This window comes from Kribbella steppae (assembly GCF_004342025.1).
Lineage (GTDB): Bacteria > Actinomycetota > Actinomycetes > Propionibacteriales > Kribbellaceae > Kribbella > Kribbella steppae.
On the sequence record NZ_SLWN01000004.1, the window covers coordinates 114,944 to 172,614 of the forward strand.

The 57,671-nt window shown below is 67.7% G+C and carries 44 protein-coding genes (2 of these 44 running past the window's edge); 22 read left to right on the forward strand and 22 right to left on the reverse strand.

Going from position 1 to position 57,671, the window contains the following annotated elements; all coding sequences use genetic code 11:
• The 3 genes in view from EV652_RS12625 to EV652_RS12635 are tightly spaced (at most 23 nt apart) and all read left to right on the forward strand, a layout consistent with a single transcriptional unit that may run on beyond the window.
• Positions 1–2,916 carry the 3' portion of an alginate lyase family protein gene (locus EV652_RS12625; protein ID WP_132209287.1) on the forward strand. 306 nt of this gene lie to the left of the window's left edge, so 2,916 of the gene's 3,222 nt are visible here — the last part of the coding sequence; the start codon falls outside the window, past its left edge; it ends in the stop codon at positions 2,914–2,916.
• Positions 2,917–2,929: 13 nt separating this feature from the next.
• On the forward strand, positions 2,930–4,702 hold the full coding sequence (locus EV652_RS12630) for a putative Ig domain-containing protein (RefSeq protein WP_132209288.1): 1,773 nt from the start codon (positions 2,930–2,932) through the stop codon (positions 4,700–4,702).
• A 23-nt stretch (positions 4,703–4,725) separates the two neighbouring features.
• Positions 4,726–5,940 carry an alginate lyase family protein gene (locus tag EV652_RS12635; RefSeq protein ID WP_132209289.1) on the forward strand — a complete coding sequence of 405 codons (1,215 nt, stop codon included), beginning with the start codon at positions 4,726–4,728 and terminating at the stop codon, positions 5,938–5,940.
• On the opposite strand, the gene EV652_RS12640 is transcribed toward EV652_RS12635, so the two are convergent.
• Positions 5,924–6,505 carry a TetR/AcrR family transcriptional regulator gene (locus tag EV652_RS12640; RefSeq protein ID WP_132209290.1) on the reverse strand — a complete coding sequence of 194 codons (582 nt, stop codon included), beginning with the start codon at positions 6,503–6,505 and terminating at the stop codon, positions 5,924–5,926. The genes EV652_RS12635 and EV652_RS12640 overlap by 17 nt on opposite strands.
• Positions 6,506–6,552: 47 nt before the next feature.
• Here EV652_RS12640 and EV652_RS12645 point away from each other — a divergent pair, with 47 nt between their 5' ends.
• Positions 6,553–8,967 carry a glycoside hydrolase family 3 protein gene (locus EV652_RS12645; RefSeq protein ID WP_132209291.1) on the forward strand — a complete coding sequence of 805 codons (2,415 nt, stop codon included), beginning with the start codon at positions 6,553–6,555 and terminating at the stop codon, positions 8,965–8,967.
• Between the two features lie 42 nt (positions 8,968–9,009).
• Positions 9,010–9,606, forward strand: a complete 597-nt coding sequence (locus tag EV652_RS12650) for a hypothetical protein (RefSeq protein ID WP_132209292.1) — start codon at positions 9,010–9,012, stop codon at positions 9,604–9,606.
• Here the strand turns inward: EV652_RS12650 and EV652_RS12655 are convergent.
• A complete protein-coding gene (locus tag EV652_RS12655) occupies positions 9,597–10,397 on the reverse strand; it encodes a 2-keto-4-pentenoate hydratase (RefSeq protein ID WP_132209293.1) in 801 nt (266 codons plus the stop codon). The genes EV652_RS12650 and EV652_RS12655 overlap by 10 nt on opposite strands.
• A 173-nt stretch (positions 10,398–10,570) precedes the next feature.
• A complete protein-coding gene (locus EV652_RS12660; protein WP_132209294.1) occupies positions 10,571–11,539 on the reverse strand; it encodes an ArsR/SmtB family transcription factor in 969 nt (322 codons plus the stop codon).
• 58 nt (positions 11,540–11,597) lie between these two features.
• Here EV652_RS12660 and EV652_RS12665 point away from each other — a divergent pair, with 58 nt between their 5' ends.
• Genes EV652_RS12665 through EV652_RS12675 form a run of 3 tightly spaced genes read left to right on the forward strand, consistent with a single transcriptional unit; the run spans position 11,598 to position 14,246 of the window.
• Positions 11,598–12,836: an MFS transporter gene (locus EV652_RS12665; RefSeq protein WP_132209295.1), complete on the forward strand. Its 1,239-nt coding sequence runs from the start codon at positions 11,598–11,600 to the stop codon at positions 12,834–12,836.
• Positions 12,784–13,602, forward strand: coding sequence for an ABC transporter ATP-binding protein (locus EV652_RS12670; protein WP_199238154.1), 819 nt, complete (start codon positions 12,784–12,786; stop codon positions 13,600–13,602). Before EV652_RS12665 ends, EV652_RS12670 begins: the two co-directional genes overlap by 53 nt.
• A complete protein-coding gene (locus tag EV652_RS12675; RefSeq protein ID WP_132209296.1) occupies positions 13,599–14,246 on the forward strand; it encodes a hypothetical protein in 648 nt (215 codons plus the stop codon). Before EV652_RS12670 ends, EV652_RS12675 begins: the two co-directional genes overlap by 4 nt.
• Here EV652_RS12675 and EV652_RS12680 read toward each other — a convergent pair whose 3' ends face one another.
• The 3 genes from EV652_RS12680 to EV652_RS12690 are packed head-to-tail and all read right to left on the reverse strand — an operon-like array spanning position 14,247 to position 17,455.
• Positions 14,247–15,137, reverse strand: coding sequence for a carbohydrate ABC transporter permease (locus tag EV652_RS12680; protein WP_132209297.1), 891 nt, complete (start codon positions 15,135–15,137; stop codon positions 14,247–14,249).
• Between the two features lies 1 nt (position 15,138).
• Positions 15,139–16,107 (reverse strand): carbohydrate ABC transporter permease, encoded by a 969-nt coding sequence (locus EV652_RS12685; RefSeq protein ID WP_242001719.1) that lies wholly within the window; start codon positions 16,105–16,107, stop codon positions 15,139–15,141.
• A 1-nt stretch (position 16,108) separates the two neighbouring features.
• On the reverse strand, positions 16,109–17,455 hold the full coding sequence (locus EV652_RS12690; RefSeq protein ID WP_132209298.1) for an extracellular solute-binding protein: 1,347 nt from the start codon (positions 17,453–17,455) through the stop codon (positions 16,109–16,111).
• A 353-nt stretch (positions 17,456–17,808) separates the two neighbouring features.
• On the opposite strand from EV652_RS12690, the gene EV652_RS12695 reads away from it, so the two are divergent.
• Both EV652_RS12695 and EV652_RS12700 read left to right on the forward strand, forming a co-directional pair.
• A complete protein-coding gene (locus tag EV652_RS12695; protein WP_242001720.1) occupies positions 17,809–20,214 on the forward strand; it encodes a glycoside hydrolase family 3 N-terminal domain-containing protein in 2,406 nt (801 codons plus the stop codon).
• A gap of 4 nt (positions 20,215–20,218) precedes the next feature.
• Positions 20,219–21,265, forward strand: a complete 1,047-nt coding sequence (locus tag EV652_RS12700) for a LacI family DNA-binding transcriptional regulator (RefSeq protein ID WP_132209299.1) — start codon at positions 20,219–20,221, stop codon at positions 21,263–21,265.
• A 33-nt stretch (positions 21,266–21,298) separates the two neighbouring features.
• On the opposite strand, the gene EV652_RS12705 is transcribed toward EV652_RS12700, so the two are convergent.
• The gene (locus tag EV652_RS12705; protein ID WP_132209300.1) at positions 21,299–22,057 is read right to left on the reverse strand and encodes a Type 1 glutamine amidotransferase-like domain-containing protein; all 759 of its coding nucleotides are present in this window, start codon (positions 22,055–22,057) and stop codon (positions 21,299–21,301) included.
• Positions 22,058–22,238: 181 nt separating this feature from the next.
• Here EV652_RS12705 and EV652_RS12710 point away from each other — a divergent pair, with 181 nt between their 5' ends.
• The 3 genes from EV652_RS12710 (at position 22,239) to EV652_RS12720 (ending at position 28,552) form a co-directional block, all read left to right on the forward strand.
• Entirely contained in the window at positions 22,239–24,530 is a 2,292-nt protein-coding gene (locus EV652_RS12710) for a HelD family protein (RefSeq protein WP_132209301.1), read from the forward strand.
• A 291-nt stretch (positions 24,531–24,821) separates the two neighbouring features.
• Complete coding sequence (locus EV652_RS12715) at positions 24,822–27,224, forward strand: penicillin-binding protein (protein WP_132209302.1); 2,403 nt, start codon at positions 24,822–24,824, stop codon at positions 27,222–27,224.
• A 59-nt stretch (positions 27,225–27,283) separates the two neighbouring features.
• Complete coding sequence (locus EV652_RS12720; protein ID WP_132209303.1) at positions 27,284–28,552, forward strand: aspartate aminotransferase type Ic; 1,269 nt, start codon at positions 27,284–27,286, stop codon at positions 28,550–28,552.
• 19 nt (positions 28,553–28,571) lie between these two features.
• On the opposite strand, the gene EV652_RS12725 is transcribed toward EV652_RS12720, so the two are convergent.
• Positions 28,572–29,339, reverse strand: coding sequence for a phytanoyl-CoA dioxygenase family protein (locus EV652_RS12725; RefSeq protein WP_132209304.1), 768 nt, complete (start codon positions 29,337–29,339; stop codon positions 28,572–28,574).
• Positions 29,340–29,424: 85 nt separating this feature from the next.
• Here EV652_RS12725 and EV652_RS12730 point away from each other — a divergent pair, with 85 nt between their 5' ends.
• Positions 29,425–30,171, forward strand: coding sequence for an AraC family transcriptional regulator (locus tag EV652_RS12730; RefSeq protein WP_158441152.1), 747 nt, complete (start codon positions 29,425–29,427; stop codon positions 30,169–30,171).
• A 65-nt stretch (positions 30,172–30,236) separates the two neighbouring features.
• Here the strand turns inward: EV652_RS12730 and EV652_RS12735 are convergent, their stop codons facing one another.
• The gene (locus EV652_RS12735; RefSeq protein WP_132209306.1) at positions 30,237–30,749 is read right to left on the reverse strand and encodes a PaaI family thioesterase; all 513 of its coding nucleotides are present in this window, start codon (positions 30,747–30,749) and stop codon (positions 30,237–30,239) included.
• 66 nt (positions 30,750–30,815) lie between these two features.
• On the opposite strand from EV652_RS12735, the gene EV652_RS12740 reads away from it, so the two are divergent.
• Together EV652_RS12740 and EV652_RS45200 are read left to right on the forward strand one after the other, a co-directional pair.
• A complete protein-coding gene (locus tag EV652_RS12740; protein ID WP_132209307.1) occupies positions 30,816–31,316 on the forward strand; it encodes a winged helix-turn-helix transcriptional regulator in 501 nt (166 codons plus the stop codon).
• Between the two features lie 94 nt (positions 31,317–31,410).
• Positions 31,411–32,061 carry an excalibur calcium-binding domain-containing protein gene (locus EV652_RS45200; protein WP_242001722.1) on the forward strand — a complete coding sequence of 217 codons (651 nt, stop codon included), beginning with the start codon at positions 31,411–31,413 and terminating at the stop codon, positions 32,059–32,061.
• On the opposite strand, the gene EV652_RS12755 is transcribed toward EV652_RS45200, so the two are convergent.
• Together EV652_RS12755 and EV652_RS12760 are read right to left on the reverse strand one after the other, a co-directional pair.
• Positions 32,001–32,891 (reverse strand): hypothetical protein, encoded by an 891-nt coding sequence (locus EV652_RS12755; protein ID WP_132209310.1) that lies wholly within the window; start codon positions 32,889–32,891, stop codon positions 32,001–32,003. The genes EV652_RS45200 and EV652_RS12755 overlap by 61 nt on opposite strands.
• 160 nt (positions 32,892–33,051) lie before the next feature.
• Positions 33,052–34,410 carry an NAD-dependent succinate-semialdehyde dehydrogenase gene (locus EV652_RS12760; RefSeq protein ID WP_132209311.1) on the reverse strand — a complete coding sequence of 453 codons (1,359 nt, stop codon included), beginning with the start codon at positions 34,408–34,410 and terminating at the stop codon, positions 33,052–33,054.
• A gap of 202 nt (positions 34,411–34,612) precedes the next feature.
• Between EV652_RS12760 and EV652_RS12765 the strand changes: the two genes are divergently transcribed.
• Complete coding sequence (locus tag EV652_RS12765; protein WP_132209312.1) at positions 34,613–36,715, forward strand: M6 family metalloprotease domain-containing protein; 2,103 nt, start codon at positions 34,613–34,615, stop codon at positions 36,713–36,715.
• On the opposite strand, the gene EV652_RS12770 is transcribed toward EV652_RS12765, so the two are convergent.
• The 5 genes from EV652_RS12770 to EV652_RS12790 are packed head-to-tail and all read right to left on the reverse strand — an operon-like array spanning position 36,705 to position 42,619.
• Complete coding sequence (locus tag EV652_RS12770; RefSeq protein WP_132209313.1) at positions 36,705–37,325, reverse strand: histone deacetylase; 621 nt, start codon at positions 37,323–37,325, stop codon at positions 36,705–36,707. The genes EV652_RS12765 and EV652_RS12770 overlap by 11 nt on opposite strands.
• Before the next feature lie 8 nt (positions 37,326–37,333).
• Complete coding sequence (locus tag EV652_RS12775) at positions 37,334–38,926, reverse strand: peptide ligase PGM1-related protein (RefSeq protein ID WP_132209314.1); 1,593 nt, start codon at positions 38,924–38,926, stop codon at positions 37,334–37,336.
• Positions 38,923–40,041, reverse strand: coding sequence for a response regulator (locus EV652_RS12780; protein ID WP_132209315.1), 1,119 nt, complete (start codon positions 40,039–40,041; stop codon positions 38,923–38,925). Before EV652_RS12780 ends, EV652_RS12775 begins: the two co-directional genes overlap by 4 nt.
• Positions 40,038–40,421 carry a response regulator gene (locus EV652_RS12785; protein ID WP_132209316.1) on the reverse strand — a complete coding sequence of 128 codons (384 nt, stop codon included), beginning with the start codon at positions 40,419–40,421 and terminating at the stop codon, positions 40,038–40,040. Before EV652_RS12785 ends, EV652_RS12780 begins: the two co-directional genes overlap by 4 nt.
• The gene (locus EV652_RS12790) at positions 40,418–42,619 is read right to left on the reverse strand and encodes a GAF domain-containing protein (protein WP_158441153.1); all 2,202 of its coding nucleotides are present in this window, start codon (positions 42,617–42,619) and stop codon (positions 40,418–40,420) included. The genes EV652_RS12785 and EV652_RS12790 overlap by 4 nt, the downstream gene beginning before the upstream one ends.
• A 280-nt stretch (positions 42,620–42,899) precedes the next feature.
• Between EV652_RS12790 and EV652_RS12795 the strand changes: the two genes are divergently transcribed.
• On the forward strand, positions 42,900–44,936 hold the full coding sequence (locus tag EV652_RS12795) for a phosphocholine-specific phospholipase C (RefSeq protein ID WP_132209318.1): 2,037 nt from the start codon (positions 42,900–42,902) through the stop codon (positions 44,934–44,936).
• Positions 44,937–45,054: 118 nt separating this feature from the next.
• Here the strand turns inward: EV652_RS12795 and EV652_RS12800 are convergent, their stop codons facing one another.
• From EV652_RS12800 to EV652_RS12820, 5 genes are read right to left on the reverse strand one after another with little or no spacing between them, the layout of a single operon-like run.
• On the reverse strand, positions 45,055–45,942 hold the full coding sequence (locus EV652_RS12800) for an ABC transporter ATP-binding protein (protein ID WP_132209319.1): 888 nt from the start codon (positions 45,940–45,942) through the stop codon (positions 45,055–45,057).
• On the reverse strand, positions 45,939–46,751 hold the full coding sequence (locus EV652_RS12805; RefSeq protein ID WP_132209320.1) for an ABC transporter ATP-binding protein: 813 nt from the start codon (positions 46,749–46,751) through the stop codon (positions 45,939–45,941). Before EV652_RS12805 ends, EV652_RS12800 begins: the two co-directional genes overlap by 4 nt.
• On the reverse strand, positions 46,744–47,619 hold the full coding sequence (locus EV652_RS12810) for an ABC transporter permease (RefSeq protein ID WP_242001723.1): 876 nt from the start codon (positions 47,617–47,619) through the stop codon (positions 46,744–46,746). Before EV652_RS12810 ends, EV652_RS12805 begins: the two co-directional genes overlap by 8 nt.
• 5 nt (positions 47,620–47,624) lie before the next feature.
• Positions 47,625–48,719 carry an ABC transporter permease gene (locus EV652_RS12815; protein ID WP_132209322.1) on the reverse strand — a complete coding sequence of 365 codons (1,095 nt, stop codon included), beginning with the start codon at positions 48,717–48,719 and terminating at the stop codon, positions 47,625–47,627.
• Complete coding sequence (locus tag EV652_RS12820; protein WP_132209323.1) at positions 48,716–50,554, reverse strand: ABC transporter substrate-binding protein; 1,839 nt, start codon at positions 50,552–50,554, stop codon at positions 48,716–48,718. The genes EV652_RS12815 and EV652_RS12820 overlap by 4 nt, the downstream gene beginning before the upstream one ends.
• 292 nt (positions 50,555–50,846) lie before the next feature.
• Here EV652_RS12820 and EV652_RS12825 point away from each other — a divergent pair, with 292 nt between their 5' ends.
• Positions 50,847–51,662 (forward strand): class I SAM-dependent methyltransferase, encoded by an 816-nt coding sequence (locus EV652_RS12825; protein ID WP_132209324.1) that lies wholly within the window; start codon positions 50,847–50,849, stop codon positions 51,660–51,662.
• A 133-nt stretch (positions 51,663–51,795) separates the two neighbouring features.
• Positions 51,796–53,586, forward strand: coding sequence for an AfsR/SARP family transcriptional regulator (locus EV652_RS12830; protein WP_132209325.1), 1,791 nt, complete (start codon positions 51,796–51,798; stop codon positions 53,584–53,586).
• On the opposite strand, the gene EV652_RS12835 is transcribed toward EV652_RS12830, so the two are convergent.
• Positions 53,587–56,547, reverse strand: a complete 2,961-nt coding sequence (locus EV652_RS12835) for a sacsin N-terminal ATP-binding-like domain-containing protein (protein ID WP_242001724.1) — start codon at positions 56,545–56,547, stop codon at positions 53,587–53,589.
• Between the two features lie 89 nt (positions 56,548–56,636).
• Between EV652_RS12835 and EV652_RS12840 the strand changes: the two genes are divergently transcribed.
• Complete coding sequence (locus tag EV652_RS12840) at positions 56,637–57,434, forward strand: SGNH/GDSL hydrolase family protein (protein ID WP_199238155.1); 798 nt, start codon at positions 56,637–56,639, stop codon at positions 57,432–57,434.
• Positions 57,435–57,476: 42 nt separating this feature from the next.
• Positions 57,477–57,671, forward strand: partial view of a GNAT family N-acetyltransferase gene (locus tag EV652_RS12845; protein ID WP_132209326.1) — the beginning only. It continues 384 nt past the right edge of the window; only the first 195 of its 579 coding nucleotides appear in the window; the start codon lies at positions 57,477–57,479; its stop codon lies beyond the right edge, outside the window.

Sequence of the window (57,671 nt, forward strand, 5' to 3'; positions counted from 1 at the left end):
GAGGCGGTCAGCGACTCGTGCGCCGCGTACCAGAACGCGCTGATGTGGTGCTCCACCGGCGACGTCCGGCACGCCGACAAGGCCCGCGACATCCTGAACGCCTGGTCCGCGAGCCTCGAAGCGATCACCGGCGCGGACGGGCAACTGGGGTCGGGCCTGCAGGGCTTCAAGTTCGTCAACGCGGCCGAACTCCTCTGCCACAGCGGGTACGACGGCTGGGCACCGGCCGACGTCGAGCGCTGCCGAGACTCCTTCCGCACGGTCTGGTACCGCTCCTTCGCCGGTACGGCGCTGTTTGCCAACGGCAACTGGGATGTCGCCGCGCTGCAGGCGATCGTCGGCATCGCGGTGTTCTGCGACGACCGGGTGATGTTCGAGGACGCCGTTCGGTACACCGTCGCCGGCGCGGGCAACGGCCGGATCGAACACATCGTGGTCGAGGCGAGCGGCCAGGGGCAGGAGAGCGGACGGAGCCAGGCCTACGCCCAGCTGGCTTTGGGGCTGCTCGCGAACACCGCCATGGTTGCCTGGAACCAGGGCGTCGATCTGTTCGGTCACAGCGACGACCGCATCCTGAAGGGCTTCGAGTACACCGCTCGCTACAACCTCGGCGACGACACCGTCCCGTTCGTCACGGATCTCGATCGCACCGGCAAGTACCTCAAGACGGCCATCGCCACCGGCAACCGCGGGCAGTTCCAGCCGATCTACGAGCTTGCCTATGGGCACTATGTCGGTCGCCGCGGCCTCCAGGCGCCGTACCTCGAGCAAGTGATCTTCCGCAACGGCACCCGGTTCGTCGAAGGCGCCAACGACGACCACCCGGGCTTCGGCACCCTGACTCACGCCGGTTCGACGCCGTCCGCGCCGACCTCGGTCCCCGGAATCCCGTCGGGTCTGACCGCCCACAGCGATGCGACCGGCGTCGTCCTGACCTGGGCCCGGTCGGTCAACGCGACGAGCTACACGGTGAGACGCGACTCCACCACGATCGCGACCGGCCTCACCTCAACGACGTACACGGACAGTACGGCGAGGCAGCCGGACCGCACCTATCACTACACAGTCGAGGCAACCAACGCCGTCGGGACCAGCGCCGAGTCACTGCCGGTCACGACTCAGAGATTGCCCTGGGCAAGCAAGGACATCGGGGCGATCCGTGCTGGACGAACGGACTTCGACGGTCAGACCTTGACCATCGAAGCCGCCGGCACCGACATCAGCGACAGCTTCCGCTTCGTCTACCTCCCGATGTTCGGCGACGGCACGGTCACCGCTCGCGTCGTCCACCCGGTGAGTTCGCAGTACGCGACCCTCGGCGTGATGATGCGTCAGTCGCTGAATCCCAGCTCCGCCCACGCATCCATGCTCCTCAAGGGCCTCCCCCTCCACACCTGGAGCGGCGTCTGGACAGTCAGACCGACCACCGCTGCTCCGACCGCAGGCACCGGCAGCTCGCTCGTCCCGCCGACACAGCAGCAGGCCATCACCGTCAACGCAGGCTTCCCGATCTCCAACCTCGGCACGCTTCCCACGTCCGCGACCCCACTCCCGGCGCCGTACGTCGAAGCAGCCAGCGACGGCTACCGACTGCGCCGTCCGTACTGGGTCCGCATCGTCCGCAAGGGCACCACGTTCACCGGCTCGATCTCCCCCGATGGCACGACCTGGACCGAGGTCGGCTCATCCAAGCTCCAGCTCGGCCCGCAGTTGTACGTCGGCATCGCCGTCTGCGGCAGCCTCGGTGACAGCGAGACGACCACGGCAGCCTTCGACAACATCACCGCCCCGGGCTGGTCGGTAGGACGCCCGGATGCGCCCGTCGGCCACCTCACGGCCAGGAGTGCGACGAGCGCGATCGAGCTCGCGTGGACCGATCTGGACGTGTCCGCCACCTACACAGTCCGACGCAGCTCGGGTGGCGCATTCCAGGTGATCGCGACAGACGTTTCCGGCTTCGGTGTGGAGACCCGCTATCGCGACGCGACCGGCGTGCCGGGTACGACGTACCGCTACGTGGTCGCAAAGACCGACGGCTCGGGCTCCAACGTGGCCACCGCCAAGATGCCAACGCCGCCCGCTCCCGCGATCACCAGTGCCACCACTGCCTACGCCAACATCGGCACCACCTTCCGATACCGAATTGCCGCCACCAACGACCCGACGACCTACCAAGCTACCGGTCTCCGCCGCGGTCTCTCCGTCGACGCACGCACCGGCATCATCTCCGGAAAGCCTTCTGAACAAGGGCCTTTCACCATCGACGTCCAAGCCCGCAACGCGACCGCGAAAGCGACAGCACCCGTCACGCTGACGGTCACCGCACCGCCACCCGAGCCGTGGACCTACCGCGACATCGGCGACTACGTGCTGGACGAGCGCCAACTCGCCACCTACAGCGCAGTCGCGATCCGCACCCCCGGCATCACCAGCTACGAGGCCGGCCGCTTCACCGTCCGCGGCGCCGGCGTCGACCTCAACGTCATCAACCAGGGCATGACTGCCCAGTACGTGTCCCAGCTCGTGACCGGCGACCGCGCCATCACCGCCCGCGTCCTGAGCAGCGACACCGGCGGCCGGATCGGCCTGATCATGACCAAGTCGCTGTCGCCGTTCGACCAGTCGGCCGGCCTGATCCTGACCGGCGACAAACAGCAGTTCGTACGACGCCTGCGCGTGGCAACCAGTCTCGTCACGACCGAAACCGTCGGCACCGCGGGATGGCTACGCCTCCGACGGATCGGCGCCGCCTTCAGTGCCGAGATCTCCGCCGACGGCCAGACCTGGACCCCGCTCGGTGAGCCCGTCGCCATCCCCGGCTTCGGCGATGCGCCGTACCACGCCGGCCTCGCGGTCGTGTCCCGCAACCCGTTCGTCCTGAACACGACTGTCTTCGACAACGTGTCCGTCAGCTAAGGAGCCCCTGCCGATGACCACAGACCTCACCCGACGCCGCTTGCTGCAGGCGGCCGGCGCCACCGTCGCCGCCGGCTACGTCACCACCCAGGCCACCACCCAGGCCACCGCAGCGACCGCCGCGACGGATGCCAAGGTGCCCCTGCTGAAGGCCTATCCGATCCCCGCCGGCATCGCGCAGGCGACCACCTTCGCGGTGAATGTTCGGACGGCGCCCGGTCCGTGGCAGCCGCTGTCGACGTACTCGGTCAATCTCAAGCTGATCAACGCCCAGACCGGTGCCGGGCAGGTGCAGAAGTCGTCGCTGGCGTACTTCGATGTCGCCGGTCCGGTCGAGGTGATGGTCACCTACACCAAGGGCACGATCAACACCGCCCGGATCAGGCCGCTCGCGGCCGGGATCGAACCGACGATCGACGGCAACACGCTCAAGTTCACCCTGCCCGCACCACGCAAGGTCGTGGTCGAGGTGAACGGCGAGATCTTCGACTGCCTGCACCTGCTCGCCCGCCCGATCGAACTCGACAGCCCCGACCCCGATGACCCGGACGTCATCTATTTCGGCCCCGGCGTACACACGACCGCAACCGGTCAACTGGAGGTGCCGAGCGGGAAGACGGTCTATCTGGCCGGCGGCGCCGTACTGAAGACCTCGGTGATCTTCAAGAACGTCACGAACGCGGGACTGACCGGACGCGGTGTCATCTACGGCACCAACGGCGGCGGCTGCACCATCGTGGACTCGAAGAACATCCGCGTCGACGGCATCTCGATGCTCAACCTGACGACCGGTTACGCGATCACCGCCGGGCAGTCCGAGCAGGTCTCGATCACCGACTTCGGCTACTTCAGCGCCGGTCAGTGGGGTGACGGGATCGACATCTTCTCCAGCAGCGACGTGCTGATCGACAACTCGTTCCTGCGCTGTTCCGACGACTGCATCGCCCTCTACACGCACCGCTGGGACTACTACGGCGACACCCGCAACATCACCGTGCAGAACTCCAGCCTGTGGGCCGACGTCGCGCACCCGATCAACGTCGGCACCCACGGCAACACCGAGAACCCCGAGGTGCTGGAGAACATCACCATCAGCAACGTCGACATCCTCGACCACCGCGAGCCGCAGAAGTGGTACCAGGGCTGCATCGCGCTCAACCCGGGCGACAGCAACCTGGTCCGGAACGTGCGGATCGAGAACGTCCGGGTGGAGGACTTCCGCTGGGGCCAGTTCCTCCACCTGCGCATCTCCTACAACGACAAGTACAACACCTCGCCCGGCCGCGGGATCGAGGGTGTCTACGTCAAGAACCTCACCTACACCGGCCAGCACGCCGAGACCGCGATGATGCTCGGGTACGACGAGACGCGCGGGATCAACGACGTCACGTTCCAGAACCTGGTCGTCAACGGCACCGTGATGGCCTCGACGATGCGGAAACCCGGGTGGTTCACGGTCGCCGACATGGTGCCGATGCACGTCAACGAGCACGTGAAGAACCTGCGCTGGCTGGACGCGGCCACCGCCCCGACCACCGCACCGCCTGCCGTCAGCACCCCGGCCACCGCGGAGCTCGCCGTCGGCGCACCGGTCGTGCTCACGGTCAGCGCGACCGGTTTCCCGACCGGCTTCGGCGCCCAGGGACTGCCCGCCGGTCTCACCGTCGACCAGACCACCGGCGTCATCTCCGGCGCCCCGACCAGCCCCGGCGCGTACAACGCGACGGTCAGCGTGACGAACGTCGCCGGCACCGCCACGAAGAGCCTCATCCTGACCGTTCTCTGAACACCGCCCCTAAGGAGAAGGACATGAGAGACAGTGCAAGGGAGATCAATCGACGGACGCTATTCAAAGCCGCTGGAGGTGTTACCGCGGCCGCCGTCGGCGTCACTGCCCTCGGGCCGGCCGCAGATGCCGCGCCGGCCACGTTCACCCACCCGGGTGCACTGCACAACTGGGGCGACCTGAACCGGGCGAAGATCCGGGTTGCCGCAGGCGACGACCCGTGGCTGTCCGGCTACAACAAACTGGTCGCCAACTCCCACGCCCAGTCCGGCTGGACACCGAACCCGCAGGCGACGATCATCCGCGGCGGCACCGGCCAGAACTACGGCATCCTCTACAACGACATCCATGCCGCCTACCAGAACGCCCTGCGCTGGTGGATCACCGGCTCGACCGCGCACGGCGACACCGCACGGAACATCCTGAACGCCTGGTCCGCCACGCTCACCAGCATCGGCGGTAACGCAGACCGGTTCCTGGCGGCCGGCCTCTACGGCTACCAGTTCGCGAACGTGGCCGAGTTGATGCGCGGCTATTCCGGCTTCGACCTGGCCCGGTTCAAGACGATGATGCTGAACGTCTTCTACCCGATGAACAACTCGTTCCTGATCAACCACAACGACGCCTGTATCACCAACTACTGGGCCAACTGGGATCTGTGCACCATGAACTCGATCCTGGCCATCGCGATCCTCTGCGACGACGGACCGAAGTACGACCAGGCGGTCAACTACTTCAAGAACGGCGCCGGCAACGGCTCGATCAAGCACGCCGTACCTTTCGTGTACGACGACCAAGGCCTGGCCCAATGGCAGGAGTCGGGCCGCGACCAGGGGCACACCGTGATGGGCATCGGGCAGATGGGCGCGTTCTGCGAGATGGCCTGGAACCAGGGCGAGGACCTGTACGGCTACGACAACAACCGCTTCATGAAGGCCGCGCAGTACGTTGCGAAGTACAACCTCGGCCAGGACGTGCCGTTCACCAAGTACACCTGGGGCACCGGCCAGAGCTGTGCCTACCAGGAGCACACGGTGATCTCGAGCGCCAGCCGCGGCCAACTGCGGCCGGTCTGGGACATCCTGCACTTCCACTACACCCGGCGTAAGGGCCTGTCCGTGCCGTACATCTCCCAGATGGCCGCGCAGGTCCGGCCGGAGGGAGGCGGCGGCGACTACGGCTCGACCAGCGGCGGCTTCGACCAGACCGGCTTCGGCACTGTCACGTACGCGAAGTAGCTCCCAGCAACCCCAACAGGTGATCCAGCACCTCAGCCGGCTCGGTGTCGAGGCGGAACTGCGACTGGACCTGCAGCCCGTCGGACACGGCGATCAGCAGGGTGGCGATCTTCTCCGGGTCCGCCGCCGTGCTGATCGTTCCGTCCGCCTGCCGGGCCCGAACACTGTCGGCCATCGCCTCGCGCAGACGCTGATAACGCTCCACGAAGTACGCGTGGGCACCGTGCTGCGGATCCCCGGCCTCGGCCGAGAACGTCGAGTACAACTGGACCAGACCGGGAACGTCGGTGTTGTGTCGCACGACGGCACTGAGCTTGTCGACCACATCGAGCTCATCGCCGAGGCGCGAGATGTCGGCCTCGTCCCGCGCGCGCAGAACCGCCTCGAAGAGCTTCTCCTTCGACCCGAAGTAGTGCAGCAGGCCCGCCTCACTCAGCCCGACCGCGGCGGCCAGCTCACGCGTCGACGTCTTCCGATAGCCCTGCCTCGCGATCACTTCGAGCGCTTTGGTCAGGATCTCCTCGCGCTTGGCGACACCTTTCGCGTACGGGCCTCTGGTTGCCATATCTCAAAACCTAGCATCACTTGGTTTTCGCGCGTACAGTGACACGCATGAGCCCGACACCTGATCTCGACACCCTCCTCGGCCGCCTCACGCTCGAGGAGAAGGTCCGGATCCTCACCGGCCAGGACTTCTGGTCCACCCATCCGCTCCCCGGTGTCGGGCTGCGGTCGATGATCCTGTCCGACGGTCCGAGCGGCGTCCGCGGTCCGGTCTGGGACGAGCGCGACCCGTCACTCAACCTCCCGTCGGCGACCGCGCTCTCGTCGTCCTGGGACCTCGACATCGCGCATCGGTACGGCGTGGTGTCGGCACTCGAGGCCCGTCGCAAGGGCGTGGACGTCGTGCTCGGCCCGACCATCAACCTGCATCGGTCGCCACTCAGCGGACGGCACTTCGAGGCGTTCAGCGAGGATCCGGTGCTGACCGCCGAGCTCGCCGCGGCCTACGTGGCCGGCGTACAGGAGCTCGGTGTCGGCGCCACGCCGAAGCACTACGTCGCCAACGATTTCGAGACCGAGCGCTTCACCGCCGACGTTGTGGTGAGCGAGCGCGCGCTGCGCGAGGTGTACCTGCTGGCCTTCGAGAAGGCGGTCACCGACTCCAAAGCTTGGTTGGTGATGAGCGCTTACAACTCCATCAACGGCACCACCGCGTCGGAGAACGAGTTGCTCGAGACTCCGCTGAACAGTGAGTGGGGTTTCGACGGCGTCGTCGTCAGCGACTGGACCGCCGTACGCAGCCTGGAAAGCGCCAAGCACTCGCAGGACCTGGCGATGCCCGGGCCGATCGGGGCGTGGGGGGACGCCCTGGTCGAGGCTGTGCGGTCCGGGGACATCAAGGAGGACGCGATCGACCGGAAGGTGCTGCGGCTGCTCACTCTGGCCGCTCGGGTCGGTGCGCTCGAAGGATTCGAGAAGCCGGCCGAGGTTCCGGAAGTCGACGGCGTCGAGTTCGCCCGTTCCGCCGCGGCCGAGGGCTCGGTCCTGCTTCGCAACGAGGGCGAGCTGCCGTGGCAGGCCTCGACGCTACAGCGGGTCGCGGTGATCGGGCACAACGCACGGGATGCCCGCACCCAGGGTGGCGGCAGTGCGACGGTCGTCCCGACGTCCGTGGTCTCGCCGCTCGACGGACTCCGCGCCGCCCTCCCCGAGGCCGAGGTCACCTACTCGATCGGCACGATCGTCCAGGAAGGTGTCGCCGAGCTTCCGCTGTCCACGATGACCAACCCTGCGACCGGTCAGCCGGGCGCCCGGGTACGCTTCCTCGCCGCGGACGGCGCCGAACTGTTCACCGAGGACCGGTTCTCCAGTGCGCTGGTGTATCTCGGCGGCAAGGCACCGATCGGCGACACCTCGGTCTTCGAGTTCCGTACGACGTACACCCCGGCCGAGTCCGGCTCGATCCGGCTCGGCTTCGCCTCGGTCGGCCGCGGCCGCATCTATGCCGACGGCAAGCTTCTGCGCGAGGACACCGCCGTACCGGTCGGCACGGATCTCGGCGCCGCCCTCCTGTCACCGCCGTCCGTCTCGACCCCGCTCGACGTGATCGCAGGCCAGCCCGTCGACGTCCGGGTTGAGCTCGAGCCGCCCGTGTACGAGGGCGGCCTCAGCGGCGCGCTGAGCATCACAGTCGGCGTCGAACCGGACCTGTCGGATCCGCAGGTCTTGATCGATGAGGCGGTCGAGGCAGCCCGTGCGGCGGAGGTCGCGGTCGTTGTCGTCGGCACCAACTCCAAGGTCGAGTCCGAGGGCTACGACCGCAGCACCCTCGCGCTCCCCGGTCGTCAGGACGACCTGGTCCGTGCCGTCGCAGCCGCGAACCCACGGACAGTCGTGGTCGTCAACGCAGGCTCGCCCGTCCTGCTGCCCTGGCGTGGCGAGGTCGCCGCACTCCTGGTCACCTACTTCGGGGGCCAGGAGTACGGCACCGCTCTGGCCGACGTTCTGCTCGGCGTGATCGAGCCGGGTGGTCGCCTTCCGACCACGTGGCCCCGCGAGGAGGCCGACGTACCGGTCATCGACGTCACGCCACGCGACGGCGTGGTCCGGTACGACGAAGGCATCCACATCGGCTACCGCGCCTGGCTCCGCGCCGGCACCGAGCCCGCCTTCCAGTTCGGCCACGGCCTCGGCTACACCACCTGGTCCCTCTCCGACCTCCAAGCGTCCTCGACCACTGCCTCGGTGACCGTCCAGAACACTGGCGAGCGGTCCGGGAAGCACATCGTCCAGGTGTATGCCGAACGCCCCGAATCCACCGTGGACCGCCCGGTCCGCTGGCTGGCCGGCTTCACCGTCGTACGCCTCGACCCGGGCGAGTCCCGCGACGTCACCATCGGCTTGCACAATCACACCTTCGACCACTGGGACAACGGCTGGACCACCGAACCAGGCCAGTTCATCCTGCGCGCCGGCTCGTCGGTCTCGGACCTCCCGTTGGCAACCCCCGTTCAGTTGCCTTAGGCAACCTCTGTCCGGACCCCACTGCCCGATAGCCTGGGCATCGTGAGCCTCTTCTGCGCCGTCTGTGGCATCTCGGTGAACATGGGCTGGCGACAGCGACGCCTCGCCCGGAGGACGCGCCGACGTGTGCTGTGCGAGACCTGTGAGCATCGCGAAACCGAGGCACGGAACGCGGGTCTGCGGCGCGAGCACGAAGTCCGCAAGGAGGCCGGACAGCGCGCGGTCAGCAACTGGCTGGACTCCGCGCCGCTCTACAATCCCGGCTACCTGACCCAGGCGACCGAGCGCTACCAGCAGGAGCTGCAGCGCCTCGGGCGTTCGTACGGCGGCCAGACGCCGTCGACTGTCACCGTGCCGATGAGCGAGGCGATCGAGCACTTCACCTACCTGATCGACAGTCGCGGCAGCGGCTTCTGCCCGACGGCCCTGTCTCCGGGTTCAATCGACAAGTCGGACCTGTGGGAGATCGCCACGCACGGGGTGCCGCCCTCCCACCACGAGATCCTGCGCCTGACCCGGTACAGGGGGTCGTTAGGCGGCGTGGGCCACCGCGACAAGTACGCCGGCAGCGTCTTCCGAAGCACCGACGGGATCTGCGTGCTCTGGCGTTGGTACGCCAACGAATCCTTCTACGACTGACCCCCGGCGCGGGTAGCTCGGAAGGTCGCCGAGACCGGGCCGAGTGTGCTGAAGACCGCCTCGACCTTCTCGCCGGCGGTGACGAAGGGCGCGGAGGTCATCGCGCCCGGGAGGATCAGGTGGCCGGGCTCCAGGGCGGCGTCGAAAGTAGCCAAGGTGTTGGCCAGCCAGGCGACGGCCTCGGCCGGATGCCCGAGCACTACCTCACCTGCACCGCTGTCGATGGCCTGACCGTCGATGAACAGGTCGACGGTCACCTTGGCGAGGTCCGGCACTTGGTCGATCGGCGTCCACGCACCGTGGACCATGCCGGCCGCGCTCGCGTTGTCCGCGACCGTGTCCACGAGCGTGATCTTCCAGTCGCGGATCCGGCTGTCGACGATCTCCAGCGCCGGAGCGACGGCCTCTGTCGCGGCCAGCACGTCCTGCACGGTGACTCCGGGACCACGCAACGGCCGGGCCAGCCGGAAGCAGATCTCGGGCTCGATCCGCGGCTGGCAGTAGTGACCCGCGGGTACGGCGGCGCCGTCGCGATGGACCATGTCGTCGAGCAGATGGCCGAAGTCGGGTTGGTCGACGCCGAGCAACTGCTGGCTCGCGACCGAGGTGAGCCCGACCTTGTGGCCGACTACGGTCGCACCGGCGGCCAAGCGTCGTACGACGTTGTCCTGCTGGATGGCGTAGGCGTCGGCCAGGTCGAGCGTCGGCCAGGTCTGGGACAGCGGGTCGATCGGGGCAACGTCCTGCTCTGCTTGCCACAAAAGGTCTGCCACGTGGCGTCGGTCGATCATCGCGTACCTCCGGTCATCCGTACGTCGGCATCGTAGATCTGCCGCGCATGCAGCTCGAACAAGGTCACCAGGTCGATCGCGTCGCCGCACTGGGATCATCTCAACCTTGCCGTCGCCGTTCTACAGCATGATCGTCACCGACCGGCGCCGGTACCTCGCCCCACGGTGGCTGCTCAAGGACGGTGGCGATTCGGCGCCGGCCGTCGTACGACGCGACGGCCGGTGTCGGACTGCCAGTAGAGGACGGAGCGGCCCGAGCGACGGCGTTCGAGCAGGCCGGCATCCGTGAGCACACGGAGATGGTCCGACACCGTGGCCAGGGACAGACCGGTCGTCGCGACCAGGACAGTCGTGCTGACCGGATCAGCCGCCTCGACCAGGATCCGTGCGCGGTTGCGGCCGAGCAGCTGGACCAGCGGTTCGGCCGGGGCCTCGGTGCCGGCGAAGATCCCGGTGACGGGATAGGTCAGCGCGTACCGGTCCGGCTTGCGCCAGGAGACGTTTACCCCCTTCGTGTGGGCCGCGATGAACATCAGGTCCTGGCCGCGGATATCCGTCGTCGGATAGTCCCAGCGGTTCACCTGGATCCGCCCCTCGCCAAGCCAACGAACATCGGGACCGAGCCCTCGCAGTACGCCGGACCACCCCTGCTCGCTGAGCCGGGACGTCCGCGACACGACGTCGGCCTGGAGCAGCCGGAGCCTCCGAGGCCAGTCGGGTTCCACCGTGGCCGTCCACACCCAGGTGAGCAAGTCAGCCGCCTGCTCAGCCAGCCCGGTCGCCTCGAGCAGCACGTCGGGCAGCGGCGTCCGTACGACGCTCAGGTCCGCGCGGATGTGGTCGTCGTCCAAAGCGGTCAGCAGCTGGAGTTCGTCGGACAACTCCTGGTTCGGCTCGAGCGGTGGGACGGTGAGGAAGTCGGCGACCCAGCTGCGGCCGAAGGCATTGTCGACAATCGACGCCCAGATCGGGTTCTTGCTCAGCTGGTCCTGGAAGGCGGCGACATGGGTGTCCTTCCAGGCGCGGTACCACGGCTCGGTCGGCGCCCGCAGGAGCTTCAGCGCGGCCACCGTCTCGGTCAGCTGCGACGTACCGAACCGGGCGTTCGCCAGGGTGTCGGCGTCGACGAGGAATTCGGACAACGTTTCGCCTCCACCCGAAACTGTAGGCGGCCGCCGGGCCGGCGTCGATCCTCCTGGCATGAGCACTTACCGGCAGATCTTCGCGAATCGGGAGTTCCGCAGCCTGTGGATCGGCAGCGCGCTGGGCAACGCGTCGGCGACCATGACGAGCCTGACGCTCGCGCTGATGGTCGACGCCGCGACCGGGTCGGCGCTGCTGGCGGCGCTGGTGATGTTCGGGCCGTCGCTGGCTCAGGTCCTGGGTGCTTCGACGCTGATGTCGGCGGCGGACACCGCGCGACCGCGCCGGGTCCTGACGATGCTCGCCTGCCTCTCGACCGTGGCGGTCGGTGTTCAGGCCGCCCTGGATCTCAGCGCGGGGACCCGGCTGCTGCTCGCGCTGCTGGTGGCTTACGGGCTGTCGATCGGGTCCGGCGTGCGCTGGGGGCTGCTGAACGAGGTGGTCCACCAGGACCAGTTCGTCCTCGGCCGCTCGGCGATGAATCTGTCGGTCGGCGCGATGCAGATCGCCGGGTTCGGGACGGCAGGATTGTTGCTGCAGGCCCTCAGTCCGTCCGATGTCCTCTGGTTGGCGACGGGCTGCTCGGCGTTGGCCATCCCGATCATCCGGTTCGGATTGCGGGACCGGTCTCCGCGCCGCGTCGCCCGCACGAGCTTCGCCGAGACCTGGCGCGGCAACCGCCGCCTGCTCGGCCAGGCCAACACCCGTCCGTTGCTGCTGGCACTGACTCTCCCGAACGGCTTGATCGTCGGTTGCGAGGCACTCTTCGTCCCGTTCGCCGGTCCGGGCGCCGGGTGGCTGCTGGCCGCAGGTGCCGCCGGGATGATGACCGGCGATCTGGTCGTCGGCCGCTTCCTCAGTCGCTCGGGTCGGCGCATCGCCGGGCGTTGGTTGCGGATCCTGCTGGCCGTGCCATTCCTCGGCTTCGCGTTCGACCTGCACATCGCCGTACTGTCGGTGCTGGTTGCGCTCGGCAGCAGTGGCTACGCGGCATCCCTGTCCCAGCAGGAGGTTCTGGTGGACCTGACTCCATCGGATCTCCGTGGTCAGGTCCTCGGTCTCGAGTCGGCGCTGCGGATGACGACGTTCGGCATTGTCGCGATCCTGGCCGGCACCCTCGCCGACCTGACCTCCCCCGCGCCGGCGATCACTGTCTTCGCCGCCGCCTCGCTGCTCGTCTCCCTCGCCCTCACCCGGCCGCTGTCCCGGGTGATGAGCCCCGGCGCCCGGATAGGCTCGCCGCATGGACGTAGTGCGCCTGCGGAGGGTCTCGAAGAGGTACGGCCGTCGGCGTGAGGTCTTGGCGGACATCGACCTGCAGGTAGCCGCCGGTGAGCTGCTCGCCTTGGTCGGAGCGAATGGCTCAGGCAAGTCGACCGTACTGAAGCTCATGGTCGGGCTGTCGCGACCATCCTCGGGGACGGTCCGACGGAATGCCCGCGTGGTGAGCTACGTGCCAGATGTCTTCACGTCGCACGATCGGTTGTCGGCGTCGGCGTACCTCCGACACATGGGACGGATCCGTGGTCTGAGCGCCCGCGCAGCCCGGGAGCGGTCCGACGAACTGCTGGACAGACTCGCCCTGGCGGGCGGTGCGGACACGCCGATGCGGAAGTTGTCGAAGGGCAACGCGCAGAAGGTCGCGCTGGCCCAGGCCTTGCTCGAACCACCGCAGTTGCTGGTGCTCGACGAACCGTGGTCCGGCCTGGACGCGACCGCTCATGGCACCTTGAGCGAACTCCTCACCGAGACCGCGGCATCGGGCGCAGCAGTCGCCTTCACCGAGCACTCCGACCACGTCGTCCGCTCAACGGCGACCCGCGTCTGCAAGCTCCGTGACGGCAGACTCCAGGTTGAAAGCACCCCGACGGGCCTGACCGAGATCACGCTGACCGCAGGCCACGAGCTCGACTGGACGACACAGCCAGACGTTCTAGAGGTACGACGCCACGCGGACGGCGTCACGTTGATGCTGCCGACCGGCCGCCACGACGCCGCACTGCTCACCGCCCTCAACCACGGCTGGTCAGTCACCACCGTCCGCCAGGTGAGGCCGGAGTGACCGCCCTCTACCGCTACCTGCTCACCAGCGTGCTGCTCTCCCAGCGCTACCTACCACCGACGCTGATCTTCCTCGCCGCGATGGCAGTCGGCACCACCTCCGACAACGGCCCACTCGAGTCGTCGTACGCGTTCTGTGTCCTCGCCATGCTGGTGTGCACGACCTGGCTCACCGTCAGCATCGTCAACCACGAGGACCAGACCCAACGCAAGATCACCCTGGTCATGATCGGCGACTCGCTCCGCGTCCTCGCCATCACAGTCGCCGTGGTCCTGACCTGGTGCGTTCCACTCGTGGCGATCGGCCTCGTCTACCCGATCGTCACCGGCAAGCACGTCGTGACCGCCGGCGCCCTCACCGTCGGCGCCGCAGCCCAACTGTCCGCCGCCATGATCGGCATCTCGATCGGCCTACTCTGCTCCCGCCTGGTCATCCCCCGCATCGGCATCGCCATGCTCACCGCAGCCGCCGCCATCCTCGCCGTACTCCTGATCCGGTGGATCTCCCCGATCAGACCACTCATGACCCTGCTGTCCAACGACCGCACGTCCGCCGGGCCGCTGAGTCTCCTGACCGCGGCGAGTGCGGCGATCCTGATCGCCGCACTCTTCACGACGCGTGCACTCGCGGACAGGAAGGAATGATCAGCGGCTGAAGCCGGCGGTCAGGCCGCTGAGCAAATGGCGGCGGCCGATGGCGTAGAGGATGACGATCGGAAGGGTGGTGAGCATGACGGAGGCCAGCACGGCGGGGATGTTGACGCTGTACTGGCCCTGGAAGGTCCAGAGGGCCAGTGGGAGGGTTCGTTGGTCGGGGCTCTGGGTGAGGATCAACGGGAGCAGGAAGCCGTTCCAGACGCCCAGGCCGTTGTAGATGGCGACCGTGACGAGGGCGGGCCGGGTCAGCGGCAGCGCGAGACCGCGCAGCATGTCCCACTCGCTCGCACCGTCGACCCGCATCGACTCGAACAATTCCCTCGGCACGTCGCGGATGAAGTTCGCCAGCACCAGTACCGACAGCGGGATGGCGAACGCGATCGACGGCAGGATGATCGCCAGCAGGCTGTCGTACAGCTGCATCCGGATGATCAGCAGGTAGACCGGGATGATGGTGGCCTGCAGCGGGATCGCCAGTCCCATCAGGAACATCCCGTTGATCCCGGCAAGGAACCTGCCGCCGGCGCCGCGGACGATCGCGTACGCGGCCATGAACGAGATCGCGACCGCCGGGATGATGGTGCCGGCCGTGACGATCACGCTGTTCACGAAGTACCGCGGGAAGTCGGACTCGATCACGAGCCGGTAGTTGGCCAGGGTCGGCTCGGTCGGCAGCGCGAACGGGTTCTGGCTGAAGTACGCCGTCTGGTCCTTGAAGCTGGTGACCACGATCCAGTACAGCGGGACCATCACGATCACGAGCCACAGCCACGCCGCCGAACCGCCGAGCCAGTTCAGCCGCAGCAGTTTGCGGAGGTTCAGCTGTCCACGAGACGTACGGCTGCTCGTCGTACCGGCGTCCCTGGTCGCCACTGCCATCTCACGCACCTTCCTGCTGGCTGGCCGTCGTACTGCCGCCGAGCCTTCGCAGCAGCAGCGCGAGCGCGAGGCCGATCAGGACCAGCAGTACGGCGATCACACTCGCCGGACCCATCAGGTTCGCCTGGAAACCGCGCTTGTACATGTCGAGGGCGAGCACCCGGGTCGCGTCACCCGGTCCGCCCGCGGTGAGGACGAAGATCAGGTCGAAGAAGGTCAGCGACCCGACCAGGATCAGCGTCGACGACGTGATGATCGTGTACTTCAGTTGCGGCACGGTGATGCTGAAGAACTGCCGGACCCGGCCGGCGCCGTCGATCGACGCGGCCTCGTACATCGAGATCGGGATCTGCCGCACCCCGCCTTGGTAGATCAGCGAGTGGAACGGGATGAACTGCCACGACACCACGAAGATGACCACGGCGAGGGCGAGGTCCTCCTGGCCGAGCCAGTCCTGGGTCAGGAACCCGATCTTCAGCCCGGCGCCGAGCCCGAAGTTCGGGTCGAGCAGCGCCTTGTAGGTGATCGCGATCGCGGCCGAGCTGAGCAGCAGCGGGATGAAGAACAGGACGGCGAGGAAGCCGCGGTACCGCTGCCGGCCGGCCAGGAAGGTGCCGAGCAGCATGCTGATCGGTGTCTGCACCACCCAGGACAGGATCATGATCTCGAACGTGACGAAGACCGTGTGCGGCAGGCTGGGATCGCGCAGGACCGAGCGCCAGTTGTCGAAGCCGGCCGGGTTGATGGGGCCCAGGCCGTCCCACTGGGTGAAGCTGAGGAACAGCACACCGAACAGCGGGACGACGCCGAAGACGATGAACATCACCAGCGCGGGGATCGCCATCCAGGCGACCGGACCGGCCCGGCCGGCAGCCTGCGTCATGCGCGGGCGCCGGCCCCCCGGGCGGGGCAGATCGGCGGGCGTGTCGGCCCAGCCGGTATCGACCGGGCCGCTGGACAGATCCGTCACGTCACTTCCCGATCACAGCGTTCATGCTGTCCGCGAACTGCTGCGGTGAGATCGAGAGCTGGAACAGCTTGGCGATGTTGTCGAGCAGGGTCTCGGCCTGGGTCGGGCTGAGCGCCTGGTCCCAGGACTGGGCGAAGTTCTTCGCGTTCGCCGAGGTGTCGTAGACGAAGTTCAGCCACTCGGAGTCGTTCTTGTCGGTGATGGAGGCGAGCTTGTCCTTGGAGCTCTTGGCCACGGCGATGTTGCCGGACTTGACCCAGGCGTCGACCGAGGCGTCGTCCAGGGTGTTGTTGGCCAGGAACTTCTTCGCGGTCGCCTTCTCACCGTCGGTGGCCTTCGACGAGATGGACAGGTACTGGCCCGGGTTGCCGACGGTGTCGCTCGGGTCGCCCTTGCCGCCGTCGACCGGCGGGAAGTTCATGTAGCCCAGGTGCCCGCCGGTGACGAAGTCGCCGCCGGAGGCCTTCATGTTGCCGTAGGTCCAGGCGCCGTGCAGCATCATCGCGGCCTTGCCGGTGAACAGCAGCGCCTGGTCGGCGTTGGAGTCGGCGGTGATCGAGGAGAAGCCCTTGATGAAACCGTTCGCCTTGATCAGCTTCTGCATCTCGTCGAGCGCCTTAAGCGCGGACGGGTCGGACCAGCTGTTCGGCTTGCCGTCGAAGATGTTCTGGAAGACCTCGGCGCCGCCGATCCGGTCGAACAGGAACTCCAGCCACATCATGTTGGTCCAGCGCGACTGGCCGCCGAGCGAGAACGGAGCGATCCCGGCGCCGTTGAACTTCGGCACCAGGTCCATGATGTCGCCCCAGGACTTCGGCGGCTCGGCGCCGATCTTCTCGAAGGACCGCTTGTCGTAGAACAGCACGATCGGCGTGGTGGTCTCGACCGGCATCGCGTAGATCTTGCCGCCGACGGTCGCGGCGCCGAAGGCGGACGGGAAGATCGAGTCCTTCAGGGTCGCGTTCTCACCGAACCACGAGGTCAGGTCCTCGACCTGGTTGGCATCGACGTAGCTCTTCAGGCCGCCGCCGCCCCAGCCCCAGATCAGGGTCGGGCCCTGGCCGGCGCCGATGGCGGTCTTGATCTTCTGCTTGTACGCGTCGTTCTGGAACTCGGTGTGCTTGATCTGGGTGCCCGAGTTCGCGTCGTTGAACCGCTTGACCTGCGCTTCCCGGATCGCCTGCTGAGGCTGGCCGGTCAGGAACCAGTAAGACGCGCCGCTGCCGGCCGCCGCACCACCCGTGGAGCCGCCGGAGCTCTGTGGACCTGAGGTACCACAAGCAGCAAGGCCGGCCGCGAGCGCGCCGCCGCCGACCAGGCCGAGGAAGGAACGCCGAGATGTCGTCATGGGATCCACAGTGATCTCCGTACTCCATGCCGCGGACCGCTCCACGGCGCGTGGGTTGCCAGGTGCGAAGGCCACCGGCAGGATGCATCGAGACGCCCCCCACCGGCTGCTCCACAGGTCGTGGAAGCACCTGCCGATTAAGACTATGTTTCGTAACGTAGATTTCGAAGGTTTCGCTGTCAAGACTTGAACTACCTGGTTTTTAGGGTCACAGTGAGGTCACGGATTCCCTGCTGTCACAGGCGATCCACAGGTTTCTGAGCATCGTGACGAGTGCGGCGACCACGATCCGAGTCTTCGAAACAGTTTCGATACTTTGTCACGGCAAAGCGCACAGGTTAAGGGAGAATTTCTTGTCCACCTCCGACTCCGCCAGGCCGGCGCCGACCCCGTCCGACCGCCCTTGGCTCGACCCCGCGCTGGCGGTCGAGAAGCGGGCGGAGTTGCTGCTGCAGGCGATGACCCTGGACGAGAAGATCGCACAGCTCGGCAGCCGCTGGGCCGGCAACGACATGGCCGATCACGAACTCCCCGCAGACGAGACCATCAACGTGGCGCCGATGGAGGACGTGTTCGCCGCCGGCGGATCGCTCTCGCTGGAGGAGGCGAGCCGGCACGGCCTCGGCCACCTCACCCGGGTCTGGGGCAGCGTCCCGCAATCGGTCGAGCACGGCGTGACAGAGCTGATCCGCCAGCACAAGGTGGTGCTCGAGGGGTCCCGGCTCGGCGTCCCCGCACTGGTGCACGAGGAGTGCCTGACCGGCTTCACGACGTACGGCGCGACCGTCTATCCAGCCTCGATCGCGTGGGGTGCGACGTTCGATCCCGAGTTGGTCGAGCGGATGGCCGCGGCGATCGGGCGCGATATGGCCGCGGTCGGGGTGCATCAGGGGTTGTCGCCGGTGCTGGACGTCGTCCGCGACTATCGGTGGGGCCGGGTCGAGGAGACGATCGGTGAGGATCCGTACCTGGTCGCAATTCTCGGGTCGGCGTACGTCCGCGGTCTGCAGAGTGCCGGTGTGCTCGCGACACTGAAACATTTCGCTGGGTATTCGGCGTCGAGGGCAGGACGCAACCACGGGCCGGTGTCGATGGGGCGTCGCGAGTTGCTCGACTTCATCCTGCCGACGTTCGAGACCGCGATCGCGACCGCCGATGCGGGATCGGTGATGAGTTCGTACTCCGACATCGACGGCCTGCCGGCGAGTGCGGATCCTTGGCTGTTCACCGAGGTACTGCGTGACGACTGGGGTTTCGGTGGCACGGTCGTGTCGGACTACTGGGCGGTGCCGTTCCTTTCGTCGATGCATCGCGTCGCGGTCGACAACGCGGACGCCGGTGTGGTCGCGCTGACCGCCGGCACCGATGTCGAGCTGCCGGACACGATCGGGTTCGCGGACTTGGCCGACAAGGTCAAGGCGGGTGAGGTCTCCGAGGACCTGGTCGATCGCGCAGCCCGCCGACTGCTGCTGCAGAAGGTCAAGCTCGGTCTGCTCGATCCCGACTGGACTCCGCAGGGTTCGGTCCGCGACGACGGCGTCGACCTCGACTCGGCCGAGAACCGCGAGATCGCGCAGCAGTTGGCCGAGCGCTCGGTCATCCTACTCGACGCGGGATCCGCACTGCCGCTGAATCGCGACCTGCGAAAGATCGCGGTGGTCGGACCGTCTGCGGACGATCCGCGCACGCTGATGGGTTGCTACGCGTTCCCGAACCACGTGCTGCCGCGGTACCCGGACCGCGGTCTCGGCGTCGGCGTGATCAGTCCGCTCGATGCCTTGCGCCACGAGATCGACGGCGTGGAACTCGTGCACGTGAAGGGTTGTGAGGTCACCGGCGAGGACCGGTCGGGTTTCGAGGCTGCGGTGACGGCGGCGCGCGACGCCGAGCTGTGCATCGCGTACGTCGGCGATCTGTCCGGACTGTTCGGCCACGGCACCTCCGGCGAGGGCTGCGACGCGGAGGACCTGCGGCTGCCCGGCGTACAGGGGGAACTGCTCTCAGCACTGCTCGACACCGGTACGCCGGTTGTCGTGGTGGTCGTGTCGGGTCGTCCGTACGCGCTCGGCGACATCGCGGATCGGGTTGCCGGTCTGGTGCAGGCGTTCCTCCCCGGCCAGAAGGGTGCGGCCGCGATCGCCGGCGTACTGAGTGGCCGGATCGTGCCGAGCGGCAAGCTGCCGGTGCAGATCCCGCGGCACGTCGGCGGCCAGCCCGGTACGTACCTGCAGCCGGCTCTCGGCAGTGTGGAGAGTGCGGGGATCAGCGGGCTGGAGGCCAGGCCGCTGTTCCCGTTCGGGTACGGCGCGTCGTACACCAGCTTCGAGGTCGGCGACCTGCGGCTGAGTGCGACCGAGATCAGGAACGACGGTGAGTTCACCGCGACTGTGCGAGTCCGCAACACCGGTGAGCGGGCGGGTGACGAGGTCGTCCAGCTCTACCTGCACGACGTGGTGGCGCGGATCGCCCGGCCGCTCAAGCTGCTGACCGGGTTCGCCCGGGTGTCGTTGGAGCCGGGTGCGGCCGTCGATGTCACCTTCCGTGTGCACGCGGATCGCACCGCGTACACGGGGCCGGACCTGCTCCGGATCGTCGAGCCTGGTGACGTCGACGTGATGATCGGCACGTCGTCACAGGACCTGCCGTGTCGGGCTTTGGTCCGGGTTACCGGGGATGTGAGGGTGGTGGGGCACGACCGCAGGCTGACAACTCCGGTCGAGGTCACGCCTGTCGTCGCCGAGGAAGCAGGAGGAGGGTGATGAGATGTCGCGGTTGAAGGGTCGCGTCACCCTGGCCAGCGTCGCCGGCACCGCCGGGGTGTCGGTCGCCACGGTCTCCAAGGTGCTCAACGGGCGCAGCGACGTCTCGCCGGCGACGCGGGCGCGGGTGCAGGAGATCCTCGAGCGGCACGGGTACGTCGGCCGCCGGCCCGAACCCGTCGAGCGGGACACCGTCGAGCTGTTCTACCAAGGCGTGGTGAACGCGTACTCGGTCGAGGTGATCCAAGGCGTCGTCGAGGCCGGCAAGGTGGCGGGCGTGGACGTCGTCCTGAACGCACATCCGCCGCACCCGCAGACCTCGAGCGCCGGCCGGGCCGCGCGCTGGATCCGCGAACTCATCGGCAACGGCCGGCGCGCGGCCATCGGCATCACCAGCGAACTGGCCGACGCCGACCTGGCCGCACTGTCCAGGGCCCGGCTACCGCTCGTGGTCGTCGACCCGGCCAACATCCCGCAGCCGGACGTGACGAGTGTCGGCTCGACCAACTTCGCCGGCGGGATGGCGGCCACCCAGCACCTGCTGTCGCTCGGGCACCGGCGGATCGCGTACGTCGGCGGACCGCCGACCTCGGGCTGCAACCAGGCCCGGATGAGCGGTTTCCGCAGCGCGATGGAAGCCGTCGGCGCGCCGGTGCCACCGGAGTACATCTGGTTGCGGGACTTCCTGTACGACGACGGTCTGGCCGGCGGAGCCAGCATGCTCGACCTGCCGGACCGGCCGACCGCGATCTTCGCCGGCAGCGACGAGGTCGCCCTCGGCATCCTGGAGGCGGCCCGCGCCCGCGGCCTGCGCATCCCCGAAGACCTCAGCGTGGTCGGTTTCGACGACACCGAGGTGGCCCGGCTGGCGTCCCCACCGCTCACCACCGTGAAGCAGCCGCTGCGCGAGATGGGCGCTGTAGCCCTGCGCACCGCACTCCAGCTCGCCGCGGGCGAGAAGGTGGACTCCCATCACGTGGAGCTGGCGACCACCCTCATCATCCGCGCCTCCGCGGCCCCCACCCACTACACGTCGATCGCCGCCTCCTAGGGTCGCTCCGGCGTCAGAAGCCGCCTGGTCCCGTTAGGGCTGGACTGCCTGGTCCCGTGAGGGCTGGAACAGTTTCCAGTGCCCCTCGGAGACGACTCGGGCGGCGCCGTCGACCACCGCGATCGCGGTCTCGTCGTCGATCGCGTACGTCGGTGCGGGAATCCGTGCCGCCCACTTCTCTGTGTTGGCCAAGGAAGCGTCGGGGTGGTGCACGTGGTCCAGGTGCGGGATCACCGCGAAGTCAACGAGTCCCGCTCCCTGTCCCGTGACCAGGATTCTGTCGACGTCCCCCTCGGGCGTGGCGAAGGCGACGTCCTCCGACTTCAGCGGTCCATCGTTCCCGCGGGGCGGTTCGACGTAGGTCTCGACGAAGGTGGAGGTAGCAGCGATGGCCCCGGCGCTCACCCCCACGTAGACCGCCTCGGAGCGCAGCGTCGGCAGGAGATCGGTCAAACCGGAGCGCCGCATCCAGTTGGCGAGGAACAGCGGGTCGCCGCCCCAGACCAGCAGTGCGTCGGCGTCGCGGACCGTTGGCACCCAAGCAGCCTCCTCGATGCTCGGCAGCACCGACAGCTCAAGGATCCCCAACGATTTCCAACCCAGGTCACACAGCGGCGATGGACCCTTGCCGCTCATCGCCTGCCACGCCATGTAGGGCGCGCCGGGGAAGGGGTAGATGGCGGTGGGGATGAACAGGGCGTTGGACTCGGCGATCGGCTTGCCCAGCAGGTCGACCAGCGCGTCGTGGATGCTGCTGTTCTTGATCCCGCCCGAGGTGAGAAGAAGCCTCATGGTCCTACCTTCCTGCGTTGCAATCTGGTGATCCCACGTGCGCCAGACGCAATACCAGCTCGCCGGAAGGATTGCGGGGCGGCGCCTCATTCTGTACCGTTGTGTGTTTGTGCGGAGGCATAAAAAAATGCCCCTCTCGGGGCATCTGATAACAGATTATCAGGAAATTCCGCGGTGCGCAATGGGACTTGGGGGCAAGGTGACGGACGAGGTGCTGGCACGGGAGATCGCCGCCGAACAAGGCGATGTGACGACGATGTACGACCGGCTCGACGTGCTCCGGGAACGCGCCAGAGGCGAATTGGCGCGGGTCCAACAGGAGGAGACGACCGAAACCGAACAGAGTTACACCGAACGCGAATCGTTCACCGACCTGTTCTCCGGCCGATTCGCGCAGTTGTCGTCGGTGGAACGCGGACTGTGTTTCGGCCGGATCGACACCGGCGACGATGAGCGGTTCCACGTCGGCCGGATCGGGCTGTTCGACGAGGACTACGACCCGCTCCTGATCGACTGGCGGACACCGGTCGCGCAGGTGTTCTACTGGGCGACCCCGGCGGCCCCGCTCGGCGTCACGCGACGCCGGCACATCCGGCTGCAGGGTCGGTCAGTGGTCGGGGTCGACGACGATGTCCTGGACCTCGACGCCATCGGTGACTCGGAGCGGCGGACGCTGATCGGCGAGGCCGCCCTGCTGTCGTCACTCGGCGCCAGCCGCACCGGCCGGATGAACGAGATCGTCGCGACGATCCAGTCCGAGCAGGACGAGATCATCCGGTCCGGCCTGCCCGGTGTGCTCGTCGTCCAGGGCGGCCCGGGCACCGGCAAGACGGTCGTCGCGTTGCATCGGGCGGCGTACCTGCTCTACACCCACCGCGAGCAGCTCGCGCGCAGCGGCGTACTGGTGGTCGGGCCGAACAGCACGTTCCTCCGCTACATCGATCAGGTCCTCCCCTCGCTCGGTGAGACCGATGTCGTCCTGGCGACGATCAGCGAGCTCTACCCGGGAGTCGTGGCGACCGCGCCGGAGTCCGAGACCGCTGCCCGGGTCAAGGGCGGCGAGGCGATGGCCGACGTACTCGCGCAGGCGGTGCGCGACTTCCAGTTGGTCCCGACCGCACCGATCGAGTTGAAGGTCGACCAGCAAAGGTTGGTCCTGCGGCCGGGCGCCGTACGGAAAGCGCGGCAGCGGGCCCGGGACACGGACCGGCCGCACAACCGAGCTCGGCCGATCTTCGTGCGCGGGATCCTCACCGCACTGACCAATCAGATCGTCGACCGGCTCGGGCGGCAGTACCTCAGTGAGGAGGACATCAAGGACATCCGCAAGGAGCTGGCCGAGGACGACCGGGTCCGGGCGCTGCTGGATCGGCTCTGGCCCGAGCTCACTCCGCAGATCCTCGTCTCCGTCCTGCTGTCGTCGCCGGAGCGACTCGAGGCCGCGGCTCCGCAGCTCGCCGACGACGAACGAGCAGCGGTACTGCGTCCGGTCGACGCGGACTGGACACAGTCCGATGTCGCGCTCCTCGACGAGGCGGCCGAGCTGCTCGGCGACACCGACGGGACAGTTGCCGCACGCAACCGTAAGGACGCGGACGACGCCGCGACCGAAGCGGCTAACCGCGAGTACGCCCGTGGAGTCGTCCAGATCGAGCTGACTGCCGACCGGATGACGCTGATGCCGTGGGAGATCGAGCAGTTCGCCGAGTTGGTCCATCGGCGGACGCAGCTGATCGAGAACCCGGGCACCGTAGCCGAGCGGGCGGCGTCGGATCGCACTTGGGTGTTCGGGCACGTCATCGTCGACGAGGCGCAGGAGTTGTCCGCGATGGACTGGCGGATGCTGATGCGCCGCTGCCCGCGCCGGTCGATGACGCTGGTCGGCGACATCGCCCAGACCGGTTCGGCGGCGGGCATCGCGTCGTGGGCCGACGTACTCGACAAGTACGCACCGCGGCGGTGGCGGAGCGCCCAGCTGACCGTGAACTACCGCACGCCGCTCGAGATCATGGCCGTCGCGGCCGACGTCCTGGCCGCGATCGACCCGACACTCAGCCCGCCGGACTCCGTCCGCGAAACCGGCATCCAACCGTGGATCGACGCGGTCCCTCCCGATGCGTTCCTCGATGTCCTCGTCGCCACGATCAAGTTCGAGCGCCAGGCGCTCGGCGACGGCCGGCTCGCGGTCATCGTCCCCACACCCCGGTACGACGAGTTGGCCGCCGTACTCTTTGACGTTGCCCACGGCCACGACCCGTCCGTCCTGGACGCGGACACCGCCCTCCTCGACGTCGCCCAGTCCAAAGGGCTCGAGTTCGACGCCGTCCTGATCGCGGACCCCGCCGGCATCATCAACGAGTCGGACCGCGGCCTGTCCGACCTCTACGTAGCCCTGACCCGCCCCACCAAACGCCTGACCATCCTCAGCCCAGGCGACCTCCCGGAGGTGCTACGACGTACTCCTCAGCGGTGAGGGAGGCACTGGCAGTGCCTGGATCGGCAGGGACTCCCCGCGAGGGGCGCGGGAGCGTCTTCACTGGATGCATGCGAGCGACTTACATGTACAAGGCCGGTGACGTGCGCGTCATCGACGTACCGGATCCGGTCGCTCAACCGCACTCCGCCTCCTCTCCCGCGACGCTCCGTCCGCCAAGTGGCTTCTGAGTAAGCGAATGGTCACGGTTGGTGAGAACTTTGGGCAGATGAGTTAAGTCCGTAACGAAAAGGTCCCGGAAAGCCCTGTCCTGACGTAATCTGCCGGACCATGCACAGAGGCGAGCCGGCCCGGCCCAACGTCGTACAGTCGGTGATTCTGTTCCTGCTGGTCAGTGGTCTCTGCGGCGCACTCGTCGCAGGCCTGGCCCTTCCGTTCGCCGGCCTGGCCGGAGTCACCACCGAGAAGGCCCACGACACCGTCCAGTACCTTCCGCAGGACCTGAAGACGGAGCCGCTGGCGCAGAAGAGCCAGATCTTCGCGGCCGACGGCTCGCTGATCGCCACCCTGTACCAGGAGAACCGGACGCCGGTCACGCTGAAGCAGATCAGCCCGCTGATGCTGAAGGCGATCATCGCGATCGAGGACGACCGGTTCTACGAGCACGGAGCGCTGGACGCCAAGGGCACCCTGCGCGCCCTGCTGCGCAACCAGTCGCAGGGTTCGGTCCAGCAAGGCGGCTCGAGTATCACCCAGCAGTACGTGAAGCTGAGTCTGATCGCCAAGGCACGCACGCCCGAGGAGATCCAGGCCGCCACCGCGGAGACGTACGAGCGCAAGGTCGCCGAGCTGCGGTACGCCATCGCGGTCGAGAAGCAGTACTCCAAGGACGAGATCCTCAACCGCTACCTGAACCTGGCCTTCTTCGGCGACCGCTCGTACGGTGTCGAGGCCGCATCCATGCACTACTTCGGTGTGCACGCGTCGAAGCTCACCCTGCCGCAGGCAGCCCTCCTGGCAGGCCTGGTGAAGAACCCGACCGGCTACAACCCGACGAACAACCCGAAGCGGGCCAAGGACCGCCGCGACGTGGTACTGCGCCGGATGCAGGAGCTCAACATCATCTCGGCCAAGCAGGCCCGGGACGCGATCCGTACGCCGGTACTCGACCCGGCCAAGGTCCGCAACGTGCCGAACGGCTGCGCCAACTCGAAGTACCCGTTCTACTGCGACTACATCGTCGCCAAGCTGAAGGAGAACCGCGCCTTCGGCAAGTCCAAGGAGGATGCCGAGAACTACATCGAGACCGCCGGCCTGATCGTGCGGACGTCACTCGACCCGAAGGTCCAGAAGGCGGCCGAGGCCTCGATCAAGAAGCACTCCAAGGCGACCGACTCGGCCGTCGCGGCGATCACGATCGTGGAGCCGGGCACCGGTCTGGTGAAGGCGATGGCGCAGAGCCGGCCGTACGGCAGCAAGAAGGGCCAGACGTCGTACAACTACAACGTCGAGAAGTCCTATCCCGGTGGGTACGGCGGGTTCCAGAACGGCTCGACGATGAAGGCGTTCACGATCGCGGCCGCGATCCAGAAGGGCGTCCCGATGACGTACCGGATCAACTCGCCGCAGGTCCTCCCGTTGAGCGGCAAGAAGTTCAGTACCTGCACCGGTACGACGGACGACCCCGACTACACGCCGAAGAACTCGACCAAGACGATCGCGGACCCGTCGATGCTCGACGCTGCCAAGGCGTCGACGAACACCTACTTCCTGCAACTGTCCCAGCAGATCGGCCTCTGCCCGATCGCGACCATCGCGTCGAAGCTCGGCATGTACGACGCCCAGACGATGGATCCACTGGAGCAGGTCGTCTCGTTCACACTGGGTTCCGCCGGTCTGATCACTCCACTCATGCTCTCCAACGCCTACGCGACCTTCGCCGCGCGCGGGATGTACTGCAAGCCGCAGGTGATCACCGCGGTCACGACCAGCAAGGGCAAGACGGTCCCGACTCCCGGGCCCAGCTGCAGGCGTGCGCTGTCGCCGACCGTCGCCGACGGCGTCAACTACGTGCTGCAGAAGGTGATGGAGCCCGACGGCACCGGTGGCAAGCTGAAGTTCGGCAAGAGCGACCTCGCCGGCAAGACCGGAACGATCGACAGCAACAAGGCGGTCTGGTTCGCCGGGTACTCCTCGAAGCTCGCCGCCGCTTCGGTGGTCGCGGATGCCAGCCCGCCGTACGACGATCTGATCGGGCAGACGCTCAACGGCAAGAAGATGCGCGACGCGTCCGGTTCCGGCACAGCGGGTCCGATCTGGGAGTCGGCGATGCAGGCCGCGCTTCTGGGGCTGCCCACGAGCCGGTTCGTGGCGCCGGACGACAAGACCATCCGCGGCAACGTGAAGGACCTGCCGAACCTGAAGGGGCTGCCGCCGGCCGAGGCGATCGCCAAGCTCGCGCAGCTGGGCTTCAAGGCCCAGGTCGCGCCGGCGCCGGTGGACTCGGACGCCGTGGCGGGCACTGTCGCCTACACCAGCCCACGGCAGGAGGACGGCGCGCCGGAAGGTGCGATCGTGACGCTGTTCCTGTCCAACGGCAGCAAGGCGATCCCGCCCACACCGCCGCCGACACCGCCCACCGGGCCGATCACCCCGCCGACGATCAAGCCGCCACCGGGCTTCCCGACCTGTGGGCCCTGGGATCCCAAGTACCCGAACTGCCGGCGCCGCTGACCGTCTTGTGGATATCCGCGACGGGCAGGATCGGTGAGTCACTAGGCTGTGGTCAGCAAATGCCTCAGCTGAAAGGGATTCCCGTGACCGTCGACGAGCTGCACCGCGCCCGCCAGGACTACGACGCCCTCGTCGGGCGGGGGCTGAAGCTCGATCTGACCCGGGGCAAGCCGTCACCGCGTCAGCTCGACCTCGCGAACGGGATGCTCGATCAGCAGGGCGCGCCGGTCTCCGCCGACGGTGTCGACCTGCGCAACTACGGCGGGCTGGAGGGCCTGCCCGAGCTGCGGGCGATCTTCGCCGGCGCGCTGCAGGTGCCGGCCGGCCAGCTGCTGGCGGCCGGCAACTCCAGCCTGGAGCTCATGCACGACGCGATCGTGTTCGCGTTGCTCAGCGCCGTACCAGGTGCGGAGCGACGCTGGGTCGACGAGCCGGAGATCACGTTCCTCTGCCCGGTGCCCGGGTACGACCGGCACTTCGCGGTCTGCGAGCGGTTCGGCATCAAGATGGTCCCGGTGCCGATGACGCCGACCGGTCCGGACATGGACGTCGTCGAGCGGCTGGCCGCTGCAGACCCACAGGTGAAGGGCATCTGGTGTGTGCCCAAGTACAGCAACCCCGACGGCACGGTCTACTCGGACGAGACCGTACGGCGTTTGGCCGCGATGGAGACCGCGGCGCCGGACTTCCGGATCTTCTGGGACAACGCGTACGCCGTCCATCACCTGACCGACACCGAGACCGAGATCGCCGACGTACTGGCCTTGTGCGCGGAGCACGGTCATCCGGATCGGGCCTTCGTGTTCGGGTCCAGCTCGAAGATCACCTTCGCCGGCAGCGGTGTCGCGTTCTTCGGCTCCTCCCCCGCCAACATCGCGTGGTGGTTGAGCCACACCTCGAAGCGCAGCATCGGCCCGGACAAGATCAACCAGCTCCGGCACGTCCGCTTCCTCCGCGACGCTGACGGCCTGCGGCAGCACATGCGCAACCTGGCGGAGTTGATCCGGCCCAAGTTCGAGGCGGTCGACAAGATCCTCACCGCCGAGCTCGGCGGCACCGGCCTGGCCTCCTGGACCAGCCCGGCCGGCGGCTACTTCATCTCCCTGCAGGTGCCGGAAGGCTGTGCCCGCGCGGTCGTCGCCAAGGCGAAGGACGCCGGCATCGCCCTCACCCCGGCCGGCGCCAGCCACCCGTACGGCGACGACCCCGACGACCGCACGATCCGCATCGCCCCCACCTACCCCGAGCTCCCCGAGGTCGAGGCCGCCATCGCCGGCCTCACCACCTGCATCCGCCTCGTCGGCGCGGAGAACCAGGCGGCTACCTGAGCCATCCCGCCGGGCAAGCTCAGCCTGTGCCGGTGACGTCGAGGATGAAGCGTTGGGCGGGACTCAGCCGCTTGTACGTCTCGACCCGGAGGTAGGCCTGCTGGTCGAGCTGCTGTGGCAGGTGGCGCAGTGCGAAGTAGGAGTGCATCGCCCGGCGCGGCTTGTCGGTGCGGTTCTGGGTGCCGCCATGCCACAGGTGGCTGTTGAACACCACAACCGTTCCGGCCCTGCCGGTCAGCTGGATCTGGTCCGGGTGCTCGTCTCCCGGGTTGGCCATCTCGTCGCCGGGCATGGTTCCGCGCCGGTGCGACCCGGGCACGACGCGCGTGGCGCCGTTCTCCGGTGTGAAGTCGTCGAGCAGCCAGATCGAGTTGCACACCTCGTACGCGCCGGGCTCGACCGGGTGGCCGAAGTCGGCGTGCAGGCCCTGGTGTCCTTGACCTGGACGTGCCGCGCGGCTGTTCAGGGACGACAACTTGAACTCGCCGAGCACATGCTTCATCGCGGCCAGGACACGTGGGTGGCAGAAGCACACCTCGAACTTCGGGTCCTTGTTGACCAGGTCCGCGAGCCGGTCGGTGCCGTTCTCCTGATGCACTTCCAGGCCCGCCCGGTCGCCCTCGGCGGCGGTGAGCTCGGCCATCCGCTTGTTGAGGCCGGACACCTCCTCCGGCGTGAGAATTCCCTCCAGCGGGAGGAATCCGTCGCGGTCGAGCTGGTCCTTCTCGCGTTGCGTGAGCACGTTGTCGGTCACGCCGAGGTCGCGAAGTGCGGTCGCCATATCCATATCGAGTACTCCTTCACAGGTGCACGAATCGATGCCAGCATCGATGCGACGTGCCCGAGAAACAATGCAGAAGGCAACCGCGCTTATGCACAAATCGCTTCGGCTGCTCGGCGCCGGCGTACACACCGCCGGGCCGGGCAAGGACTATCCGTCGCACGCGCACACCTCGTGGGAGCTGGTCTACTACGTGCGCGGGCGGATCACCTGCCCCGTCGGCGAGGAGACGTACGCCGCCACGCCGGGGACCGTACTGCTCACCCCGCCGCGGACGTGGCACGCCGAGCTCAGCCGCACCGGCTACGTCAACCGCTTCTTGCAGGTCGACGCCGCTGCCGGCTGGCCGTGGCCACGCGTCTGCTTCGACGACGGCGAGCGCAGCCTCGGCCGGGTCTTCGACGCACTCGTCCGCGAGAGCACGCAACCCGGCGACGACAGCGACCGGCTGTGCTCTTTGCTGCTCGGCGAGCTCGACCTGCTGCTGCGCCGCGCCGCAGCGGCGGCGCCGGTGACCGCGGCGGATCAATTGGTCGCGCAGGCAGAGCGGATCTTCGAGGAACGCTTCGCCTCGGGCATCCGGATCGGCTCGGTCGCCGCCGAGCTCGGCATCTCGCCGTCCGGGCTGCGGGCGTCCTTCGCGCGGCTGCGCGGCACGAGCCCGCGCGCGGCGCTGCAGAACGTCCGGTTGCGGCACGCGCTGGGCCACATCCGCAACTCCACGTTGACGCTGCAGGCGATCGCGGAGCTGACCGGCTACGACTCGGTCAGCCACCTCAGCCGCCACGTCAAGGCCGCGACCGGTTCGGCGCCGGGCGCGTTGCGTACCGCGGAATGAGAGGCCGTGTTACTTCCCAAGGTTGGCGCCGTGGACTGTTTGGCCGGGTGGCTACCGCGAGGCGGTCAGGCGGTTGGGATCTCGAAGAGCAGGCAGGTCGAGGTGGCGTGCGCCAGCAGGGTGCCGTGTTCGTCGAAGAGGCGGGATTCGGCCGCGGCAGTGCGGCGGCCCCGGCTGATGATGGCGCCTTCACAGCGGAGTAGCCCGGAGGCGACCGTGACTGGCTTGAGGAAGCGTGTCATCAGGTCGAGTGAGGTGTAGCCGACGCCGGCCGGGAGCGTCGAGTGCACGGTACAGCCGGCCGCGGTGTCGAGCAGGGTCGCGATGACTCCGCCGTGCACCGTGCCGAGCGGGTTGTAGTGGAACTCCTCCGCCGGCATGAAGACCGTGACCTTGCCCTCCTCGACCTCGATCCCGGTCCCACCGACCAGTTGCAGGATCGGCGGCGCCGGGATCTTCCCGTCCCGCATCGCCTGCAACATCTCCAGCCCGGAGATCGCGCCGAGCGACGCCGCCGTCTGCGCCGGGTCGGACCAGGAGAAGGTACGGCTGCGGGTCGCCTGCTGGGTCTCAGTCATGGACCGAGCCTCACATCACCCACCTGGGTCTGTCAACGAGACCTAGCACTCACTACGATGGCCGGTATGACGGTGTCGAATGCCACGACGTACGACGCTTTGGACTGGTCGGTGGACAACTGCCCGATCGGCCGGGCGATGGAGATCCTCGGCGAGCGGTGGACCGTGGTGGTGCTGCGCGAGGTGTTCAACGGCATCCGCCGGTTCGACGACCTGCGGATCCGGACCGATATCCCCCGGCAGGTGCTGTCCAACCGGCTCAGCAAACTCGTCGACCACGGCATCCTCCGCCGGGTACCGTACCGCGAGCCCGGCGCACGGCAACGCGACGAGTACCGGCTGACCGAGAAGGGTTTCGACCTTTACCCGCTGCTCATCGCGATCCGGGACTGGGGTGACAAGTACCTCGTCGGCGAGGAAGGCTCACCGCTCACCATCACCCATCGCGACTGCGGTGCAGTCGTCCACACCGAGATCCACTGCGAGTCCGGCCACAGCATCGAGTCACCGCGCGACGCCGTACCGCGACCAGGTCCCGGCGCTCGCCTGCGGCGTTCAAACGTATGAAATGAAGGGCTTTCGGGCCCCCTGCCACACTTCGCGCACGGTCTTCGGTAGGCTGCATCGCCGACGGACAACCTCTCGGGGACTAGGAGGTTGCGTGAGGCAGTTCAACACGCCGCCCGGCTGGCCTGACCCGCCGAATGCCAGGTGGCGGCCGCCCAAAAGCTGGGGGCCGGCTGAGTCATGGCCGCCTGCGCCGGACGGTTGGCGATTCTGGGTCGACGAGGACGGGCGACCGGTCCGTGGACCGATCGGCCGGTACGGCGGTCCGAGCATCGTCAAGCTCGGTGCGGCCGCGGCCGTCGTACTCGCGCTGATCGGTTTGGTGCTGTTCAACCCGTTCACCGGAGGCGACGACTCGGCGACCACCGCAGCTACGACGACGACCGAGACGACGCCGGCAGAAGGTGCGCCGACCGCACCCGAGACCGAGGCTCCGACACCGGCCGGCGCGACCGCTGCGCCGACAAGCACGCCGACGCAGGAGCCGACCGGCGAGCCGACGCAGACACCCAGCACGACGCCGACCGCGCCGCAGACCGAACAGCCGTCGACGCCCAAGTCGACCTCCCCGAGGCCGACCGAGCCCGCCAGCGCACCGGCCACCACCAGCACGGCGGTCGTGTACCACACCTGCGCCGAGGTCCGCGCCGCCGGGAAGGCGCCCCTGCACCGCGGCGACCCGGGCTACTCCGCCGAGCTCGACAACAACGGCGACGGGACGGCCTGCGAGCGCGGCAACTCCTGACCGCCCTCGCGCAGTCCCTCGTTCCACAACTCCTGGGTCTGGAAGATCCAGAAGATCGCGAACAGGGTGATCAGCGCGCCCTCGACCCACAGCACCGCGTGCGCCCAGCCGAACATCGCCTTCCAGGCCAGCAGGACCACCGGTACGACGACCATCCCGAGCGCGATCACCGAGTACCGATTGGCAGGCACGCGCCGCGCGTCCTTGCGGCGGAACTGCTTGGCGTTCAGCAGCACCACCGCGATGATGCAGACGAACATGACGACGGCCGCCGCGTAGTGCGCGTTGTCGATGAATCCGTCCCGGTCCACGAAGAACCAGGCGATGCCACCGCCGAAGATCGCCAGCGCGACCGCGAAGCCGAGCAGGTACATCGGATTCCGGTCCGCCCGCGAGAGCCGGGCCCGGAGCACGAACACCGCCGTTACCAGCAGACACGGTGCGCCGACGACGAAGAGGGCCAGCATGTTGTTGGCGATGTTCGCGTCCGTGTCGCCCAGCACCACCGGCACCGATCGGCAGGAACCCTGCCCGGGTGTCGGCACGAGCGCGACGGCGGGCGCGAGGATGCCGGCCACGTTGAGCAGGATGTCCTCCCGCTCGGTGTTGCCCTTCAGCACCACCATGCAGAGGCCGATGGCGATCAACGCGCCGACGAAGATCGCCTGGACCGGGGTGTAGTAGTAGGCGCTGATCGAGGTCTGCAGACAGTGCGGATCCGTCTTCGACCATTCGATCACCAGCGACGCCCCGAGCAGCACGACCATGGCGACCATGGCCATCCGCAGATAGCGGTACGTCTTGATGGAATAACCAGCAGGCTCAGCCATGTCGGCCCCCTCGAGCACGCTCTCCCCTACATCTCGAAGTATGCGCCGGAGTGGGCCGCACGGCAGCTGCACGTGCGGCCCGACTCGTGTCGGATCAGCCGGCCTGCGCCGTGGTGTAGACGTTTTGGGCGTCGGTGCCGAAGTACGGGCTCAAAACCCTTTACAGCCTGATCGACTTCTTGTTCATGAACTCCTCGATGCCGGCGGGGCCGAGCTCGCGGCCGATACCGGAGCGTTTGATGCCGCCGAACGGGAGGTCGGCCTGGGAGCCGCCGGCGCGGTTGAGGTAGACCATGCCGGCGTCGATCCGCTCGGCGACGCGGCGGAGCCGATCGGGGTCGGTCCCCCACACGCTGGCGCCGAGACCGAACGGGGTGTCGTTGGCCAGCCGGACCGCGTCGTCCTCGGTCTCGGCCCGGAACACGATCACGACCGGCCCGAAGATCTCCTCGTAGTACGCGTCCATGCCCGGCGCGACATCGGTGAGCACGGTCGCCTCGAGAAACGCGCCGGGCTCGATCCGGTGACCGCCCGTCCGCAGCGTCGCGCCTTGCTCGACCGCCTTCGCGACCTGCGCCGCGACCTCGTCCGCGGCCGCGACCGAGGCGAGTGGTGGCAACTTCGTTTCCGGGTCGGCCGGATCGCCTGGCACGTAGTACTCCGCGACCCGCTTGGTCAACTGGTCGACGTACTCGTCGTAGATGTCGGCGAGCACGATCATCCGCTTCGGCGCGTTGCACGACTGGCCGCAGTTCCGCATCCGCGCGGTCGCGGTGGCGTTGACCGTCTCGTCCATGTCGTCGGTGTCGAGCACGATCAGCGGGTCCGAGCCGCCGAGTTCGAGGACGGTCTTCTTCAGGTGCCGTCCGGCCTCGGCGGCGACCGACATACCGGCCTGTTCGCTGCCGGTCAACGAGACGCCCTGAATCCGCGGGTCGGCCAGGATCGCCGGAATCTGGCGGCTCGACGCGAACGTGTTCACATACACGTCGTCCGGTACGCCGGCATCCCGCAGTACCTCCTCGATCGCGCGGGCCGAGCGCGGACAGATCGACGCGTGCTTGAGCAGGATGGTGTTGCCGAGCACCAGATTCGGCGCGACGAACCGGGCCACCTGGTAGCACGGGAAGTTCCACGGCATGATCCCGAGCAGCGCGCCGATCGGGCTCTTGGTGATCACGGCCCGGCCGCCCTTGATGTCCAGCGGCTCGTCGGCCAGCAACGCCGGCCCGTGCTCGGCGTAGTACCGGAAGATGTCGACCACGATCCCGATCTCACCGCGGCCCTCGTTGATCCGCTTGCCCATCTCCAGCGTCATGATGTTCGCGAACTCGTCGACCCGCTCCTCGAACAGGTCCGCCGCCCGCGCCACGATCGCGGCCCGTTCCGCGACAGTCCGGCTTCGCCAGCCCGGGAACCCGGAGTGCACCCGACCGATCGCCTCCTGCACCTCCTCGTTCGTCGAGTTGGCCACCTCCTCGACCAACTCACCGTTCGCAGGGTTCGTCACCACATACATGGGTCCTCCATCCACAGACGACGCAAGCGCCCAGGCTAACCACTTCTCTCCATACTGTATACAGTCTTCTCACATCTCGAGTACTGCAACCAATTGACCGGTACGGCGGGGAAATCCTTCGGGGTGATCGGTTGTGGAGTGAGTGGTTGGCGAGGGATGCTGAGGGCCCCGTTGTCCCGCCTGAGTGATCGGATGCCCGCCCGTGTCTGAGCAGCGGAAGTTTCGTGTTGTCCTGCGACTGGTCGCCGTACTGGCTGCCGTGTCGGTGCCGAGCCTGGCGCTTGCCTCGCCGGATGCCACCCCTCCCCCGGATCCCGCGAACTCCTGGCAGTACCCGCACTGGCCGCAGAAGCAGCCGTGGCAGGAGTCCGGCGAGCAGCAGCGGATCGCGTCCACGACCGGCAACGGACTGCCTGGGCCGATCGATCCGCAGAACTGGGAGAACCCGGACCACATGACCTGGAGCGACTACCGCAAGCCGCCCGGGACGAACTGGGCCGACCCGAACGTCAAGGGGTCGACCAGGACGTTCAAGGGTGCGCTGGTGCTGGTCGACTACCCGAACCAGGACTTCGTCGTGACCAAGCCGAAGGGCTCGACGCCGTTCGGCAACCCGAGCGCCGAGGCGAACGGCGTACCGCGGGAGCAGGTCGCCGAGTTCTACAAGAACTTCCTCAACACCCCCGGCGCACTGAACCGCGGTCACACCATCCACGAGTACTGGATGGAGGACTCCGGCGGCCGGTACGGCGTCGAGCTGACCGGGTTCGGCCCGTACCGGATGCCCGGCAAGTCGCACGAGTACGCGATGGAGTTCCAGGGCGACGGCGCCTGCCCGGCCGGCGACAGTTGCAACAAGAACATCCGGACCGATGCCCGCGCCGCCTGGGTCGCCGGAACCGGACCGGAGGTGCCGGCCGGTTTCGACTTCGTCTTCTACCTGAGCGCCGGGCAGGACGAGTCGTCCACCTGGCAGGAGTTCGGGATGATGAAGTTCCCGACCAAGGAGGAGGTCACCGAGGAGTTCGGCCCACCGGACCCGAACCTGCCGAACTGGTCGGACACCCGGTACGTCGAGTGGACCTCCTGGGCCGCCGGCGCGTCGATCTGGCCGAACGCGGGCGGCGGTTCGTCGACCCAGGCCGAGAGCTCCGGGATGGGCGTCTACGCGCACGAGCTGAGCCACATCCTCGGCATCGGCGACAACTACAACAATCCGTACGGCGTACCACCACGGCGCGCGTACACCGGCATCTGGGAGATGCTCAGCCGGGGCAGCTTCAACGGCCCGGGTGGACCGCACAGCCGGTGGATGATCCCGGCGACCGGTGGCGGGTCGATGGGCGCGCAACACATGCTGCGGAACAAGATCAAGCTGCAGATGGTCGACGAGCAGAACGTCCTGCGGCTGTCCCGCGACGCGTTGAAGTCCTCGGGTGTGGTGATCGCCGACGTCACCGCGCGGACCGTGCAGCCGGGGCCGAAGGGGCTGGCCGGCGTCAACATCGAGCTCGGGGCCGCCGGTGATCTCGCGCCCGCGTGTAACGTCACGACGGACCCGATGTGCGACGGCCGCGGGTACCAGAACTACACGGTCGAGGTCGTCGACCGGATGGGCACCGACTCGTTCACACCCGACTCCGGCGTCCTGCTGGCGAAAACGAAGAACGAGGACCGGGCGCCGTTCGAGTGGGTCGTCGACGCGAACCCGCAGGACATCGGCATGACCGACTACGTGCTGCCCGACGGTACCGAGGTCCCGATCACCATCGGCGACTACCGTCAACTGTCGGACGCCCTGTTCCACGCCGGGACGAACTCGGGCAGCGAGTACGAGTACACCGACGCCGCCAACCGCCTGCACTTCTACATCACCAACGTCAAGCGGGATCAGAAGGGCGTGCTGTCCTACACGGTCGCCATCCGATCCCTCGACGGCGCCGGAGCGCAGAAGCGCGGTGTCCGCGTCCTCCCGACGGCCGCGGTGCAGGCGCAGAACGGCGTACTGACTTGCAAGTTCCCGCTCACCAACACCGGCAGCGCGGGCACCGGAAGCGGGCACCCTGAGGACATCACGTCGTACCTCAAGGGCGACGTCTACCGCCTCAACGCCACGATCGACGGCAACGGCTGGTCGATGTCCCTCCCCAACGCCCTCACCACCGCCAACGCCGGCCAGCAAACGACCGTCCCCGTCCACGCCAAGGCCGGAACCTCGTCCCTGGCCAAGATCACCCTGACCGCCACCTCCGAAAGCGACCCCACCAAGAAGTCCACCGCCACCTGCATCGCCGTCAAGCGCTGAGGGCGGCGAGCTCCTCCAGAGTCCAAGCACCGCTGACGCCGGGCGCGGAGATCAGGTACTCCGCGACCCGGCCGGCGGTCCAGCCGTGGGACTCGGCCAAGCCGGCGGCGATCCAGCGGAGGTACGGCGCGGTCGGGGCGGCCGGCTCGAGATCGTTCACGGTCCCGTGCGTCACCGTGAACATCGGTACGCCGTCTTGTTCGCCGAGCCGGGCGACCGTTTCGTAGCGGCCCGGGCCCATCGTGTGGAGTGCCTCGACATGGGGCAGCAGACCGGCGAGATCCTGGGCGAACTCGCAGCCGGGCTCCCGGCGCATCTCCTGAGCAGCCACGTCACCCAGTTGTTCCGGCGTCAGCAGGTACGCGCGCCCGGCTACCCGGCCTGATGCGGTGCCGTCGTAGAAGGCCGAGCCGCCGCCCCAGACCCTCGACTCACCGGCGAAGAGGAGACCGCCGGCCACCTCGACGCCGACGATCCGCTCGGGGTCACTGCGGTCGCGGCAGCCCGGGTACACCCGCGCACCGCCGGCCGGGCGGCCGCCGGCCAGGTAGCAGCGGAAGCGGCCGAGAGCGAGGTTGGAACCGTAGGCGACGTACCAGACTCGCTGCATCGAACCTCTCAGACCGGAAGCGGATGTTCAACGAAGGCCTGCTCGGCCTCCGCCAGCACAATGCGGGAGGCATCACGGTACCGGCGATCCGCTTCGGCCGGGGTGTCCCCGACCGCCGTCAGCCCGAGCCGGCCCTTCTCGGTCAGGCAGCTGATCATATGGAAGACCACGCCGACCTGCCGCGACTGATCGAAGTGCAACCCGTTTCGCGCCACGATGTCGAAGATGTCCGCCGGCACCAAGCCCTTCAGCAGCTCCGACTCGAGGTGATCGGTGGCGACCAGGTGCTTCTCGTGGCCGCGCGGCGTGATGAACAACGCGGTCCGCGGGTCGTATCTCCCGTCGGTCAGGAACTGCAACGTCAGGAACGGATGCGTCGTCCCGCCCTTGCGCAGATTCAGTTCGATCGCGTACGGCGTCCACCCACCGTCGGCACCGCGGACGACGACGAAGTCGACCGCGAACCGCCCGAGCGCACCTTCGGTCGCCAATCGCCGCCCGATCGTCGCGGCGTGTTCCGAGATCAACCGCGCGTACTCCGGTGCCGCCGGGAACACACACCCCAGATACCGCTGGCCACTCGCACCACCCAGCAGTTGATCGTGCGTGGACAACAGCTCGACCTCGCCACCGGGCACCACCCGGAGCTGCACACTCGGACTCTGCAGCTCCTCGCCGACGATCCGCTCCTCGACGATCCCGCCGTTCTCGGCGAACTTGGCGATATAGACGTCGAAGGGTGTCTTCTCCGACTCCAGCTCCATCTCCCGCAGTCGCTTCATCACCTCGTCCCGCTCCGTCGGCGCACCGGCTGCGGGCAGTCCCTTCAGCCGGACCACCGCATTGCCCTCGCCGGAGACACCCTCGTTGAGCTTCACGATCGCGCTGTCCATCGTGGGCCGTTCGGCCCGCATCGCGAGCACCGCGTCGGCGATCTCGTCGAGGCTGCGCAGGTTCTCCGCACCGAGCGGATGCGGAACACCGACCTCGGCGAACATCCGCCGGCACCCGGATTTCGACCCGAGGGGTTCCAGCCGGGGATCGGCGGCGTACATCGGGATCCCGAGGCTGAGCGCGACATCGCGTTCGAGCTCGGTCGTGTTGTACGGGATCAGATGCGAGCGGGCGGTATTCGGGATCAGCTTGGCGATCCGTCGCAGCAGCCGCGGCCGGGCGAGCAACTTCTCGCTGAGCGAGATGGGCGACGCATCGTGGACCGGCACCAGCGACAGCCGGGCCCGCGCATGGCTCGGGATCACGCCCGGCAGCAAAGCCAGGTAGTACTCCACGATCTCGGGAGCGATCGGCATCGAGGTCACGTAGACCATCCGCAGCCGCGGTTGCCGCAGCAGCACCAGCAGGAAGAGGAATCGCTCCTCGTACGCCTGCATCATCGTCCCGGTCCCCGTGGTCTCCGTCCGGTCCAGCGAGATCGACGGTACGACGACCACCGACTCGTCGTCGTGGTTGAGCCGCATCGACTCCCACACCCCGGCCATCCGTGCCTGCAACTGGTCGAAGTGGCGATAGCGCTCGTCCTCGGTGAGCGCGGACAGTCCAGGCGCCGCCTCGTCGGGCGGAGTCCATAGGTCGCCGGTCATGACGCGACCCTCGAGTTGTCGAGACCGCGGATCGTGTACGCGTGCACGGTCCGGCTGAAGCCACGAACCTCCCGCAGGCCCGCGTCCTCGCCGATGACCGCATCCCCGGCGGCGCTGTAGACCCGCTCGGTCGCCAGGATCTGCCAGGGCTGGGCATCGGCACACAACCGGGCGGCAAGGTTCGTCACGCTCCCGATCGCCGCGTAGTCGAGCCGGCCGTCGAAGCCGATCGTGCCCAGCGTCGCGTACCCCTGGGCGACCCCGATACCGAGCGCGAGGTCGTGCCCGCGCCGGCCCCAGGCCTCGGCCAGCCCGCGGACCCGGGTCCGCATCGCCACACTCATCCGCAGCGCCCGCAACGGACCGTCCTCACACCGGACCGGGTCGTTGAAGAACACCATCAGGCCGTCGCCCGCGAACCGTTCCAGCGTTCCCTCGAACCGGAAGATCAGGTCACCGAGCGCGTGGTGGTACTCCTCCAGCACGCCCATCACCTCCTCCGGCTCACTCGCCTCCGCGAAGGTGGTGAAGCCGCGCAGATCGCAGAAGACCACGACGATCTCGCGCCGGTGGCTGGCCAGGAACGACTCGTCGCCGGAGTCCACGATCAGCTCGGCCAGTTGCGGACTGAGGAACCGGCGCAACCGGCCCATCCGCTGCAGCTGCGACACCTGACTCTCGACCCGCGACTCCAGTTCCTGGTTCCACGCGGTCAGCTCGGTGGCCTGGCGTTTGATCGTGTCCTGGTACCGCTTGATCCTGGCCAGCGACGCCACCCGGGCCAGCAACTCGCTCTGGTTGACCGGCTTGGTCAGGAAGTCGTCCGCCCCGGCCTCGAGCGCCTTCACCTTCTGCTCGTCACCGCTCGCCGTCACCATCACGACCGGCAGGTACGCCGTGTCCACCTGGTCGCGGATCCGCCGGCACACCTCGTACCCGTCGATCCCCGGCATCAGGATGTCGAGCAACACGAGATCGATGTCCTCGGCATCGATCTGCTCCAGCGCCTGCTCCCCCGACGACGCGGTCAGTACGTCGTACCCGCGCGGAGCGAGGATGGCCTCGAGCAGCCGTACGTTCGGCGGCTGGTCGTCGACCACCAGCACCTTCGTCATGTCGCACCTCCGAGCCGGAGAAAGTCCTTGATCTGCTGGGGAAGACGACGGATGCTGATCGGCTTCTCGACGTACCCGGTGAAACCGGACGCGAACGCGCGCTCGCGGTCGTGGTCCATCGCGAACGCCGTCACCGCCACCACCGGTACCTCGCGAGTCCGCTCACCGGACCGGATCCGGCGCAACGCCTCGGCACCGTCGATACCGGGCAACTGCAGGTCCATCAGGATCAGGTCGGGTTCCTCCGACGCCGCCAGCCGGACACCGTCCTCACCCGAGGTCGCCTCGATCACCTCATAACCGGAGAACTGCAGGACATCCCGCACCAGTTTGAGATTCTTCGGATTGTCCTCTACCACCAGGATCCGGCCCGGATTCATTGATCCTCCCCCTTGTCGTCTGCCACGGCTCCGACGGCGGCCAGGGCGTGGAGCAACGCGTCCCGGCTGACCGGCTTGACCAGATAGGCGGCGGCACCGAGCGCGGCGCCGCGAGCCCGTTCGTCGACGATCGACACGACGATCACCGGGATGTCGCGGGTCCCCGGCTCTGCCTTCAGCGCCTGCAGGACCGCCCACCCGTCGATCCCCGGCAACCGGATGTCCAGCAGTACGGCGGCCGGCCGCACTCGTCGTACGGCGTCCAGCCCGGACTGCCCGTCCCCGGCCACCGTGACCCGGAGCGCGGCACCGGACAGATACGCCGTGATCAGGTCGAGGGACGGCCGATCGTCCTCGATCACGACGACGGCGCCGACCGACCGGGCCGCGTCCGGCCGGGGCTCGTTCTCCCTGCTGCGCAAGGAGAATCCGAAGGTGCTGCCGACGCCGACCTCGCTCTCCAGCCACATCCGCCCGCCGAGCAGCTCGACGATCCGGCGCGAGAGTGTCAGCCCGAGGCCGGTGCCCTCCTCCTGCGACGGACCGCGGCCGCCCTGCTGGAACGACTCGAAGATCCGCTCCCGATCTTCCGGCGGGACGCCGCGACCGTTGTCGGTGACGGCGATGTGTACCTCGGCGCCGGACCTGGTGGCCCGGACCACCACCGTGCCGCCGTCGCCGGTGAACTTCACCGCGTTCGTCATCAGGTTCAGCACGACCTGTTTCAGCCGCAGCTCGTCGGCGTACACCTCATCGATCCCCGGCCCGATCTCCACCCGCAGCTCGATGCCGTGCACAGTCGCACGCTCGCGCAGCATCGACGCGGTGTTGTCGAGCAGCCGCCGCAACGGGAACGTCGAGTACTCCAGCTCCATCCGGCCGGCCTCGACCTTGGACAGATCGAGGATCTCGTTCAGCAGTTCGAGCAGATGCTTACCCGAGCCGTGGATGTCGCGCAGGTACTCCTCCTGCCGCTCGTTGAGGTCTCCGAACATGCGCTCCAGCAGTACTTCGGAGAATCCGAGGACGGCGTTGAGCGGCGTCCGCAACTCGTGCGACATGCTGGCGAGGAACTCGGACTTGTGCCGGCTCGCCACCTCCAGCTCCGCGCTGCGCTGTTTCAGCTCGCGGAACAACTGCGCGTTCAGCAGCGCCAGCGTCGACTGGTCGGCGAACATCTCCAGCAACGTCAGCGTCTCGGCCGAGAACTCACCGGGTCGCTTGCGGCGGACGACCAGCGAGCCGAGGATCTGCCCCTCGCGCAGCAGCGGTACGGCGACCAGCGAGCGCCAACCGGCTTCGTACAGGACGGCCAGGTGTGGATCGAGCTCTGCGGCGCCGAGGTCCGGCACCGCCAACGGCCGTCCGAGCTTGGCCGCGCGGCCGACCAGCGTCTCGTCGAGGTGGATGCGGGTCGTGCGCAGCCGTTCGATCACGCGCGGAGCGGTCTGGTAGACGCTGCGGACCAGGAAGCACCGCTCGTCCTGGTCGTACTCCATGATCGAGCCGCCGTCGGTCGCCGAGATCCGGACCGCGTGCTTGGCGATGGTCGACAACACCTTGGTCACGTCGAGGCTGGAGTTGACCGCCTCGCCGACCTCGCGCAGTGCCTCCAGCTCGCCGACCTTGCGCGCCAGCTCGGCGCCACGAGCCTCCAGTTGCTGCACGAGCTTCACGCTGTTGACCGCCATCGCCGCCTGCCCCGCGAAGGCGGTAACAAGGCTCTGCTCCCGCTCGTCGAAGGGGCTGACCTCATTGCGCCACACGGCCAGTGCTCCGACCACTTCGTCGTCGACGAGCATCGGCGCGCCCATCGTGGTCCGGAATCCCGCCACCCGCTGGAGTTCCTGCCGACCGTAGGCCGGGTCGGCCAGGACGTCGGGGATCTGCTGAGTGGCGCGATCGAGCCCGACTCGGCCGATCAAGGTGCCCCGATCGACTGGCGTCGGGTGGTCGATCAGGTAGCGAGTCGCCTCCGCCGACAGCCCAACCGCTTTGCTGAGCTGGTAGTACCCGCCTTCGAGCAGATAGAGCTGCGCGGCCTGCGACCGGCACAGCCGGCGGGCGCTCTCGACGATGGTGCTGAGCACCTGGTCCGGGGCACCCGCCGAGCGACCGACCGCGGAAAGTACCTCGTTGGCCGCGGCGAACTGGTCGGACAGGGCCGCGAGCTGTCCTTGGAGCCGCTGGTGCTCCACCCCTGTTCCGGCGCCCCCAGCGAGCGCCCGCCCGCCCATCGCAGCCGCCTCTCCCCCGAGTCCCCCAGGCCGCACTCTCCAGTCTCCCGCCGTTCGTCGCGGGGGGCAATCACTCTCCGGTGATCGAACTACCGTTTGAACGCTCAGAACGGTGTGAAAGTCACCTGGAGAGAACATCAAAGTTCATCTTCCGTCGGTTAATCGTTCAGGTTAGGGTGCCTGCGATGCAGTGCTGGTGTTCCAGACTCCACCCGCCCCACCGCCCATCAGGAGACCACGCATGCCAGACATCAACCGTCGCAGGTTCCTCCAGCTCGCCGGTGCAACGGCCGCCTACAGCGCGATGGCGAACAGCATCGAGCAGGCCGCCGCGATCCCGGCCCACCGTCAGTACGGCAGTATCAAGGATGTCGAGCACATCGTCGTCCTGATGCAGGAGAATCGTTCGTTCGACCACTACTTCGGCACCCTCAAGGGTGTCCGCGGCTTCGGCGATCCCCGGCCGGTGACGCTGCCGAGCGGCAAGCCGATCTGGCACCAAACGAGCAGCACCGGCCAGGAGACGCTGCCGTTCCACCCGGAGGCCGACGACCTCGGCCTCCAGTTCCTCCAGGGCCTTCCGCACAGCTGGCCGGACGGCCACCAGGCCATCAACGGCGGTAAGTACAACCAGTGGATCGCGGCCAAGTCCGCGGTCACGATGGCGTACCTGACCCGCGAGGACATCCCGTTCCACTTCGCGCTCGCGGACAAGTTCACCATCTGCGACGCGTACCACTGCTCGTTCATCGGCGCGACCGACCCGAACCGCTACTACCTGTGGACCGGCTACACCGGCAACGACGGCACCGGCGGCGGCCCGGTGCTCGGGAACGACGAGCTCGGCTACGGCTGGACGACGTACCCGGAGCGGCTCGAGCAGGCCGGTGTGTCGTGGAAGATCTACCAGGACATCGGCGACGGTCTGGACGCGGCCGGCCACTGGGGCTGGATCGACGACGCGTACCGCGGCAACTACGGCGACAACTCTCTGCTGTACTTCAACTCCTACCGCAACGCCGCTCCCGGGAATCCCTTGTACGACAAGGCCCGCACGGGGACGAACGCCAAGGCCGGTGAGAATCTGTTCGGCCGGCTGGCCGCCGACGTGAAGGCCAACCGCCTACCGCAGATCTCGTGGATCGCCGCACCCGAGGCGTTCAGCGAGCACTCGAACTGGCCGACCAACTACGGCGCCTGGTACATCTCCCAGGTCCTCGACGCGCTCACCGCGAACCCCGAGGTCTGGAGCAAGACCGCACTGTTCATCACCTACGACGAGAACGACGGCTTCTTCGATCACATCGTCCCGCCGTACCCACCGGCCTCGGCATCACAGGGCCTGTCGACCGTCGACACCACGCTCGACAACTACCCGGGCAGCAGCAAGTACGTCGCCGGCCCGTACGGTCTCGGCCCACGCGTCCCGATGTTCGTGGTGTCGCCCTGGAGCACCGGCGGTTACAGCTGCTCGGAGGTGTTCGACCACACCTCGATCATCCGGTTCATGGAGAAGCGGTTCGGCGTGCACGAGCCGAACATCTCGCCGTGGCGGCGGGCGATCTGCGGTGACCTCACCTCGGCCTTCGACTTCGGCACGTCGAGCACCCAGCCCGCCGAGCTTCCGGACACGTCGGGCTACGAGCCGCCGGACAACGACCGGCACCCGGACTACCGGCCGACGCCGCCCGCGATCGGCAGCATCCCGGCTCAGGAGCGCGGCCGGCGCCGTACCAGGCCGTTGCCCTATGCACCGGTCGTCGACGGCTCTGTTGCCGGTGGCAAGTACACGCTCACCTTCACGTCGGGACCCAGGACCGGTGCTCAGTTCCTGATCACGGCGGCGAACCGCACCGACGGCCCGTGGACGTACACGACCGAGGCCGGCAAGAGCATCGCGGACAGCTGGAACACCGTCTACTCCAACGGCGTCTACGACTTGACCGTGCACGGCCCGAACGGCTTCCTGCGCACCTTCAAGGGCAAACCGGCCACCGGCCTCGAGGTCACCGCCCGGGAGAACGCCGCCAGTGGCGACCTCGACCTCACCTTCACCAGCGACATCGCCCGCCGCGTCACCATCAGCAACGCGTACGGAGGCCAGCCGAAGCGACTCGACCTCCGACCCGGCAAGACCACCTACACCAGCACAACCACCAACCGCTGGTACGACGTCCACATCCTCACCGACTCCGACCCGACGTACCTGCGCCGCTTCGCCGGCCACGTCGAGAACGGCACCATCGGTCTCAGCGACCCCGCGATCCGCACCGTCTGAGCCGACCTGCGTACCGTCGAACGGGTAGTAGTCCACCACAGCGATCATCCGGCGAGAGTTCCACGCCGGGTCGGTCAATCAAAGCCGACTACTACCCGTCCGTCGGTACAGAACAGCCTTAGATGATCGGGGTCTCCGGGCCGCTGGTGGCGGCGACTTCGGCCTTCTCCTCCTCGTCGAGTTCGTCGACCTTGATGCGGGTGGTCCAGCGGTTGTCGGGGTCAGGTTGGGGAATGGAGTCAAGCAGGAGTTCGGTGTAGGGGTGGGACGGGTTGTGCATCACTGTCGAGACCGGGCCGCGTTCGACGATGGAGCCCTTGGTGATGACCATGACCTCGCCACCCAGGTAGTAGACGGTGGACAGGTCATGGGTGATGAAGAGCGTGGTCATCCCGTGCTCGCGCTGGAAGTCGAGCAGGATGTCCAGGAAGTGCTTGCGTACCTGGGCGTCCAGCATCGACACCGGTTCGTCCGCGATGATGAACGACGGCCGCAGCATGTGCACCCGGGCCAGCATGATGCGTTGCCGCTGGCCGCCGGACAGCTGGTGCGGATACCGGCCGAGCACGTTCTCCGGCTCGAGCCGCACCGCCCGCAACGACTCCTCGATCAGCTCCAGGCCCTTGGACCGGCTGGTCGTCAGCCCGAACTTCTTCACTGCCTTCCAGAGCGCGCGATCGACCCGGTAGAACGGGTTGAAGATCGCGTACGGGTCCTGGAACACCGGCTGCACGTCGCGCCGGTACGCGTCGTACTCGGCCCGGCTCAGCTTGAAGATGTCCTTGCCGCCGTACAGCACGGACCCGGCCGTCGGCTTCTGCAGGCCGAGCACGTTGCGGGCGATGGTGCTCTTGCCGCTGCCGCTCTGCCCGACCAGGCTGACCACCTGCGGCGGCCGGGCCGCGAGCGTGAAGCTCACGTCGTCGACGGCGGTGATGTAGCCGCCGGACACCCCACGGGCGTGGAATCGTTGCTGTACGCCACGAAGTTCGAGCTCGGACTTCACGAGGCCCTCCGTCCTAGTCGCGGGATCGACTCGATCAGCTGGCGGGTATACGGATCCTGCGGATCCTTGAACACCTGCCGTACGTCGCCGACCTCGACCAACCGGCCTTCGTACATCACCGCGACGCGGTCGGCCAATTGCGCGTGCACACCCATGTCGTGCGAGATCACCATCAGCGTGACGCCGAAGTCGGTGCGCAGGTCGGCCAATGACTGCAGGATCACCCGCTGGATGGTCACGTCGAGCGCGGTGGTCGGCTCGTCCGCGATGATCAGGTCAGGTTCGAGGGCGACCGCGATCGCCATCAGCACCCGCTGCTTCATCCCACCGGACAGCTCGTGCGGGTACATCCGCGCGACCCGCGGCTCCAACCCGACCTGACCCAGCAGCCTGGGGATCAACTCGGGCAGAGACTCCCGGCGACCCGGCGCGTGCTCCAGGATCACGTCCTTGAACTGCTCCTGCACCCGCATCACCGGGTTGAGCGAACTCATGGATCCCTGCGGCAAGTAGGACAGGGCGCTCCAGCGCAGTACTCGAAGCTCCTCTCCGTCGACCTTCAGCAGGTCCACCGGTGAACGCTTGGCCGGCCGGAACATCGCCGAGCCCGCCGTCACCTTGCCCGGCGGTTTGAGCAGCCGTAGCAACGCCACCGCGAGCGTGCTCTTCCCGCTGCCCGACTCCCCCGCGATCCCGAGGATCTCGCCCCGGCGGACGGCGAGATCCAGACCGCGGACCGCCTGCACGTCACCGCGGGTGGTCGAGTACGTGACGTCGAGACCCTCGATCTCCAGCACCGAGTCACTCACCGGCCACTCCTCTCAGCCGCGGGTTGTAGACCTCTTCCAACCCGATGTTGATCATGTTCAGCGCCGCGAACAGCAGCGTCAGCAACACGATCGGAACGACGAACATCGGCCAGGCCCCGAGCGTCAAGGCTCCGGTGCTGATCGCGCTGTAGATGATCTGGCCGAGGTCGATCACGCCACCCGGCCCGAGCCCGATCACCTCCAGGCCGACCAGGCCGAAGATGGCGCCCAGTGCCGACGACGCGAACCCGACCCCGATGAACGGCAGCAGGTTTGGCAGCAACTCGGTGACGATGATCTCGATATCACGAGCCTTGGTCACCCGGGCCAGATCGACGAACGGCCGCGACCGCAGGCTGAGCACCTGGGACCGGATCGTCTTGGCCGCGAACGGCCAGGAGAAGATCGAAATCATCACGCCGACCTGGAACAGGCTGACGTTCTTCGCGTACGCCGACAACGCGATCAGCAACGGGAATGTCGGGATCACCAGCAGGATGCCGGTGAACGTCGACAGCACGTTGTCGATCCAGCCGCCCTTGTACCCGGCGACGAAGGCCACGATCACGCCAGCCACCGTCGAGATGACACCGGCGATCGCGCCGATCTGCAGCGAGACCGAGAGCGCCTTCACCACCATCGCGAACACGTCCCGCCCGAACTGATCGGTCCCCAGCAGATGCCCGGGCCCAGGCACCAGCCACTTCTCGTACACCGCGACCTCGAGCGGATCCTCGCCTCCGCCGACGGCCTTCGCGATCAGCGGGCTGCACAGCGCCAGCAACACCATCAGTCCGAGGATGAGCAGTCCGGTCGCCAGTCGACGGCTGTTCCGGATCGTTCGCAGTACCGCAGTCAGGATTCTCATCGTCATCACTTCCAGTACTTGACCCGCGGGTCAAGCAGCGGGAGCAGGAGGTCGAGGAGCAGGACGGCGGTCAGCACCGAGAAGATCGCGATATTCGTCACTCCGAGGATCGTGTTGAAGTCCAGCTGCTGGATCGCGGTGACGAGTGTCGTGCCAAGACCGGGGTAGTTGAACAACTGCTCGACCAGCACGTTGCCGTTGAAGATGAAGCCGAGCGAGATGCCGAACGCGGTGATCTGCGGCAGGTAGCAGTTCCGCAGCGCGTACCGGGTGAGGATCCGCCAGCCCTTCAGGCCCTTGGCCTCGGCGTACACCAGGTAGTCCTCGCCGAGTACCGGCACCATCAGCATCCGGGTGGACAGGATCCAGCTGAACGTCCCGATCAGCACGATCGAGAACCCCGGCAGCAGGCCGTACTTCAGCACACTGCCGATGAAGTCCAGGTTGAACCCCGGGTTGATCCGCGAGTCGTACGCCGATCTGGCCGGCAGCATCCCGAGTGAGTACGCGAAGATGTAGACCAGGATCAGCGCGACGAAGAAGTACGGCACGTGCGAGAGCGCGATGGACAGGTTGGTCGCGATCGACGAGCCGAGCTTTCCGCGCCGCCAGCCGGCGATCGCGCCGATGATGATGCCGAAGAACCAGGCCAGCACGGCGGAGATGCCGAGCAGGCCGATGGTCCACGGCAGCGCCCGCATGATCACGTCCTGGGCCGGCGTCGGATAGTTGATCAGCGACGGGCCCATGTCGCCGTGCAGGATCAGCTTCTCCATGTACTTGAGGTACTGCGAGAAGAGGTTGCCATCCAGTCCGAACTCGTGCTGGTACCGGGCGATGATCTCGGCGCTCGCCTGCTGGTTGTAGATGTAGTTCTGCTGCAGGCTCTGGATCAGGGTGTTGATCGGGTCGCCCGGCATCAGCCGGAAGAAGAAGAACGCGATGGTGAGCGCGCCCCACAGCTCGACCAGGTAGAGCCCGAACCGGCGGATCGCGTACGCCGCCAGCGGATGCCGGGACAGCCAGGCCCGCACCCCCGTCGAGGGTGCGGGGTCCTGCGGCTTGTCGACAGCGACCGCGGGCGGCGCCTCTGCCGTCACGCCGGTCCCTTCTGCCCGGTGGCCTTGATCTTGCCGAGCACGAAGATGAAGTGGGGCCACCAGTTCAGCGGCACCTCGTAGAGGTCGTCATCGGTCGGCCAGTCCGTCCAGAACGTGGTGTTGAAGAACTGCGGGTAGCCGGTCTGGATCACCGGCAGCAGCGGCAACTCCTGGAAGTAGATCTCCAGCGCCTGGTCGAGCAGCGGCTTGGCCTCCTCGCTGTTCGGGTCCATCCCGGCCAGCTTCTTGGAGATCTCGTCGAACTTCGTGTTCCGGAACCGCATCTTGTTCTTCCCGGCGGCGTTCTTGCCGATCGGTTGCGCCTTGCTGCTCTCCCAGTCGGTGTAGAGCTGCTCGGGATCGATGGCGAACCCGGCCCAGCTCGAGTCGATGTCGTACTCGCCGCGCTGGAACTTCTGATCGTGCACGCTGCCGGACAGACTGCGCAGCGTGGCCGGCACCCCGACCTTGGCGAGGTCGGTCTTCAGCACGTTGGCGATCGCGTACTCGTCCTTGTCGACCGGCGCGGGCGTGATGATCTCGAGGACGATCTCCTTGCCCTTGTACGTGCGTTTGCCGGTGGCGTTCTTCGGGGCGATCTCGTCGAGCAACTGCGTCGCCTTGTCCAGGTTGTGCTCGAACTTGTACTTGTTCGCCAGTTCGTCGTTCTTCCACTTGTCGTTGGTCGGGTAGTCGGCCCACGGGTAGATCGCAGGCGGTACCTCGACCTGCCACACCGACTTGCCGATCTTCTCCCGGTCCAGGCAGTAGTTGATCGCCTGGTGCATCTTCGGCTCCGCCATCACACCCCGGGCCGGGTCGCAGTTCAGCCACATCACCCGCGGGTTCGGATCGTGGAACTGCGTGGTCTGCAGGGCCGGGTAGCCGGTGTTGGTCAGCTGCTTGGCGTGCTGCGCGTCGATCGAGCCGACGTCGAACTCGGCCCGCTCGAACGCCAGCGACGCCTGGTCGAGCTGCTTCGACGTGCTCTGGAAGACCGCGTACTGCGGCTTGGGGTCGAGCTTGTCCTTGTTCCAGTAGTTCGGGTCCTTCTCCCAGATGAACATCTTCTGGTTCCGGATCGCCTGCTTCAGCTTGTACGGACCGGACCGGACCGGCGGGTTGTCCTTGTACTTCGTCGGGTCCTTCCCCTTCCACACATGCTCGGGCATGAGGTTGATCGGCGCACCGGCGATCGCGGCGATGAAGTTGTAGTGCAGCCGCGGCGTCGGCTTGAGCAGCTTGACCACCGCGGTGTGGTCGTCGGGCACCTCGACGTCCTTGACGAACTCCTTCAGGTCGCCGCCGCCGCCGAACAGGTCGGGCCGGTCCTTCAGCAGCATGACGGTGAACTTGAAGTCGTTCGCGCCCAGCGGCTGGCCGTCGTTCCAATGTGCCTTCGGATCGAACTTCATCGTCAGCTCGGTGTGGCTGTCGTTGTACTTGTACTCCGTCGCCAGCCACGGCGTCAGCTTGCCGGTGGCGAAGCTGAGGAAGAACAACGGCTCCGTAGCCAGCTCCACACCGGCACCGCCCGGCGAGCCGTTCGGGATCATCCCGTTGAAGCTGTCGAAGACCGTGTACTCGACCTGGCCGACGATCACCGACTGGTCCCGCGGGACCGGGATGTTGGCCTTGCCGATCTGGATCGACTTGGTGGCGACGGGCTTGTCGTTGGCGGGCTTGTCGGAGTACGAGCCACCACCGCCTGAGCAGGCGGCGAGCAGGCCGGTCAGCGCGGCTGCCGCGCCTCCTCCGACCAGGCTCCGCCGGCTCAACTGGTAGCGGACGACATCAGCGACGTCTTCGAACTGGGGGCGCGGCGCTTCGTTCATGACGAAAGTCACCTCCGTTTTCGTTGCGCGGACAGGGCGATCACCGACCGAGAGGTGTGACGGACTATAAGTAGCGTTGACAACGTTGGCAAGACTTCATTGCCACGTTGGAACATTCGCGACGAATCCGCTGCTCAGTCGATATACCAACCTTTGACAACGTTGGTTCGCTCTACGTAACGAACCTCAGGCGGGAGCAACCCCGGATCGTCACACGCCGCATCACACGGCCGCCCTCTTTGATCGAGTACGACGGCCGCATCGGGCGGTCGCGAAATTCCCAGGGGGAGACATGACGAACACGACGGTGGACTTCGAGGCGATCAAGGACAAGCAGCGGGCTGCCTGGCAGACCGGCGACTACCCGCGGGTGGGCAACACGCTGCAGATCATCGCCGAGCTCCTGGTCGAGGCCGCCGACGTACGGGCCGGGCAACGAGTGCTCGACGTCGCCTGCGGTCAGGGCAACGCGGCGATGGCGGCCGCGCGGCGGTTCGCCGAGGCCACCGGCGTCGACTACGCGGCGAATCTGCTCGAGCAGGGCCGTGAGCGCGCCGCAGCCGAACACCTGCCGGTGACGTTCACCGAGGGGGATGCGGAGAAGTTGCCGGTTCCGGACACCTCGTTCGACCTGACCTGCAGCACGGTCGGCGTGATGTTCGCGCCGAACCACCAGCAGGCCGCGGACGAACTGGTCCGGGTGACGGCTCCGGGCGGCAAGATCGCACTGGCGTCGTGGACGCCGGCAGGCATGATCGGCCAGCTCTTCAAGACCGTGTCGAAGTGGGCACCGCCGCCGGCCGGCGTGCAGCCGCCGACGCTGTGGGGCACCGAGGATCACCTGTTCGAGCTGTTCGGTGACCGGGTCGAGTGGGTCGCGCTGAACCGGCGTGAGTTCGTGTTCCGCTACCACACGCCGGAGCACTTCTCGGAGTGGTTCCGCGACTTCTACGGCCCGATCACCCGCCTGGCCGGGACGCTGGACGGCGAGGACCTGAAGCAGTTCGCCCGCGAGCTCGCCGACGTACCGCGCGCGTTCGACTACGCCGACGACGGCACGGTCGCCGCGCGGGCGGAGTACCTCGAGGCGGTGGGAATCCGCCGCTAGGGTACGTCTCTCAATTCCCTGCAGTCGCGAGCAGGTGCGCGGCGATGTGCCCGCCGAATGCCGCGCAGCACGCAGGGAATTGGGAGACGTGCCCTCACGGGGTGACACTGGTCTCGGGGAGGGGGAGAGATCAATGGTGACGATTCGGCTGCTCGGTCCGCCGGTGATCGAGCACGGCCGGGAGCCGGGTCGTCAGCCCCGCGGGCGGAAGGCCTGGGCGCTGCTCGGCTACCTCTTGCTGGCCGAGCGGCCGCCCAGCCGTCGCCGCCTCGCCGAGCTGTTCTTCGCGGACGCCGAGGATCCCCTCGGCGCGCTGCGCTGGACGTTGGCCGAGCTCCGCCGCACGATCGGCGTACCGGATCTGCTGACCGGCGATCCGGTGGTGACGGCCATCGACCGTACGACGACCATCGACGTGCTGGCGTTGACCGAGCCGTCGGTGGAACCCGAAATGCTGCTGAAGCTCGGTGGTGAGCTCCTCGAGGGTGTGGAGCTGGAGTCCTGTCCGGAGTTCGAATCGTGGTTGCTGGTCGAGCGACGCCGGGTCGCCGGTGTGATCGAAGCGCGGATGCGGCAGAACGCCATCGCCTTGGTCGCGGCCGGGCGGGCCGCCGCGGCGATTCCCTTTGCCGCAAAGGCGATCGAGATCAATCCGCATGAGCAGGGCAACCACGAACTGCTGATCCGGAGCATGGCCACGTCTGGCGATCGGGTCAGCGCGCTTCGGCAGGTCGCGATCTGCGAGGACCTGTTCCGCCGCGAACTCGGCATCGGGGTGTCCGAAACGCTCCGGGATGCCGCGGAGGTTCGGCCGAAGTCGGGTCCGCCGCTGAGTGGTCGAGCCGCGGCCGTCAGTCAGCTTCAGGCCGGTCGGGCGGCGATTGTGGCCGGCGCGGCCGACGCCGGCCTGCAGTGCCTGCGCCAGGCCGCGGCGCTCGCGGTCCAGTGCCACGACAAGACGCTGGAAGCACGGGCACTCGCGGCTCTCGGAGGCGCTCTCGTGCACGCGATCCGGGGGCATGACGAGGAGGGCACGATCGTCCTGCACGAGGCCCTGACGGTCGCCGAGGAAGCCGGTGAACGGGCGACTTCGGTGTTGGCGCTGCGCGAGCTGGGTTTCATCGAGGTCCAGGCCGGCCGGCGCAGGACCGGTGACGAGTGGCTGACCAAGGCCCAGGCACTCGCCGAGACCGATGCGGAGTCCGCTGCGATCCTCGGCGTACGCGGGATGAATTCCTCCGACCGGGCCGACTACCCGGCTGCTTTCGAGCAACTAGGTGAATCTGCCGAGCTCGCTGCCCGCTGTGGTGATCATCGGCAGCAGGCCTGGTCACTGTCGCTCGTCGGCCGGGCGCATCTGTTGCGTTCGGAGTACAGCCAGGCCGCGGCAGTCCTGGCCGAGACGCTCGGCCTGGTGCGGCAGGAACGCTGGATCGCCTTCCTGCCATGGCCGCAGGCGCTGGCGGCCGAGCTCGATCTCTACGCCGGGAAGCTCGACACCTCGGCGGAAGGGTTCGAACAGGCCTGGGCGCTGGGCTGTCAGCTGAACGATCCGTGCTGGGAAGGGATGGCCGGCCGCGGGCTTGCTCTGCTGCACGCCGGTCGAGGCGATTACCCCGGCGCGACCGAGTGGCTCGATCTGGCGATGACCCGGGCGAGTCGCGAACCGGATCGCTATCAGTGGGTGCACGCGCATGTGCTCGACACCGCCGTCGGGACCGCGCTCGATCAGTCCGACGGCGAACGGGCTCAGCGGCTGGCGAGCAGCCTGTCGTCGCTCGCCGCTCGCTGCGACCTGCGGGAGATGCAGGTTCACGCGCAGCTTCACCTGGGCCGGCTCGGCGATCGCCGGGGTACCGCCGCCGCGCGGTCACTGAGCGCCGATATCGACAATCCCGCTCTGCGCGAGCTCGCCGGCCGGTGATCAGTCGAAGGCTGCGTCGACGAGGAGTTCGGAGCTGCGGTCGGGTTCGTTGAGTACGGCGCGGATCACGTGCCGCTGGTCCCAGCGGCCGCTCGCCCACGCCAGCGCCTTGGCCAGTCCGTCGAACGTCGCCGCATGCGGAGCACCCTCGTCGTCCACCCACCACGACACCTCGACCCCGTCGACCGTGAGCTCCTCGTGCTCCCACCACGTCGGCGGGACCTCCGGGACCAGTTCGCGCACGATCGCCGGCACGTCGGCCGCCGTACCGTCGCCGTCGATCTTGCCCTGGGCAACTTCCTGCGCCATCGGTACGTCGAACAGGTCGCTCAACCCGTCCGCGGCCGCACCGGAGGCGACGACGAATCCGCCCAGATCCTCACGCTGCAACCACATCGGCCCGTCGACGACCACCGCCCGGCCGACCTCGGCGACCCGGGTCAGACCGTCGTCGGCGAGGACCCGGACCTGCTCCGGCGTATCGCCCGGGAACACCGACAGCGTGCCGAGCTGACTCCACAACCGCAGGATCGCGCTCTCGTCGACATCACGCTCCGGGTCGGCGAGGCGCTCCAGCAACAGACTGATGCCGTCGGCATCGAGATCGCCGACCTCGCGCACCAGGCCGACCGCCGTCCGCACCTCGGGATCGAGTCCGGCCGTCCACGCCGGCGCCTCGTCGAGGAAGCTCGCGAGGACCGGATCAGCATCCGGATCGGCCCGGCCGGCAAGGGGTTCGCCGTCCTCGAGCAGGACGCGCTCACGGATCCACCAGGCCGAATACGACGGGACGCCGAGCGGGCGATCATCGGGACCGACCACGCGGACCTGGGTGACCAGAGCCCGGCGGAGATCGGGTGACGAGCCGAACAGTTCGAGGACCCGCGGCCAGGCGTCGTCGGTGATCCAGTCGAGGTCGCGGATCGCGGCGAGTTCTCCGACGGTCGCGCCGTACCGGGATCCGTCCGGTGCCACGTCGTACGCCCAGTCCTCGATGCCGTCGAGGTCGTTGAGGGATTCGGGCAACTCGTCCAGGGCGACGTCGGAGGCGGTGACGACACCGAGGGTCGCGAGTACGCCGACCGCCTTCAGCGCGGGCAGTCCGTAGCGCTCGAGGAGGGTCTGGTCGACCGGCGCGACCTCGTCCTCGTCGAGGACGGAATCGGCTTCGGAACCGGGGATGACGAGCGCGTTCGCCGGGACCAGGTCGCCTTCGTCGTCCCTGAGCGCGAGGTCGGCGAGCCACCACAGGCCTTCTGCTTGCGACGGGTCGGCGGCGACCAGGCTCAGGACGGCGTGCGCGATCCCATCCGGATCGTCGGCTTCCAGCGAGTGCTCGACGGCGGTGCGTACGGCGCTGTCCTCCAGCAACGTCCGTGGCGTCGCCGGGAGTGCACCGAGGCGTTCGAGCGCTGGGTCGACGGCTTCGGGGTGGACTACGCGTACGCCGTACTCGCCGAATTCCTTGAGAACGTCGACGGGCAGCTCAGGCCCTGGGAGGAGGAGGCCACGGACACCACGAACGAGCCGGCCGTCGGCGAGCGGGACGGGCAGGGTGCCGAGGGACTCGCGGAGCAACGCGTCCGTCACCATGCCAGCGAGTGACGCATAGAGGGTGCGCCACCACTCGGGTGATTCCTCTACGCCGAGTTGGTCGACGACCTCGGCCAACTCCAGTCGGCGAACCTGGAGAGTGTCGAGCGCCGTACGAAACTGCAGACTCGACCGGATCAGCCCGCGAACGATCGGCGCGAGTACGACGGTGAACGCGTCATCAGCCCCTTCGACTACGACCGCATCCCGCGGCCTGATGAGCGTGTCATCCTCCACAGCCCGGACGATCGCCGTACCCGGCAGCACAGCGACAATCGCATCCCGGATGGCCCGATCCAGCGCCCCCGCCGCAAGCCCGGTAGGCACCAGGCTGAGCACCTCGTCCCCATCCTCGGCCCGCTGCCGCAGCAACTCCGCGTACGCCTCCGCGGCCTCCTGCACCAACCGATCCGTCAACGGCCCCTGCGCCACATGCCGCCGGGTCGGATCCAACGGAAAAGTTGCCAACAGCAACCCTCTGAGGCTGAGCGGCTCGTCGGTCGGGGTCGGCGCCTGCACCACTCCCGGCAGCTCGACGGCTTCATCACGCGGAAGGGCCCACAGCACCGACCACTGGGGGCGTGAACGTTCCTCCGTCGGACGTTCGGCCAGCAACTGCTCTCGTTCGCGTTCATCGAAGACGCCACCTACGCGGAGGACGTGCCAGCGAGACTCGGCGTCCTCCAGGGTACGGTGACCGTCAACTGTCTCGATCTCGATGTGTTCGAGGCCGGGCAAGGCCAGCAGCAGCGCATCGCCGGCTTCGTCGAGCAGGCGGCGTACGAGCTCGGCCGCCGCCTCGTCGCGCAGCGGCAGGATGACGGCGGTGTCGTACCCTTCCGGCGGCTCCCCCTCCGCCTCGAACGGCAGTCGCAACACGGGCACCTGGCCGTCACGGCGCCGTACCTCCGTATCAAGTCCTGCAGACCCCAGCCCCGCGATCGCCGCCGCTGTATCCGCCTTCGAGAACCGCACCCCACCGGTCCGCGACAGAATCACCGGCTCATCCGTCACCGCCAGCACAGCGGAGAATCCGACCCCGAACCGGCCAACCGCCCCCTCATCCCGCTTCGCCGACGCCCGCAACGTCGCCAGTGACTCAACCCCCTCAGCGGTCAACGGCGCACCGGTATTGGCAACCACCAACGTGCTCCCACGGAACGAGAAGAGCACCCGCCCAGGCATCCCCGCCCGAGCAGCCGCATCCGCCGCGTTCTGCGCCAGCTCGACGACGACCCGGTCGACGTACCCTCCGAGCGCCAGATCCTCCTCGGCGTTCGCGTCCTCCCGAAACCGCACCGGCGCCGCCGCCCACCCGGCCAGCACCCGCTCCCGAACCCCGGCCGTCCCGAACACGTCGTCACTCACCCGGTGCAGTATGCCAAGGACCTCGCGTGTTCCTGGAACGAACAGCCTGGGTTGGGCGCATCGTGGCGGGTCGCGGCTATCGTGGTCCGGTGATCCCACCCGGCAGCCGGTACGTCGCCCTCGGCAGCTCGTTCGCCGCAGGCCCAGGAATCAACCCGATCGTGGACAAGGCGGCCGGACGTTCGGGCAACAACTACGCGCACCTGGTCGCGGCCGAGCTCGAACTCGACCTCGTCGACGTCACCTACTCCGGCGCGACCACCGCGAACATCCTCGACACCCCGCAGGACGAGGCTCCGCCCCAGCTCGAAGCCGTCGGACCCGACACCGCCCTGGTCACGATCACTGTCGGAGGCAACGATCTCGAGTACGTCGGGACGTTCAGCCGAGGCAGCATGCTGAACACGCTCGCCAAGCCCGCGACCCTCCTCGGCCGCCGCGTCGCGAACCGGATCCGCGCCCGGGTCAGCTACCTCAAGGACGACGCGTCCTACCAGGCCGTCACCGACTCCCTCGTCACCGTCGTCGAGCGGGTCCGGGAGCGGGCTCCGGCGTCGCGGATCATGCTCGTCGACTACCTGTCCCTCGTCGGCCTGAGCACTCGTCCGCGTCTCGACGTACCACTGAACGAGGAGCAACTCCCCAGCATCGCCATGATGGCCGACGGCCTCGCTGCCGCCTTCGCCAAGGCGGCCGCCACCACCGGCGCCGACCTGATCGCATCGTCAGCCGCGAGCCGGGATCACGCGATCGGATCAGCCGAGCCCTGGACGACCGGATTCACCCTCCGCCCGCCAGGTTTCCCCGGCGGTTTCGTCCCCTACCACCCGAACGCGGCCGGGATGCGAGCCGTCGCGGACCTGATCCTGCGGACCCTCAAAACGTAGTACGCCCCTCAAAACGCAGCCCCGGAAACGTAGGCTCGGACCATGGAGGTGCGGCAGGCATCGGAGACGGACGTCGACGCGGCGGTCCGCACCTTGGCCCGCGCCTTCGAGGACTACCCGATGACACGGCTGGGCCTCGACCCGGACGACTACCTCGACCGGCTGACGCAGTACCAGCGGCTCTTCGTGACCGGGATCGGCCTGCCGCACGGCCGGGTCTGGGTCACCGAGGACACC

Coding starts and splice junctions, on each gene's coding strand:
- EV652_RS12630 (WP_132209288.1), top strand. CDS start 2,930: ATGACCACAGACCTCACCCGACGCCGCTTGCTGCAGGCGGCCGGCGCC.
- EV652_RS12635 (WP_132209289.1), top strand. CDS start 4,726: ATGAGAGACAGTGCAAGGGAGATCAATCGACGGACGCTATTCAAAGCC.
- EV652_RS12640 (WP_132209290.1), bottom strand. CDS start 6,505: ATGGCAACCAGAGGCCCGTACGCGAAAGGTGTCGCCAAGCGCGAGGAG.
- EV652_RS12645 (WP_132209291.1), top strand. CDS start 6,553: ATGAGCCCGACACCTGATCTCGACACCCTCCTCGGCCGCCTCACGCTC.
- EV652_RS12655 (WP_132209293.1), bottom strand. CDS start 10,397: ATGATCGACCGACGCCACGTGGCAGACCTTTTGTGGCAAGCAGAGCAG.
- EV652_RS12665 (WP_132209295.1), top strand. CDS start 11,598: ATGAGCACTTACCGGCAGATCTTCGCGAATCGGGAGTTCCGCAGCCTG.
- EV652_RS12670 (WP_199238154.1), top strand. CDS start 12,784: ATGGACGTAGTGCGCCTGCGGAGGGTCTCGAAGAGGTACGGCCGTCGG.
- EV652_RS12680 (WP_132209297.1), bottom strand. CDS start 15,137: ATGGCAGTGGCGACCAGGGACGCCGGTACGACGAGCAGCCGTACGTCT.
- EV652_RS12690 (WP_132209298.1), bottom strand. CDS start 17,455: ATGACGACATCTCGGCGTTCCTTCCTCGGCCTGGTCGGCGGCGGCGCG.
- EV652_RS12700 (WP_132209299.1), top strand. CDS start 20,219: ATGTCGCGGTTGAAGGGTCGCGTCACCCTGGCCAGCGTCGCCGGCACC.
- EV652_RS12705 (WP_132209300.1), bottom strand. CDS start 22,057: ATGAGGCTTCTTCTCACCTCGGGCGGGATCAAGAACAGCAGCATCCAC.
- EV652_RS12710 (WP_132209301.1), top strand. CDS start 22,239: ATGGGACTTGGGGGCAAGGTGACGGACGAGGTGCTGGCACGGGAGATC.
- EV652_RS12715 (WP_132209302.1), top strand. CDS start 24,822: ATGCACAGAGGCGAGCCGGCCCGGCCCAACGTCGTACAGTCGGTGATT.
- EV652_RS12720 (WP_132209303.1), top strand. CDS start 27,284: ATGCCTCAGCTGAAAGGGATTCCCGTGACCGTCGACGAGCTGCACCGC.
- EV652_RS12725 (WP_132209304.1), bottom strand. CDS start 29,339: ATGGATATGGCGACCGCACTTCGCGACCTCGGCGTGACCGACAACGTG.
- EV652_RS12730 (WP_158441152.1), top strand. CDS start 29,425: ATGCACAAATCGCTTCGGCTGCTCGGCGCCGGCGTACACACCGCCGGG.
- EV652_RS12735 (WP_132209306.1), bottom strand. CDS start 30,749: ATGACTGAGACCCAGCAGGCGACCCGCAGCCGTACCTTCTCCTGGTCC.
- EV652_RS12740 (WP_132209307.1), top strand. CDS start 30,816: ATGACGGTGTCGAATGCCACGACGTACGACGCTTTGGACTGGTCGGTG.
- EV652_RS12755 (WP_132209310.1), bottom strand. CDS start 32,891: ATGGCTGAGCCTGCTGGTTATTCCATCAAGACGTACCGCTATCTGCGG.
- EV652_RS12760 (WP_132209311.1), bottom strand. CDS start 34,410: ATGTATGTGGTGACGAACCCTGCGAACGGTGAGTTGGTCGAGGAGGTG.
- EV652_RS12770 (WP_132209313.1), bottom strand. CDS start 37,325: ATGCAGCGAGTCTGGTACGTCGCCTACGGTTCCAACCTCGCTCTCGGC.
- EV652_RS12775 (WP_132209314.1), bottom strand. CDS start 38,926: ATGACCGGCGACCTATGGACTCCGCCCGACGAGGCGGCGCCTGGACTG.
- EV652_RS12780 (WP_132209315.1), bottom strand. CDS start 40,041: ATGACGAAGGTGCTGGTGGTCGACGACCAGCCGCCGAACGTACGGCTG.
- EV652_RS12785 (WP_132209316.1), bottom strand. CDS start 40,421: ATGAATCCGGGCCGGATCCTGGTGGTAGAGGACAATCCGAAGAATCTC.
- EV652_RS12795 (WP_132209318.1), top strand. CDS start 42,900: ATGCCAGACATCAACCGTCGCAGGTTCCTCCAGCTCGCCGGTGCAACG.
- EV652_RS12810 (WP_242001723.1), bottom strand. CDS start 47,619: ATGAGAATCCTGACTGCGGTACTGCGAACGATCCGGAACAGCCGTCGA.
- EV652_RS12820 (WP_132209323.1), bottom strand. CDS start 50,554: ATGAACGAAGCGCCGCGCCCCCAGTTCGAAGACGTCGCTGATGTCGTC.
- EV652_RS12825 (WP_132209324.1), top strand. CDS start 50,847: ATGACGAACACGACGGTGGACTTCGAGGCGATCAAGGACAAGCAGCGG.
- EV652_RS12830 (WP_132209325.1), top strand. CDS start 51,796: ATGGTGACGATTCGGCTGCTCGGTCCGCCGGTGATCGAGCACGGCCGG.